The 57671-nt window shown below is 61.5% G+C and carries 46 protein-coding genes (1 of these 46 running past the window's edge); 21 read left to right on the top strand and 25 right to left on the bottom strand.

Annotation, left to right across the window (positions count from 1 at the left end; genetic code table 11):
- The 12 genes from AAG793_RS15270 to AAG793_RS15215 form a co-directional block, all read right to left on the bottom strand.
- Window positions 1–177, bottom strand: the 5' portion of a protein-coding gene (locus AAG793_RS15270; RefSeq protein ID WP_341909706.1) for a diacylglycerol kinase family protein. It extends 822 nt beyond the left edge of the window; the window shows 177 of its 999 coding nt (coding positions 1–177); its start codon is at window positions 175–177; its stop codon lies beyond the left edge, outside the window.
- 567 nt (window positions 178–744) lie between these two features.
- Window positions 745–1452: an ABC transporter ATP-binding protein gene (locus tag AAG793_RS15265; protein ID WP_341909705.1), complete on the bottom strand. Its 708-nt coding sequence runs from the start codon at window positions 1450–1452 to the stop codon at window positions 745–747.
- The gene (locus AAG793_RS15260) at window positions 1445–2233 is read right to left on the bottom strand and encodes an ABC transporter ATP-binding protein (RefSeq protein WP_341909703.1); all 789 of its coding nucleotides are present in this window, start codon (window positions 2231–2233) and stop codon (window positions 1445–1447) included. Before AAG793_RS15260 ends, AAG793_RS15265 begins: the two co-directional genes overlap by 8 nt.
- Entirely contained in the window at window positions 2230–3261 is a 1032-nt protein-coding gene (locus AAG793_RS15255) for a branched-chain amino acid ABC transporter permease (RefSeq protein ID WP_341909701.1), read from the bottom strand. Before AAG793_RS15255 ends, AAG793_RS15260 begins: the two co-directional genes overlap by 4 nt.
- Window positions 3254–4147, bottom strand: a complete 894-nt coding sequence (locus tag AAG793_RS15250; protein ID WP_341909699.1) for a branched-chain amino acid ABC transporter permease — start codon at window positions 4145–4147, stop codon at window positions 3254–3256. The genes AAG793_RS15255 and AAG793_RS15250 overlap by 8 nt, the downstream gene beginning before the upstream one ends.
- Before the next feature lie 59 nt (window positions 4148–4206).
- Complete coding sequence (locus AAG793_RS15245) at window positions 4207–5376, bottom strand: ABC transporter substrate-binding protein (protein ID WP_341909697.1); 1170 nt, start codon at window positions 5374–5376, stop codon at window positions 4207–4209.
- Window positions 5377–5421: 45 nt separating this feature from the next.
- Window positions 5422–6234, bottom strand: a complete 813-nt coding sequence (locus AAG793_RS15240; protein WP_341909695.1) for an enoyl-CoA hydratase/isomerase family protein — start codon at window positions 6232–6234, stop codon at window positions 5422–5424.
- On the bottom strand, window positions 6224–7798 hold the full coding sequence (locus AAG793_RS15235) for an AMP-binding protein (protein ID WP_341909693.1): 1575 nt from the start codon (window positions 7796–7798) through the stop codon (window positions 6224–6226). The genes AAG793_RS15240 and AAG793_RS15235 overlap by 11 nt, the downstream gene beginning before the upstream one ends.
- Window positions 7791–8336 (bottom strand): (2Fe-2S)-binding protein, encoded by a 546-nt coding sequence (locus AAG793_RS15230; RefSeq protein ID WP_341909691.1) that lies wholly within the window; start codon window positions 8334–8336, stop codon window positions 7791–7793. The genes AAG793_RS15235 and AAG793_RS15230 overlap by 8 nt, the downstream gene beginning before the upstream one ends.
- Window positions 8333–9178, bottom strand: coding sequence for an FAD binding domain-containing protein (locus tag AAG793_RS15225; RefSeq protein ID WP_341909689.1), 846 nt, complete (start codon window positions 9176–9178; stop codon window positions 8333–8335). Before AAG793_RS15225 ends, AAG793_RS15230 begins: the two co-directional genes overlap by 4 nt.
- A complete protein-coding gene (locus AAG793_RS15220) occupies window positions 9175–12168 on the bottom strand; it encodes a molybdopterin cofactor-binding domain-containing protein (protein ID WP_341909687.1) in 2994 nt (997 codons plus the stop codon). The genes AAG793_RS15225 and AAG793_RS15220 overlap by 4 nt, the downstream gene beginning before the upstream one ends.
- A 187-nt stretch (window positions 12169–12355) precedes the next feature.
- Window positions 12356–13240 (bottom strand): AraC family transcriptional regulator, encoded by an 885-nt coding sequence (locus tag AAG793_RS15215; RefSeq protein WP_341909685.1) that lies wholly within the window; start codon window positions 13238–13240, stop codon window positions 12356–12358.
- Between the two features lie 233 nt (window positions 13241–13473).
- Between AAG793_RS15215 and AAG793_RS15210 the strand changes: the two genes are divergently transcribed.
- A complete protein-coding gene (locus AAG793_RS15210) occupies window positions 13474–13851 on the top strand; it encodes an ATP-binding protein (RefSeq protein ID WP_341909683.1) in 378 nt (125 codons plus the stop codon).
- Window positions 13852–14060: 209 nt separating this feature from the next.
- Here AAG793_RS15210 and glmS read toward each other — a convergent pair whose 3' ends face one another.
- Window positions 14061–15911 carry a glutamine--fructose-6-phosphate transaminase (isomerizing) gene (glmS, locus tag AAG793_RS15205; RefSeq protein ID WP_341909681.1) on the bottom strand — a complete coding sequence of 617 codons (1851 nt, stop codon included), beginning with the start codon at window positions 15909–15911 and terminating at the stop codon, window positions 14061–14063.
- A gap of 148 nt (window positions 15912–16059) precedes the next feature.
- On the opposite strand from glmS, the gene AAG793_RS15200 reads away from it, so the two are divergent.
- A complete protein-coding gene (locus AAG793_RS15200) occupies window positions 16060–16545 on the top strand; it encodes an Lrp/AsnC family transcriptional regulator (protein ID WP_341909679.1) in 486 nt (161 codons plus the stop codon).
- 29 nt (window positions 16546–16574) lie between these two features.
- On the opposite strand, the gene glmU is transcribed toward AAG793_RS15200, so the two are convergent.
- Window positions 16575–18020, bottom strand: coding sequence for a bifunctional UDP-N-acetylglucosamine diphosphorylase/glucosamine-1-phosphate N-acetyltransferase GlmU (gene glmU / locus AAG793_RS15195; protein WP_341909677.1), 1446 nt, complete (start codon window positions 18018–18020; stop codon window positions 16575–16577).
- On the opposite strand from glmU, the gene AAG793_RS15190 reads away from it, so the two are divergent.
- Window positions 18019–18957 carry a DUF6279 family lipoprotein gene (locus AAG793_RS15190; protein WP_341909675.1) on the top strand — a complete coding sequence of 313 codons (939 nt, stop codon included), beginning with the start codon at window positions 18019–18021 and terminating at the stop codon, window positions 18955–18957. The genes glmU and AAG793_RS15190 overlap by 2 nt on opposite strands.
- Window positions 18958–18979: 22 nt before the next feature.
- On the opposite strand, the gene AAG793_RS15185 is transcribed toward AAG793_RS15190, so the two are convergent.
- From AAG793_RS15185 to AAG793_RS15175, 3 genes are all read right to left on the bottom strand, one after another.
- Entirely contained in the window at window positions 18980–19984 is a 1005-nt protein-coding gene (locus AAG793_RS15185; RefSeq protein WP_341909672.1) for an MBL fold metallo-hydrolase, read from the bottom strand.
- A gap of 79 nt (window positions 19985–20063) precedes the next feature.
- Window positions 20064–20663 carry a gluconokinase gene (locus AAG793_RS15180; RefSeq protein WP_341909670.1) on the bottom strand — a complete coding sequence of 200 codons (600 nt, stop codon included), beginning with the start codon at window positions 20661–20663 and terminating at the stop codon, window positions 20064–20066.
- A 52-nt stretch (window positions 20664–20715) separates the two neighbouring features.
- The gene (locus AAG793_RS15175; RefSeq protein ID WP_341909668.1) at window positions 20716–21369 is read right to left on the bottom strand and encodes a DUF2917 domain-containing protein; all 654 of its coding nucleotides are present in this window, start codon (window positions 21367–21369) and stop codon (window positions 20716–20718) included.
- A 164-nt stretch (window positions 21370–21533) separates the two neighbouring features.
- On the opposite strand from AAG793_RS15175, the gene AAG793_RS15170 reads away from it, so the two are divergent.
- Window positions 21534–22517, top strand: coding sequence for a LysR substrate-binding domain-containing protein (locus tag AAG793_RS15170; protein WP_341909667.1), 984 nt, complete (start codon window positions 21534–21536; stop codon window positions 22515–22517).
- 241 nt (window positions 22518–22758) lie between these two features.
- Here AAG793_RS15170 and AAG793_RS15165 read toward each other — a convergent pair whose 3' ends face one another.
- Window positions 22759–23397 (bottom strand): 5-formyltetrahydrofolate cyclo-ligase, encoded by a 639-nt coding sequence (locus AAG793_RS15165; RefSeq protein WP_341909665.1) that lies wholly within the window; start codon window positions 23395–23397, stop codon window positions 22759–22761.
- Window positions 23398–23406: 9 nt separating this feature from the next.
- On the opposite strand from AAG793_RS15165, the gene AAG793_RS15160 reads away from it, so the two are divergent.
- On the top strand, window positions 23407–25524 hold the full coding sequence (locus tag AAG793_RS15160; RefSeq protein WP_341909662.1) for a transglycosylase SLT domain-containing protein: 2118 nt from the start codon (window positions 23407–23409) through the stop codon (window positions 25522–25524).
- Window positions 25525–25546: 22 nt separating this feature from the next.
- Here AAG793_RS15160 and AAG793_RS15155 read toward each other — a convergent pair whose 3' ends face one another.
- Window positions 25547–27175: a DUF4080 domain-containing protein gene (locus tag AAG793_RS15155; RefSeq protein WP_341909660.1), complete on the bottom strand. Its 1629-nt coding sequence runs from the start codon at window positions 27173–27175 to the stop codon at window positions 25547–25549.
- 127 nt (window positions 27176–27302) lie between these two features.
- On the opposite strand from AAG793_RS15155, the gene AAG793_RS15150 reads away from it, so the two are divergent.
- The 8 genes from AAG793_RS15150 (at window position 27303) to AAG793_RS15115 (ending at window position 38088) form a co-directional block, all read left to right on the top strand.
- Window positions 27303–29507, top strand: a complete 2205-nt coding sequence (locus AAG793_RS15150) for a thioredoxin family protein (RefSeq protein WP_341909658.1) — start codon at window positions 27303–27305, stop codon at window positions 29505–29507.
- Window positions 29508–29582: 75 nt separating this feature from the next.
- Entirely contained in the window at window positions 29583–30236 is a 654-nt protein-coding gene (locus AAG793_RS15145; RefSeq protein WP_341909656.1) for a thioredoxin family protein, read from the top strand.
- Window positions 30233–30664, top strand: coding sequence for a CoA-binding protein (locus AAG793_RS15140; RefSeq protein WP_341909654.1), 432 nt, complete (start codon window positions 30233–30235; stop codon window positions 30662–30664). The genes AAG793_RS15145 and AAG793_RS15140 overlap by 4 nt, the downstream gene beginning before the upstream one ends.
- 91 nt (window positions 30665–30755) lie before the next feature.
- Window positions 30756–31547: a hypothetical protein gene (locus AAG793_RS15135; protein WP_341909651.1), complete on the top strand. Its 792-nt coding sequence runs from the start codon at window positions 30756–30758 to the stop codon at window positions 31545–31547.
- A 176-nt stretch (window positions 31548–31723) separates the two neighbouring features.
- Entirely contained in the window at window positions 31724–33067 is a 1344-nt protein-coding gene (locus AAG793_RS15130; RefSeq protein WP_341909649.1) for a class I SAM-dependent methyltransferase, read from the top strand.
- Window positions 33068–33141: 74 nt separating this feature from the next.
- A complete protein-coding gene (hemE, locus tag AAG793_RS15125) occupies window positions 33142–34260 on the top strand; it encodes a uroporphyrinogen decarboxylase (RefSeq protein ID WP_341909647.1) in 1119 nt (372 codons plus the stop codon).
- A gap of 388 nt (window positions 34261–34648) precedes the next feature.
- Window positions 34649–36895, top strand: a complete 2247-nt coding sequence (gene priA / locus AAG793_RS15120; RefSeq protein WP_341909646.1) for a primosomal protein N' — start codon at window positions 34649–34651, stop codon at window positions 36893–36895.
- A 104-nt stretch (window positions 36896–36999) separates the two neighbouring features.
- The gene (locus AAG793_RS15115; protein WP_341909644.1) at window positions 37000–38088 is read left to right on the top strand and encodes a histidinol-phosphate transaminase; all 1089 of its coding nucleotides are present in this window, start codon (window positions 37000–37002) and stop codon (window positions 38086–38088) included.
- Between the two features lie 54 nt (window positions 38089–38142).
- Here AAG793_RS15115 and AAG793_RS15110 read toward each other — a convergent pair whose 3' ends face one another.
- From AAG793_RS15110 to AAG793_RS15100, 3 genes are read right to left on the bottom strand one after another with little or no spacing between them, the layout of a single operon-like run.
- Window positions 38143–38610: a DM13 domain-containing protein gene (locus AAG793_RS15110; RefSeq protein ID WP_341909642.1), complete on the bottom strand. Its 468-nt coding sequence runs from the start codon at window positions 38608–38610 to the stop codon at window positions 38143–38145.
- A 51-nt stretch (window positions 38611–38661) separates the two neighbouring features.
- Window positions 38662–39615 carry an AEC family transporter gene (locus tag AAG793_RS15105; RefSeq protein ID WP_341909641.1) on the bottom strand — a complete coding sequence of 318 codons (954 nt, stop codon included), beginning with the start codon at window positions 39613–39615 and terminating at the stop codon, window positions 38662–38664.
- Between the two features lie 14 nt (window positions 39616–39629).
- Complete coding sequence (locus AAG793_RS15100) at window positions 39630–41183, bottom strand: ATP-binding protein (protein WP_341909639.1); 1554 nt, start codon at window positions 41181–41183, stop codon at window positions 39630–39632.
- Between the two features lie 148 nt (window positions 41184–41331).
- On the opposite strand from AAG793_RS15100, the gene AAG793_RS15095 reads away from it, so the two are divergent.
- From AAG793_RS15095 to AAG793_RS15085, 3 genes are all read left to right on the top strand, one after another.
- A complete protein-coding gene (locus AAG793_RS15095; protein WP_341909637.1) occupies window positions 41332–43422 on the top strand; it encodes a UvrD-helicase domain-containing protein in 2091 nt (696 codons plus the stop codon).
- A gap of 348 nt (window positions 43423–43770) precedes the next feature.
- Window positions 43771–44157, top strand: coding sequence for a hypothetical protein (locus AAG793_RS15090; RefSeq protein WP_341909634.1), 387 nt, complete (start codon window positions 43771–43773; stop codon window positions 44155–44157).
- Between the two features lie 177 nt (window positions 44158–44334).
- The gene (locus AAG793_RS15085) at window positions 44335–45642 is read left to right on the top strand and encodes a cation:proton antiporter (RefSeq protein ID WP_341909632.1); all 1308 of its coding nucleotides are present in this window, start codon (window positions 44335–44337) and stop codon (window positions 45640–45642) included.
- Window positions 45643–45774: 132 nt separating this feature from the next.
- On the opposite strand, the gene AAG793_RS15080 is transcribed toward AAG793_RS15085, so the two are convergent.
- The gene (locus AAG793_RS15080) at window positions 45775–46062 is read right to left on the bottom strand and encodes a DUF4148 domain-containing protein (RefSeq protein ID WP_341909630.1); all 288 of its coding nucleotides are present in this window, start codon (window positions 46060–46062) and stop codon (window positions 45775–45777) included.
- Between the two features lie 220 nt (window positions 46063–46282).
- On the opposite strand from AAG793_RS15080, the gene AAG793_RS15075 reads away from it, so the two are divergent.
- The 3 genes from AAG793_RS15075 (at window position 46283) to AAG793_RS15065 (ending at window position 54170) form a co-directional block, all read left to right on the top strand.
- Window positions 46283–47209, top strand: a complete 927-nt coding sequence (locus tag AAG793_RS15075; protein ID WP_341909628.1) for a LysR family transcriptional regulator — start codon at window positions 46283–46285, stop codon at window positions 47207–47209.
- Window positions 47210–47746: 537 nt separating this feature from the next.
- Window positions 47747–52840: a hypothetical protein gene (locus AAG793_RS15070; RefSeq protein ID WP_341909626.1), complete on the top strand. Its 5094-nt coding sequence runs from the start codon at window positions 47747–47749 to the stop codon at window positions 52838–52840.
- Between the two features lie 526 nt (window positions 52841–53366).
- Window positions 53367–54170 carry a hypothetical protein gene (locus tag AAG793_RS15065; protein WP_341909624.1) on the top strand — a complete coding sequence of 268 codons (804 nt, stop codon included), beginning with the start codon at window positions 53367–53369 and terminating at the stop codon, window positions 54168–54170.
- Between the two features lie 23 nt (window positions 54171–54193).
- Here the strand turns inward: AAG793_RS15065 and AAG793_RS15060 are convergent, their stop codons facing one another.
- Both AAG793_RS15060 and AAG793_RS15055 read right to left on the bottom strand, forming a co-directional pair.
- The gene (locus AAG793_RS15060) at window positions 54194–54628 is read right to left on the bottom strand and encodes a helix-turn-helix transcriptional regulator (RefSeq protein ID WP_341909621.1); all 435 of its coding nucleotides are present in this window, start codon (window positions 54626–54628) and stop codon (window positions 54194–54196) included.
- Between the two features lie 385 nt (window positions 54629–55013).
- Window positions 55014–55922 (bottom strand): alpha/beta hydrolase, encoded by a 909-nt coding sequence (locus AAG793_RS15055; RefSeq protein ID WP_341909619.1) that lies wholly within the window; start codon window positions 55920–55922, stop codon window positions 55014–55016.
- Window positions 55923–56228: 306 nt separating this feature from the next.
- Between AAG793_RS15055 and AAG793_RS15050 the strand changes: the two genes are divergently transcribed.
- Both AAG793_RS15050 and AAG793_RS15045 read left to right on the top strand, forming a co-directional pair.
- Entirely contained in the window at window positions 56229–57251 is a 1023-nt protein-coding gene (locus tag AAG793_RS15050) for a serine hydrolase domain-containing protein (RefSeq protein ID WP_341909617.1), read from the top strand.
- 52 nt (window positions 57252–57303) lie between these two features.
- The coding region (locus tag AAG793_RS15045; protein WP_341909615.1) for a serine hydrolase domain-containing protein at window positions 57304–57671 on the top strand (368 nt) is incomplete at its 3' end.

Raw genomic sequence — 57671 nt, 5'->3', positions numbered from 1 at the left:
TCGCGCGACGCGCTCCAGTTCACCAGGGGAGCAAAAGTGCAATTCACCGCGCCGCCCCTCGGCCTGCAACACGGTCTCGATGACCTCGCGCCTCGTATTCGCCTCGCTGCTGCCTGCGGCAGCGTTGATCACGAAGTGGAGCGAGGAGGCAGGATCGACCCGGAGTTCACTGGCCATGAACATCCATATCTTCAGTACTCAAAGACTTCGCTGATTGCGAGGAATAAAGTCCGTCGAGGGAATTCATCGCAATGAATACTTTTCAGGTACATTTCGGACCATTTTTTCGTGCCTAAAGTCCGTCGAGAACAGACAGGTTTTTTGCTCCGTCACAACCGTACCGTAAAGTCCGTCGAGGATTGATAACGAGACAGTTTAAAGCTCTACGAATAGCCTGACAGCTTCAGCATCCTCACACATGAGGCAGAAAAGTACATGGGTATTGCACAGATACGCCCTGTAACCTCATGCTACTGGCTGGCCGCGATTCAATACCTCAGAACCTGATGATGACGGTCTGCTTTCGAGACAAACCGGAAAACTCCAATGTATTGAACCCTCCGCCGGTAAACGGTCATACGCCCACGCTGGCTGGAATTCATTGCCTTCGGCGTACCTAGAAGCGAGAGCCGTCGGTCAACTTGTCAGTCAGCTGAATAATCCAGCGATCTGGTTGTGGAACTCAGTCTTTTCAGTGGGGCTGAAGCTGAGCGCACGCAACGTCCAGAATCAATCGACTCGCTTCTAGACCGCAATACGCTCAAACAGCGCTTGGCGATGCGCGGCATTGGTAGCGTCTCCTTCCAGCAGGACTTGACCACGCTCCAGGGCATAGAAACGCGTCGACAGGTCAATGGCGCGGCGCACGTTCTGCTCCACCAGAACGATAGGGATACCGTCGTGGCGCAAACCCTCCATGATGCGGAATATCTCGTCGACAATCTTGGGCGCCAGTCCTTCTGTGGGCTCATCAATCAGTAGCAACTTCGGCGCTCCCACCAGTACGCGCGCCATTGCCAGCATCTGCTGCTCCCCGCCTGACAGGGTCGTGCCCATCTGCCCGCGGCGTTCGCCGAGGCGAGGAAATTGTTGGTAAATCTCTTCCAGCCGACGTTTCGATTCGGCGCCGGAACGGCGCGGGCACTGCATGAAGCCCAGAACCAGGTTTTCCTCCACCGTGAGACCGGGGAAGATGCGCCGATCTTCGGGAACAAAGCCGATACCCCTGCGACAAATCTGATCCGATGTAACTCCGCAGATATCCTCACCATCGAAGACGATTCGTCCTTGCGTCGGCGTCAGCCATCCAGCGATGGTCTTCATCACCGTCGTCTTGCCTACGCCGTTGCGACCGAACAGGCCGACGACCTCGCCTGCGTCCACGCGGATTGAAACGCCCTGAAGCACATGGCTCAGGCCGTAGTGGGTATGCACATTCGTGAGTTCAAGCATGGCCAGCATCTCCAAAGTAGGCCGATTGCACAGCCGGGTTACTGCGCACCTGCTGAGGGGAGCCCTCGGCCAGCTTCTGGCCCTGATGCATCACGACCACATGGTCCGACAGGCTCATCACCAGATCCACATCGTGCTCGACCAGCAGAATACTCAACGACTCGCTGGCCAAACTGCGAATCATGGCGCCGGTCTCCTGCGTATCAGCATGGCTCATGCCCTGCGTGGGTTCGTCCAACAGCAGCATGCGAGGACGCGCGGCGAGGGCTACGGCAATCTCAAGCCGGCGTTGCTCCCCGTGCGACAGAAAGCCGGCCAACTCGTCAAGCTTGTGCTCCAGCCGAAAGCGTTCGACCAGCTCGTCCACCCGCTGCAGCGCTACCCGGCCAGAACTGATAGGCCTCAGCAAGCCACGGCCTTGCTCAAGGAATTGCGCCGCCAGGCGCAGGTTCTCGCGCACCGACAACTCGAAGAACAGGTTGGTGATCTGAAACGAGCGTGCGAGCCCAGCAGCCAGCATATGGTTGGGTGACGCACCAGTCAGGTCCTGTCCGTCGAACACCACGCGACCGGCGCTGGGCCGGATGGCGCCGCTGATCAGGTTGAACACCGTACTTTTGCCTGCACCGTTCGGCCCGATCACGGAGGTGATCTGACCGCGTCGCGCATCAAAACTCACTCCATTGACGGCCACCAGCGAACCAAAACGCACTGTGAGATCACTCACCGAGAGAATGGCATCCACGCGGGCAGAGGCCGCAGCTTCCATAAACTCACTCATGACGAAGCCTCCGTGCGCGAATTTCTTCGCTCCAGGGCTGCGACCACATAGCCGATCAGCCCCCTCGGGAAGAAGATCACGGAGATCATGAAGATGACACCAATCACGATCTGGTGATGGGCTGTGAATGTTCCGATCACCGACTTGAGAAGCGTGAGGATCGCCGAGCCATAAAGCGCACCGATCAGCGTCCCCGTACCGCCGACAATGACATTGATGATCGCGTTTCCCGACACCTGAAAGAACATCAGCTCGGGAGAGACAAAGCCGCGCAGCATGGGGTACAGCGCACCCGAGAGCCCTGCCACATTGGCTGCCAGTACAAATGCGGCAAGCTTGTAGCGCCAGGGGTCGACCCCCAGGAACGGCACGCGGTTTTCATTGGCACGGATCGCCGCAAGCTGGTGCCCGAAAGGCGTTTTCATCAGGTAGGCGAGCAGGCCATACAGAGCGGCCGTGAATACCAGCACAAGCAGGAAGAAGCCGGCCGGACTGGCTGCATCAACGCTGAAAAAGCCGAATGAAATCTGGGGAACCGGCACGCCGATGATGCCATCCGATGCGCCCAGCTCGCGGGTGTTGAAAACCACCTTGGAGACGACCTGCGCCAGTCCGAAGCTGATCAACGCGAAGTAAACACCCTTGGCACGAATCGCAATCACCCCGGCCACCAGCCCTACCAGTGTTGTTGTCACCAATACCACAGCCATCGCCAGCCAGAACGAAGGCAGTCCCTGTTTCAGCACCAAAGCTGAGACATAGGCACCAAACCCGAAGAACAGAGCCTGCCCCAACGGCAGCAGGCCGGTACGCCCGAGCAGTAGATCGACCGAAAGCGCAAGCCCGCCGAAGATCAGTGCTTCCGTGGCCAGTCGGAAGAAAAACACATCGCCTTTGATTCCGGCCACAACTGCGAACGACAGCGCAAGGCCAAAGAACAGCCATGCCAGCAAACGGATCGGGTGCCGCAACAGCCGATGGGCCAGCGGGGGAGAAGCCACAGGCGACTCAGCAATCATGTCATGCATGACCCAACCTCCCGAACAAGCCCTGTGGACGCCACATCAGCACCAACACCATGATCCCGAACAGCAAGGGGTCGCTCCAGACCGGGGAAATATAAAGACTGGATATCGACTGGATCTGGGTCAGCACCAGGCCGGCAATGACTGCACCCTTGATCGACCCCATTCCACCGATGATGACCACCGAAAACGCAATCAGTACGAAGTCGCGCCCCATGGTCGGAAAAACAGAATAGATCGGTGCCAGCAGTACACCCGCCAGGCCGGCGAGTGCCACACCAAAGGCAAACGTTCCTGCATAAACCACGGACACCGGTACGCCCAACGATGCAGCCATATGACGGTCATAGGCAGCAGCCCGCACCATTGCACCCAGGCGCGTGCGAAACACCACGAGCCAGACCGTACCAATCACCACGCTGCCCAGCACCATGACGAACAGGCGGTAGTTCGGGAAGAACAGGCCAGATACCTCGCTCGCCCCGGTGATTGGTGGTTCAAGACGAAGGGGGTTGGCACCGAACACGATCTTCAGCGCATCTTCCATGATGATCGCCAAACCAAAGGTCAGCAGCAGTGTCAGCGTGTGTCGTTCCTTGGAATGAAAGACGCGCTGAATCAGTGTGCGTTCTGTGGCATAGCCCACCACGGCCATCAACAACGGCGTCAGGGCCAGCGCCCACCAGAAGGGCATACCTACTCCCAGCAGAGCCACTGCCGCATAGGCGCCAACGGCATAGAACTCGCCATGCGCCATGTTGATCACATCGAGAAGGCCGAATATGATGGTCAGGCCCAGTGCCATCAACACCACTGCCACGCCGATCGACGCCCCATTAATCACCTGCGGCGCCAGCACAAACTGCAGCCACTCCATCATTTCAGCCATCGTTGCCTCCTGAATGGCGACCTTGCCCAAGTCACACCTGGACCGGGTCGCATCAACATTTAGAACTTGGTGCAGGTGTCAGGACCGATGGCCTGGGCTGCTGCCACTTTGCCGACGATCTCGAACTCGCCGCCCTTGACACGTACCGCGTACATGTCCTGCATGGCCTGGTGGTCGCCCGCGCGCAGCGTCTTCACGCCCTGTGGTGTGTTCCATTGCAGGCCTCGCATGGCGTCGCGAACCTTGTCGGTCTCAGTGCTCTTGGCCTTCTCGACAGCTGCTTTGTAGAAGAACAGCACGCCGTAGGAGTCTGCACCATACAGGTCAGGCATAGCCTTGTTTGCAGCCATGAATTCAGCGACAAACTTCTTGTTCTCCGGGCCGTCAATATTGGGCGAATAGCCCACACCGGTGACAAAGCCGTCGGCCGCCTTGCCGATGGCTGCGAGGTTCTGAGAGGTCACCGTACCCGAGGCACCCACCACCTGCACGTTACGAGCCATGCCGAACTCAGCCATCTGATTGAAAAGCCGCACGGTGTCATTGCCAGCCACAGAGGTATAGATCACGACAGGTCTGGCTGAACGTATCTGGCCGAAGAACGGGGAGTAATCCTTGTTATCCAGGGGCGCGTAGACCTCCCCCACCGTCTTGGACCCTTTGGCTTCGGCCGCCGACTTGAATGCGGCCACGGTGCTACGGCCCATCTCGTAGTCCGGGCCGAGATAAAACACACTGGCTTGCGGCTTTTCCTTGGACATCCACTCGGCCAGCGCAGCCGACTGCATGCCAGCCCGTGCATTCACCCGGAATACGTTCGGCGAGCATTTCTCAGCGGTGATGGCGTCGGAAAAAGACACCGTGGTGGCGATCAGTTTTCCGTTGCGCTCGGCGACCTGGCCGACTGCGAGCGTCGAACCTGAGTTCACTGTCCCGGTCAGGAAGTCAACCTTGTTGACCTGGAACAGCTTCTCGGCCTTCTGGGTGGCTACGGCCGGGTTGGCTTCTTCGTCCTCATACAACAGCTCCAGCTTGCGCCCTGCGATACCGCCGGCAGCGTTGATCTGCGCAGCTGCAAGGTCGAGGCCCCATTTCACCTGCTGGCCAATACCGGCATAGGTACCGGACAGTGGTGTCACCACGCCGATCTTGATGGGACCGACCTGCGCAATGGCGAGCAAGGGGGCTGCCGATGCTGCAGCGATGACGGTGCGAATGAAAGTCTTCATCTCTGTCTCCAGTTGTGGTTAAAAAAACGTACGGTCTACTCTTGGTCACTTTCCCGTGAAGTTCGGACGTCGCTTGGCATGAAACGCCTCAACACCTTCACGAAAATCTTCCGAGCTGCGCAGGCGCGAGTAGCAATGGCCTTCCAGCTCGATGGCAATCGACAGCGGCGAGTCTTCGGTGTCGTTGAGCAGCTTCTTGGCGGTGCGCTGGGCGAGCGGCGAAAATGAGCGCAGCTCATCAACCAGCGCGTCGGTAGCGGCCTCGAGCTCGCTGTCAGGAACGCATTCGGTCGCTACGCCCCAGTCGGCCGCCTGTGGGCCAGTGATGCGGCGCGAGCGCATCACAATGTCCTTGGTCCGTGTGATGCCCACCATCTTCTGCAATCGGGCTGAACCACCTGAACCCGGGATCTGGCCCAGCTTCTGTTCGGGCAGTGCATAGAGCGTCGTTGGCGTCACAAGACGGAAATCACAAGCCAGAGAGACTTCGAAACCCACGCCGAAGCAGTAGCCTCGTGCGGCAGCGATCACCGGCTTGCCGCAGCGGGCGGGCGCCGCGATGTTCCAGGCGAGCTTTGACACATGCTCGGGCGATGCCTCGAGGAAGCCTCGAATATCTCCTCCGCTGGAGAAATGCTCCCCTTCGGATCGCAGCACAATGACGCGCACCCGGTCATCGGAATCCAGCGCCTCGAAAGCAATGCGGAGCTGGTCCCGCTGCCCCATGCTGATGACATTGAACGGCGGACGCGACAGTACGATATCGGCACGCTCGCGCTGGGGATCAATGTGCAGCGTAAAGCCATCAAATTCGACCGGCAAGGTGGTCGCGGGATGGCCAAGTTCATCAAGTCTCATGGGTACTCTCCTGTTTGGATGGGGATTCGGGTGTGGGGGGTACCGCCCGGGCGGTCTCGAACTCGCCGGCGACCAACTTGCGGCGCAGGACTTTACCTACTGGAGATTTGGGAATTTCCTGCACGAAGACGTATTCGCGCGGCCGCTTGAAATTAACGAGATCTGAAAGGCGGCAGTGGGCATCCAGCGCGTCTGCTGCGACTGGCTCCCGGGTTTTCACGAAGGCCACCACTCGCTGACCCCATCGCTCGTCCCGCAGACCTGCGACGGCTACTTCATCGACAGCTGGGTGCAGCGACAGCACGGATTCGATATCGACTGGCGAGATGTTTTCACCACCGCTGATAATCATGTCGTCGACACGGCCGGTGACATACAAGTCGCCATCGACATCAAAGTAGCCGGTGTCGCCCGTGAAGTACCAGCCTTCGCGCAGACTCTTCGCGTTGGCGTCGGGCCGGTTGTGATAACTCTCAAATGCCTCGTCTCCGGCGAGCTCCGCCAGAATCTGCCCCTCTTCACCTTGCGCTGCGAGGGCCTCAGGATTGGTGCTGTCTAGCTTCACCACGCGCAGTCGGGCATTGATGCCGGCGCGTCCCGCCGACCCGGGCTTGGCGACTGCGTTCTGGTTGACCGCAAAGGTATATATCTCGGAGCTGCCGTAGTGGTTGACGAACAGCTCGGGCTGGAATGCCTCGGTGAGCCGCAACAGCAAGGCGTCGTGCATGGGTGCGCCTGCGAAGCCGAGCTTGCGCACCCTGGAGATGTCGGTACGTGAGAATTCCGGATGCGAGAGCAGCTCGTGGTAAAGCGTCGGCACCAGGTAAAGGTGCGTCAACTGCTCACCCTGAATAGCAAGGAGTGCACGCCCTGCATCGAACTTCGGCATGCAAACAAAACGTCCGTCCAGAAGGGCCAGTGCCAGCAGCGAGCGCACCCCCATCGTGTGGTACAGCGGCATCACGCCCAGCGTGCGCTCACCCTGCGCATAGCGGTTCTGCGCCACATGGGCCAGCGCCGCGATGCGCTCGGCGCGCTGGCGACGTGGCACACCTTTGGGCTTGCCGGTCGTACCCGAGGTGTAGAGCATCAGTGACAGGTCTTCGGCACTGGCCTGAGGCACAGGCTCCGACGGCGCAGTCAGCCAGTCGTCAAAGTGCGCGGTGGCGTCCTGAACCGCACCCACGCCAATGCGTTGGACGCGCCGCGCTTCGGCAGAGCCGTCAACAGCCTCATGCGCCACCGGTTCGAACACCAGGACACGCGCACCCGAATCGCCAAGGCAGTAGTCGATTTCGTCGGCCTTCGCACGCCAATTTAGCGGGGTAATGACAATCCCGGCGAACTGGCAGGCCCAGTGCAGCGTCGCCATTTCCCAGCGGTTTTGCAGTACCGCCAGCAGGTGGTCGCCGCGCTTCAGCCCCAGCCCGGTCAGGGCGCACTGCACAGCGCCTACCCGCAGCGCCCATTGCGCATAACTCAGCCGCAGTTCGCGGTCGACCAGTGCCACGGCGTGCGGGCTGCGCTCCACACTTTGCAGAAAAGTTCGGCCGAGATCAAGCATGGGAGACCTTTCGGGCGGTAAGCCGCACGCGGGCCACTTCCAGCACCGCGGCAACGATAGGGGTGTAGCCGGTACAGCGGCAGATATGGCCTGACAACATCTCGCGCACCTCTGCCTCGCCGGGCTCGCGAGCCTCGGAACCAGGTGCGCACAGGCGCTCAAGCCAGTCAGCACAGGACATCAGGATGCCGGCGGTGCAGAACCCACATTGCAGTGCGTGATGCCGCTTGAAGGCCTGCTGCAGGTCGCCCAGAGTGCCGTCGGCCTGCGCCAGACCCTCGACCGTATCGACCTGCCTGCCGTCGACCTGCACCGCCAGGGTCAGACAGGCGCGGCAAGCCACGCCGTCAATGCGCACGGTGCATGCGCCGCACACGCCGTGCTCGCAGCCCACATGCGTTCCGGTCGCACCCAACCCGTCACGTAAAAAATCGGTCAGTAGCATGCGTGGTTGAACATGGCCGGTGCGCTGTCGCCCGTTAAGGGTGAGTTCCACCGGGTGAAGAACATGGCGCGAAAGAGGAAGGGAAGCGGTCATGCGGTACTCCGTTCGGGAATGCGGTTGGCCAGGGCTTGATACACGGCGCGGCGTCCCAGCGTTCGCACCAGTTGGCGCCGCAACAGGGCACTGGCTTGCGGCTCGTCACGGGCTTCCAGCGACCAGGCCAGTTCATTGAGGGCGTCGTCCAGCGCGCTGCCTTGCAACACAGGGAAGTCACGGGCAGTGGGACGATCGGCCACGCCGCCGACCGCGATGCGCAGACGCCTGGTATCGGCCACCACGGCCACCGCGCAGACAGCAAAGTCACCATGGCGCATCGAAAATTCTTCAAATCCGTAGCCGGTACCGCTGTGGGCAAGGGGGAAGCGAACTTCTTCCAGCAGTTCATCGGGCTGTCGTGCCGTTAGCAGCATGCCGGTAAAGAAATCCACCGCCTTGACCACACGGCGACTGCGGTCACGTCGCAAGACGACTTCCCCCTCCAGTGCCAGCAGGCACAGCGGCAACTCGGCCGATGGATCGGCATGAGCAATGGAGCCGACCACCGTGCCGCGGTTACGTACCTGGAAATGCGAGATGTGGGGGAATGCCAGTGTCAGCAACGGCAGCTCGTTCGCAAGCCCTTGCCGCCATTCAACGCTGGCCTGGGTGGCGGCGGCACCGATGCACAGCTGACCCTGTGCAATGCGGATTTGTGCCATCGACTCACTGCGCGAGATGTCAACGAGCAGCGACGGCTGGGCCAGCCGCATGTTCAGAACCGCCATCAGCGACTGTCCGCCGGCGAGGATGCGTGCGTCTTCGCCGTACTGTGTCAAAGCTGCAACAGCCACATCTGCGTGGTCGGCACGCAGGTAATCAAAAGCAGCGGGCTTCATGTGGCCACTCTCAGGCGCTTGAGTAAGCGCTGCCACCATGTCAATGGTTTGGCGCCCGTGGCTTGCCGGCCCAGCGATTCAAACAGCTGTGCAAGCACAATGCGGGCTGCGCCTTCAAGCATCCGGCTGCCTACCGCAGCGACCTTGCCCCCCACCTGTGCGGCGTAGTCGTAATGCAGGCGCGTGCCTTCGGCTGTGGCTTCCAGCCGTACCGTGCCGCTGCCGGCCCCGGTACCGAGGGACGAGGACCCCTGCCCTGCCAGGCGAAGACTGTGTGGCATGTCAATTTCCGACAAGGCGATCTCGGCGGCATAGCGTGCTTTCACCAGACCGACACCCACTGTCACATCGGCGCGATAGCGGTTTTCGCCAGTCAAGACCAGTTCATGACAGCCGGGGATGACTTGCGCCAACGCAGCGGGGTCCAGCAACACGGCAAACACTTTTTCAGGCGGTGCGGCAATCTCGATCACCCCGGCGGCATGCAGTGACAGACCGTCTTGCGCTGCCGATACCGGTCGCGCAGCCATCGCTCGGGCCATTGCGGCCGGTGGTGCAGGCTCGGCCGCATCAATCAACGCAAGCACTCTGGACGGTGTCAGCGGCAGGCGTATATCGCTGACGTCGCCGATCCGGGCCTGAAGCGGCTTGAGTGCATCGGCAAAAGCATTGGCAATGCACACTGGCGTGCTCATGTTGTTACCCTCTCCCAGACCCTTGGCGCCCAGCGGCGTGAACGGCGAGGGTGTTTCCATGTGAACGATCTGCGGATCAGGCACCTCGCAGGCTGTGGGCATCAGATAATCGGCCAGGGTTCCAGACTGGAAACCACCGTCTGCGGCATAGCGGAATTCTTCCAGCAGCGCAGCCCCCAGACCCTGAGCGAATGCACCGCGAATCTGTCCATCGGCCATGCCGGGGTGCAAAATGCGACCCGCATCATGGGCTGTGATGTAACGGTCCACCCGCACACGGCCCGTTTCAGGATCAACCTCCAGGCCGCAGATGTCGAACACAAAACCATAGGCGGCCGAGGTGTTGACCCGGTCCTGCGCGTCGGGCGCTGCCAGCGTGGGGGCAGTCCAGAATGCGGTTTCGCGCAAGCCGGGCTCGATTCCCTCTGGCAGCAGGCCTGGCGCCCAGTGCGGGCTGGCAGCCAGCCGGGTAAAGGCTTGCGAGCGCTCGGGCTGCAGCGCATTGAAGACCCTGCCGCCTTCGAAGCGCACCTGATCGGGTGAGCAGCCGAGCGAAGCGGCGGCAATGTGCGCGAGTTTGTTGCGCATTTTGACGGTTGCAAGATGCACGGTGCCCGCCACAGCACCGGCGAAGCGGCTTGAGTAGTTGCCTGCCGCGACGGACCACGCATCCTTGGCAGTATCAAACTCGACATTCACAGCAATTTGCCCGGGCTCCAGGCCCAGCACGTCGGCCACCACCTGCGCGCAGACGGTCATGTGGCCCTGACCGGCCGGTGCAGAGGCGATAGTGACGTTGACACCGCCCAGCAGGTCAATGGCCACCGTGGCACTGGCGATGGCGCCGTTCTTGGGCCCAGCCTTGGCACGCTGCTCGGCAGTGAGCACCGTGCTGATGTAGCCCATGTTGGAAACCGAAGGCTCGACGATTGCCGCACAGCCAATACCGTAGAGCTTGCCCGCCGCCCGTGCCGCGTCGCGCCGTGCATAGAGTGCCGGCATATTGGCGTGCTGCTGCGCGAGTTCCAGTGCCCGCAGGTAGTCGCCCGAGTCCAGCACTGCCCCCGCAGCGGCGTAGTACGGAAACTGGTGGGCCTGAACAAAGTTGCGGCGGCGCAGATCGAACGGGTCGATGCCCAGTTCGCTGGCGATACGGTCCATCAGCCGCTCCAGCGCGTAGTACACCTGCGGTCCGCCGAAGCCGCGTACCAGACCGGTCGGCACCTTGTTGGTCAGCACCACCCGGTTGCGTACCTGCAGATGAGCCACGTCGTAAGCCCCGGTCATTGCGCCGTGCATGCGATAGAAGGTTGCCGGTTCGGGTGCACGCAGATAGCCACCCACCTCGTCCATCTGGTCATAGCGCAGCGCCTGGATACGGCCGTCCGCATTCACGGCCGCTTCAATCGTCGTCATGCGCGCCGTGGCAGAGGTTGCAGCCGTCAGATGCTCAAGCCGGTCTTCCACCCATTTGACCGGCGCGCCTGCCTTACGGGAGGCCAGACACATCAGCACCACATAAGGAAACACCGCCTGCTTGACGCCAAAGCTGCCCCCTGAATCACGCGGAATCCGGTGGCGCAACTTGTTACCCGGGACCTGTAAGGCCAGAGCCATCACCGCATGCAGCGAAAACGGCCCCATGAAGTTCGACAGGACTTCGTAGCCTTCATCGCCCGGCAGATACTCTGCCAGCACGACACCGCATTCGATGGGCGTGCAGGAGTTGCGGGGGTAGTGGACGGTCAGTGACACCCGGTGGGCCGCCTGCGCAAACGCAGCGGGGGCGTCACCGTACGCGAAACTCCGGTCTGACACCACATTGCTGCCGACTGCCGGGTGCAGCACCGGCGCATCGGCGCCAATGGCGCGCTCCATGTCGACCAAGGCCGGCAGACTGCGGTAGTTCACGCGAATGGCGTCAAGCGCGTCTTCAGCCAGGTAGCGGCTTTCAGCTATGACCACCGCCACCGGCTCACCAACGTAGCGCACACGCTCTACTGCCAGTGCCCAATGCTGCATGGACTGCTTCACGCCCACCACAAAGGGTTGCGACCAGCGCTGCACATCTTCACCGGTGAGTACTGCATGCACGCCAGGAAAGGCTAATGCGGCAGACGCATCCAGTCCCAACAGATCTGCGTGTGCGTGCGGCGACCGTAGCACCGCCGCATACAAAGTACCGGAGGGCTCCCCCACATCGTCACCATAGCGGCCGCGACCGCTCAGTAACGCGTCGTCTTCAACGCGCGGTACCGATTGGCCGAGATGGGCTGAATGGGAGGACCGTCGCATGAACTGCGTTGCCTCCGTATGGCTGTGCACTGAAAGTCTCCTGCTTGTTTGTCTCTGTGCCTAGCGTAGGCAGGCTCACAGGACAGCGTGAACAGGGGAGTCCAGCGAAGGACCAATTCGTCTGATGCTGGCCCAAAAAGTCCAGCTACTTTCGTGCTGCGGCGCAGCAACGGGCCGCGCGATGCGGCTAAAGTAAATCGGACGCGGGTGCTGAACCGGCTGGCGGCTCGTAAAGGTTCACGGCGCGGCGGTAGTCAGTGGGCGTGATGCCCAAGTGCTGCCGGAAAAAACGTGCGAAATGACTGGATGCCGAAAACCCGAGGCTGTGGCCGACATCGCCCACCAGTTCGCTCGAATGCGATAGACGGTCCACAGCAGCCTCAAAGCGCAGAACGTTGGCATACACCAGCGGGGTGACATGGGTGTCGCGATGAAACAGAGAGAAAAAATGCGCCCGCGACAGCCCGGCAAAGCTGGCGAGGTCGTCCATGTCAAAGTCCCGCGTCAAGTTCTCTCGCATATGGGCAATCACCTTGCGGGTGCGCGGATCGATGGCCGAGGGTGGGCGGGTGCGGAGCAATCCAGCCATGTCGCGCCAACCAGAATAACTGTCGATCACCGAAGTCACCAGGTTGAACAGCAGGTCTTCCAGGCGGCTTGCCGCCACCTCATCGGCCCACCACAACTCCAGCACGAATTCCTCGACGAACTTCCGCGTTTCGGACCGGATTTGTACGCAGGACTGCGGGAAGAAACGGGGATGCGACGACAAGGTCAGCGAGCGCTGGATTTCTGAAAGCCACGACGGTTCGATGTACAGGGCTAGGATCAGCGTTTGCTCACCCGGGGGGGCTGCGTGCGTATAGGCGTGTGGCTCCCAGGCGTTGACCAGCACTGCCGTTTCGTTGGTCAGCGGCTGACGTTCACCGCGCACCAGAAATGCGCTATCAGCCCCGCCAGCCTTGATCAGAATGTGGCAGTGGTGGTGCGCATGAGCCACTAGTGAGGCATCCATGTCCAACAGAGCGACACGGCCGAAGCGCCCCTGGAAGATTTTGATGGCTGTCGACATGTTTGCCTGAGATGAAACGTGCCTGGGCGATAAGAAGACTGCAAATGATAGACCTATCCATCCAAATTGCGAATTAGTAGTAACTCTCCGTTCTGCAAGCCGCCGCTCGACGACTCTGCTGCAAACCGACGTCCCTCAGAGCGTCGTTACTAAATCAAACGGGCCATGGAATCCACACGATTCGCCGCACAAAAGCAGCGTTGATTGATCGCTGCGCTAGGAACATTCGAGCGGTGCAATCACTTTTGGGGCATATCCGATATGAAGGTGCCGTGCATGGAGTTAGTGCCAGCTTTGATGACATCGTCCTGCAGGACGTAATAGATCAGTTGGTCGAGAACGCAGCTCGCTATGCAGTTGCAGGCACCGATATAGTTATTCGGTTGTCAACCGCCCCATCTTCTGTAGCGATCGAGATCTTCAACCAGGGTCCGACAATAGGTGACCTCGAAAGTATTTTTGATTTTGGTGTTACGGACAGAATGGAATCCACGAACATGGGACTCGGCCTTTATGCGGCAAGGCTACACGTGTCTGCAATGAATGGGCGAATTTGGGCAGAAAATCGGCCTGATGGAGTAGCTCTTCTCCTGACCCTTCCTGCTGGTTGAGTTTGCTCTGTACGTTCGTGTTTGGGTGGATCTGCCTCAAAGTGCACCACTGTTTTCGCCTAGGCAACAAAGATACTCCAAGGACTTCTCCCTTGAAAAGGTAAGGGCCAGCCCACCCGACATCCACAATATGAAAATTATCCGACGGACTTTTATTTAACCCGACGGACTTTATTCCTCGCAATCATCGCGATGCAAGTGCCTGCCCGTCATTCGACAGTCACGCTCTTTGCAAGATTGCGAGGTTTATCAACATCCGTCCCACGCGCGCAGGCGGTGTGATACGCGAGCATCTGCAGCGGCACCACGTGCAACATGGGGCTGAGCGCGCCGTAGTGTTCGGGCATGCGGATGACGTGCACGCCTTCGCTGTTGTCGATGTGGCTGTCGGCATCGGCCAGCACATAGAGCACACCACCACGGGCACGCACTTCCTGCATGTTGCTCTTGAGCTTTTCAATCAGGCTGTCGTTAGGGGCCACCGTGACGATGGGCATGGCGCTGGTCACCAATGCGAGGGGGCCGTGCTTGAGCTCGCCTGCCGGGTAAGCCTCGGCGTGGATGTAGCTGATCTCTTTGAGCTTGAGCGCGCCTTCCATCGCAATCGGGTAGTGCAGGCCGCGGCCCAGGAACAGGGCGTTCTCCATCTTCGCGAAGTCTTCAGCCCAGCTGATGACCTGCGGCTCCAGTGCCAGCACGGCCTGCAGCGCGGCAGGCAGGTGGCGCATGGCCTTGAGGTGGGCGGCTTCGTCTTCGTCGCTGAGTCGCCCCTTGCTTTGCGCCAGTGCCAGCGTCAGCAGGAACAGGCCCGCCAGCTGGGCGGTGAAGGCCTTGGTGGATGCCACGCCGATTTCCACACCGGCGCGGGTGATGTAAGCGAGCTTGCATTCGCGCACCATGGCAGAGGTGGCCACGTTGCAGATGGTCAGCGTTTGCGTCATGCCCAGGCTTTGCGCGTGGCGCAGGGCCGCCAACGTGTCGGCGGTTTCGCCGCTCTGGGTGATGGTGACGACCAGTGTCCTGGGGTTGGGCACTGAGGTGCGGTAGCGGTATTCGCTGGCCACTTCGACCTGCGTCGGCACACCGGCAATCGACTCCAGCCAGTACTTGGCAGTACAGCCGCTGTAGTAGCTGGTGCCGCAGGCGAGGATCAGCACAGAGTCGATGTCCTGGAAGACGCGGTGCGCGCCGTCACCGAACAGTTCAGGCACGATGCCGGCCACGCCTTCCAGCGTGTCGGCAATGGCGCGTGGCTGCTCGAAGATTTCCTTTTGCATGTAATGGCGATACGGGCCCAGTTCGGCGGCGCCGCTGTGGGCCTGCACGGTTTTGACTTCGCGTTGCACCGCCTTGTGGTCCTTGTCGATCACCCAGTACTTGCCCAGTTGCATGTCGATCAGGTCGCCCTCTTCGAGGTAGACGATCTGGTCGGTCACGCCGGCCAGCGCCATCGCGTCGCTGGCGAGGAAGTTCTCGGCATCGCCCTTGCCCACGCCGAGGATCAGCGGCGAGCCAGCCCGCGCACCGACCACGCGGTGCGGCTCGTCCTTGCAGAAGGCGGCAATCGCATACGCACCCTTGAGCTGGGCCACAGTGGTCTTCAGGGCTTCGAACAGGTCGCCGTTGTAGTGGCTTTCCATCAGGTGCACGATGACTTCGGTGTCGGTCTGGCTGTCGAACACATAGCCCTTGGCCTGCAGGGCCGCGCGCAGCTCTTCGTGGTTTTCGATGATGCCGTTGTGCACCAGGGCCACCTTGCCGGGGCGGGCTGCGCTGTCAGCACCACTGCCGTGGCTGAAATGCGGGTGGGCGTTGTGCACTGCCGGCGCGCCGTGGGTGGCCCAGCGGGTGTGGGCGATGCCGGTGCCGCCGCTCAGGTGGTCTTCGGTCACCTGCTCCTGCAATTCGGCCACGCGCGATGTGCTGCGCGCCCGCTTGAGACCGTCGGAATACACCGCCACGCCGCAGGAGTCATAGCCCCGGTATTCCAGCCGCTGCAGGCCCTGCACAAGGATGGGAACGATGTTCCGGGTAGAAACCGAGGCGACGATACCGCACATAAACCACTCCTGAAAAAGGGACTGTCGAACAACTGTGTGCGAATGCTACGTGCGAGTGGATTTTTGATGTGTTCGATATCGCACAGTTTTTGTAATTAAATTTCTCCAGAATACATTTCTGACATTTAATTTCATTAATATTGATTTTATGGAACAAATTGAAATCGACGCGACCGATATGCGCCTGCTCGAAGCACTACAGACCGATGCCTCGATCAGCAACCAGGCACTGGCCGAGCGGGTGCACATCTCCCCACCGACCTGCCTGCGCCGCGTCAAGCGGCTGCGCGACGCGGGGCTGATCGAGCGCGTGGTGGCCCTGCTCAGCACCGACCGGCTGGCCGCCGCTACCGGCCATGGCCTGACGGCGCTGGTCGAGATCACGCTGGACCGGCAAGGCACCGACCACCAGCAAGCGTTTGAAGCGCGCGTGATTCAGGACGCCGCCGTGCAGCAGTGCTACCGCGTGTCACCAGGGCCAGACTTTGTGCTGGTGGTGCACGTGGCGGACATGCCGAGCTATCTGGTGCTGGCGCAGCGGCTCTTCACCAGCGATGCGAATGTGCGCAATGTGAAGGCGTTTTTCAGCACCCACCGCGCCAAGTTTGAGCCGCGGGTGCCGCTCTCGGCCTGAGCCGGCACAGGTCTGGCCTGTCAGGTCTGTCAGGCCTTGGGTTGCTTCACAGGCCGCTTCCAGTTCGGCAGGCTGACCTGCTTGCCGCGCGCCACGCTGAGTGAATCGGCCGGCGTGCTCTTGGTGATGGTCGAGCCACCACCCACCGTGCCACCTGCGCCTATGGTGACGGGCGCGACCAGCACGCAGTTGCTGCCAATGTGCACATCGGCTTCGATCACGGTGCGGTGCTTGTTGGCGCCGTCGTAGTTGGCGGTGATGCTGCCGGCGCCGTAGTTCACCCGCTCGCCCACAGTGGCGTCGCCCAGATAGGCCAGGTGGTTGGCTTTGGCACCTTTGGCCAGCGTGGAGTTCTTCACCTCGACGAAGTTGCCGATGTGCACCTCCGCGCCAAGCTGCGCGCCGGGGCGCAGGCGGGCGAAGGGGCCGATGAGCGCGCCCTCACCGACCTGCACGCCGAGCTTTTCGCCATCGATGTGCGTGAAAGGGTGGATCACGGCGTGGGCGGCAATCGTGGCGTTGGCGATCACGCAGTTGGCGCCTATGCGCACGCCGTCGCCCAGGCTCACTGTGCCCTCAAAGACGCAGTTCACGTCGATTTCCACATCGCGGCCGCAGGTCAGCTGGCCGCGCACGTCGAGCCGCCCCGGGTCGGCCAGCCGCACGCCCTGCTCCATCAGCGCGGTGGCGCCGCGCAGCTGGTGCACGCGCTCCAGTTCGGCCAGCTGCACCGGGCTATTGACGCCGGCGACCTGCGCTGCGTCGGTGATCTGGTGCGCGACCACGGCCACGCCGTCGGCCACCGCGAACTTCACGATGTCGGTCAGGTAGTACTCGTTCTGGGCATTCTTGTTGTCCAGCCGGGCCAGCCAGCGGCGCAGCAGCGCGGTGGGCACAGCCATGATGCCGCTGTAGATTTCGCGGATCTCGCGCTGCGCGGGTGTGGCGTCCTTGTGCTCGACGATGGCGCGCACCTGCGCCGATGCCTCCGGCCCCGCGCGCACGATGCGGCCGTACCCGGTGGGGTCGGCCATGCTGAGCGTGAGCAGCGCCAGCCGCTGGCCGTCGCACTGGTCCAGCAGGGCCTGCAATGTATCAGCTTGTGTCAAAGGCACATCGCCCGACAGCACCAGCGTGACACCGTCATCGGCCAGCAAAGGCACCGCCTGCTGCACGGCGTGGCCGGTGCCCAGTTGCGGCTCCTGACGGGCAAACTTCAGGGCCAGCGCCGCCTTACCGGTGGATTCCACGGCGGCCTGCATGCCGGACTGCATGTTTTTGCAGGCGGCTTCAACCACCTCCGCGCCGTGGCCGGTGATCACCACTGCCTCGCGGGCCGATAACCGCGCGGCGCAGTCAATCACATGACCCAGCAGCGCACGGCCGCCCAATCGGTGCAACACTTTGGGCAGCGCGCTTTTCATCCGCGTGCCTTTGCCTGCGGCCATGATGACGACATCGATCGGGGTTGCCATGACGTTTCCTTTGCTGTTCTTCAAGATGCCCGGCTGGAGACTTGCTCCAGCCAGTCGCAATTGCTTCCGGATTATCAGCCTGCTGGTGCTGGTTCCTCTGTTCGCTGTACTGCAGGCCTGCAGTGCCGCGAAGATCGCCTACAACCAGGCGCCAGAACTCGGCTACTGGTTCATGGACGGCTATTTCGATTTCGACAGCACGCAGAGCCTGCGCGTCAAGGCAGACCTCGGCCAGCTGCAGGCCTGGCACCGCCAGTCACAATTGCCGGCCTATGTGGAGACGCTGCAAAAGCTCCAGCAGCAAATGCGCGGCGATCTCAGCACCGCCGCTGCCTGCTCGATTTACGACGACGTGCGCCGCAAACTGATGGCAGTGTCTGACCGCGTCGAGCCGACGGTGGTGGCCCTGGCACCCACGCTGCAGCCCGCGCAACTGACCCACATGGAAGGGCGCTTTGCCAAAGGCAACACCGAGTTCCGCGAAAAATTCATCGACGGCACGCCCGCGCAAAAACGGGCCACCCGACTCAAGCAGGCCATCAGCCGGGCCGAAATGCTTTACGGCACGCTCGACGAGAAACAGATCGCGGTGCTGGGTCAGCGCATTGACCAGTCGCTGTTCAACCCGGCCTTGAACTACGCCGAGCGCTTGCGGCGCCAGCAGGACACGCTGCAAACCCTGCGCGCCCTCACGGCACCGCAGGCCTCGCCCGTTTCCACAGACCGGGTGCGCGTGGCCTTGCGCAGCCTGTTTGACCGCTCGCTGAATTCGCCCGATCTCGCCTACCGCGAGTACGTCACTAGGCTGACGCAGGACAACTGCCGTACGGTGGCCGAGCTGCACAACAGCACCACCCCCGCGCAGCGCGCAAAGGCGATTGAAACCCTGACCACCTACGAGCAGGACTTGCGCGTGCTGATGGCGCAAAAATCCTGAGGCGGGTCATGCAGGCCCTGGTTCATCCCTGCAGCGCCGCCCACATCTCCTTGTCGCGCTCGGCCGTCCAGATGCGCGGGTGCTTGATGCCGCTGGCTTCGTCGTAGGCGCGGCTCACATCAAACGGCAGACAGTGTTCGTAGATGAACACATGGCCGAAGACCGGGTCCATCAGCTTTCGGGTGTGCGCCATCGCCGCTTTCAGGTCCATGCCGGCTGCGGCAGCCTCTTTGCCCGCCTGGAACAGCGACTCGACCCAGCGTTTGGTGTAGTCAAGCGCCTTGTTCACATTGGCCGCGCCCTTCATGGCTTCACCGCGGCCGGGCACGATGGCTTCCGCGCCGAGCGCGCGCAGCGCTTCCAGCGTGGCAGGCCACTCGGCCAGTTGCGCATCACCGGTGTACACGCCCGCCTCGTATTCCACCAGGTCACCGGAAAACAGCACTTTCTCTGCGGCCACCCAGGCGATGGTGTCGCCGCGCGTGTGCCCGGGACCGGGGTGCCAGATATCCACCACCACACCGCCCAAATTGATGCTGAGCTTGCCCGGCACCTCGCACTTCGTCGGGTCGCCACCACCGACCACCATGGTCGGCCAGGTCAGGCCGGGCACCGTGTCGGCTCCGCGAAAAAGGCGCGGGAAGCGCTCCATCTCGCTCTTCATGTCTTGCGCGCCGCGCTCGGCAATCAGGTCCAGCGTGCCCTGGCTGGCGATGATCTCGGTGGCGCCCTCGTCGGCATAGGCATAGGCGCCGAGCACACGCACCGCGTGGTAATGGGTCAGCAGCACGTACTTGATCGGCTTGTCGCTCACGGTGCGGATGCGGGCGATCAGGTCGCGCGCCATGGCCGGCGTGGCGGTGGCGTCGCTGACCATGATGAAGCGGTCACCAATGATGACGCCGGAGTTCGGGTCGCCCTCGGCGGTGTAGGCCCAGCAGTGCGGGCTGAGCTGCTCGAAGGTGATCTTCTTGTCGGTCAGGTCGGCTTGGGAGGCGAAGGCTTTGGCGGGTGCATGGTGGGACATGGTGTTTCCTGTTCTCCGGTGAGGTGCGGAACCGGTCGCGATGAGGGGCCGCCACGTGCTGCGTGCGACACGAGTCATCTTACCGGGGCGCTGGCACCAGCCACTGCAGGGCCGAATCGGCCAGCCCCTCGACGCCGGCCGCATCCGCCGCCAGCGACAGCACGGAGCGTCGGCCATCCGCACGGCCTGCGTCGTCATGCTGCGGGTCTTCCAGCGCATCGAACTGGCTGGTGACCAGACTGGGCGGGTAAAAGTGCCCCGGCCGCGACGACACCCGCCGCAGCGATTCGGAAGGGCTGATGGCCAGATGCACAAAGCGCAATGCAGGCACTGCTTCGCGCAAGGTGTCGCGGTAGGTCTTTTTCAGCGCCGAGCAGGTCAGCACCGCACCGTCGGGCTGCAAAGCCAGTTGCCGGCCCAGTTCCTGCAGCCAGCCGGTGCGGTCGGCGTCTTCCAGCGGCATGCCGAGACGCATCTTGCGGATGTTGCTTTCGGGATGGAAATCGTCGCCTTCAATCAAGGGCAGTTGCAGGCGCCCGGCGAGTTGCCGGCCCACGGCCGATTTGCCGCAGCCGGCCACGCCCATCACAACCACGTGCACGCCAGCACTTGCCGCCGCCGGGGACGGCTGCGTCAGGACGGAAGCGCTGTCGGAAGCGATGTGGGAAGCGGGGGCCATGCCCGATTATCGGGCGTTGCGAGCCCCGCCCGCGCGGCTCAAGTCCCCGGCGCTACGTCAGATTCGACAGCGCGAGCACATTGACCTCACCGCGGCGACCGCGCCGAAACCGGTCGAAGTCGGACTGCACCGCCGGCGACGGATGGCGCTGCGCGACAAGGGCCATGGCAAGGCGGGTGGGCAAGCCCGAGGCCGATGCACCCAGGCTCTTGCTGGCGCCGACCAGCAGGCCACGGGCCAGCGCACCCAGCGCACGCCCGGCCAGACCGGCCGCCAGACGCAGATCGGCCAAGGGCGCCACCATGCCGGCGCGCCAGCTCCCGGCAGTCGCCGCAGGCTGAAGCGCTGGCACCGGTTCCCAGCTGAAATACGCAGAGGCGGCGTGACCAGCGCCGAAGGACTCCATCACCAGCGACTCACCCGCCTGCAACAGCAGACTCTGGCCCCGGCTAAGGAAATAGTCACCGGCCCGCAGGCTGGCGCGGTCGTCGGCATGGTCAAAGGTGACCCACACCCGGCCATGCGCAATTCGCAACACCCCAGGCTCTGACGCCTGCAGCGTCAGCGCCTGGCCCGGGGCCAGCTTCCAGCAGCCAGCCAGCGCGTCGTTGACGACTTGGCGGGTGACTGTCAGGGTGGGGGCATGCAGGGTTTGCAGGGGGTTCCCAAGTGGCGAAGAGGCTTGGAGGTGGTCTGTTGCGTTCATGGTGTTCTCCGGTTTTTCGTTGATGCCCGGCAAAAAAAGGTCAGGGGTCGGTGGTGGTGAGGCGTTCATCATCTCGCTGCAGCGCTTGGCGGTCCAATGAAATCGCGGTAAGCTATTCATTCGCTAATCGCATCAATCAACTTGTCGATCCGGACGGATTTGCCATGCTGCATTCACAAACCCACCTGCGTACCCGCCCCATCTCTGCCGGCCAACTGCGTGCCTTCGAGGCGGTGGCCCGGCATCTCAATTTCAGGGCGGCTTCCGAAGAACTGGCGCTCACCCAGTCGGCTGTGAGCCGGCAAATCCAGGGGCTGGAAGAAGACGTGGGCGTGAGCCTGTTTCACCGCCACACCCGGGCGGTGGAGCTGACCACGGCCGGCGGCATTTTGCTGCGCGCGGTCACGCCTTCGCTGGAGCGCATCGACGGCGCGGTGCGGCAGATTCGCCAGAGCGCGGGGCGCAAGAGCGTGGCGCTCACCACCTTTGCCTCGTTCGCGTCGATGTGGCTGATTCCGCGGCTGGAGGGCTTTCAGCGCGACAACCCCGACATCGACATCCGCATTGATGCCTCGGACGCCGCGGTGGACCTCGATGTGTCGGACCTCGACCTGGCGCTGCGCTACGCCCCCGCCAACCACATGCCGCCGCACGCGATCCGGCTCTTCGGGGAGCAGATCACGCCAGTCATCAGCCCCTGGCTGCTCAAGAGCAGCCCGCGCCTGAAAAAGCCCGACGACCTGGCCCAGTTCACCCTGATTGAAGCGGGCGACGCCCATCACACCCATCTGGAATGGCTGACCTGGCGGCGCTGGCTGAACCAGCACGCCAGCCCCAAGCTGGAGGCCAAGCGCTGGCTCTACTTCAACTACGCCTACCAGATGGTGCAGGCTGCCCTCACCGGCCAGGGCGTGGTGCTGGCCCGTCTGCCCCTGATCGCCGAGAGCCTGGCCTCAGGCGACCTGATGGAACCGCTGCCCGACCTGCGCATGGAATCACCGATGGCCTACTGGCTCATCGTCGGCCCCCGCAGCGCCGCCCGACCCGAACTGCAGGCCTTCTGCAGCTGGCTGCAAGACCAGGCCGCCAAGACCCGCGAAGCGATTGGCGATGTGCCTGATCCGGATACGCTGGGGTCGCTGGACTAACGCCACGCCTCGACTTCGACAAGCTAAGCCGAACGGAATTGCGCGAGCGGCAAACGCAGGCGGGTATTTAAGCCAGCGGAGCCGCGGAACTGGCTTTGCCAGGCCGCAGGCGGACTGCCCCCGAGGGGCTGACGACCGCGGCTCCAAACCTGCCTACGCAGGTTTGGACGGGAGGAAGGGCCCATGCCTCAGGCATGGGCATGTCCAGGGAGTTACGCGCAGCGAACGACCGTGGGGGCCATCAGACCGGCCAGACCACCCCTTTGTCATTCAGGATCGCATCCAGCGGTATGTCATGCGGCTCCGGGTCCATGTCGGGCAGCCAGCCCTGGCTGAAACCCAGGCCCACGGTGTACGGGCGCGGCTGCAGGGTGGCCAGTGTGCGGTCGTAAAAGCCGCCGCCGTAACCGAGCCGGTAGCCGCCGGGGCCATAGCCCACGCAGGGCACAAACAGCAGCGTGGGCACGATGACTTCGGTGTCCTTGGGTTTGGGAATGCCGTAGGCGTCTTCTTCCATCGGGCAGCCGGGGTACCACGCATGAAAGGTCAGTGTCTTGTGCAGCTTGTTGACCACCGGTAAACCAATCTTGCGCGGCGAGCGGGCCGCGATGCTTTCAGTCGCCAGTTGCGCCTTCTGAACCTCTGCCAGCGCCGGGCTGGACGAGACATCCTGACCCAGGATCGCGTCTTCCTGCCAGCGGTACAGCGCGGGCAGCGGATCAAATTCGCCCTTGATCGGCCAGTAGGCCCCGATCACCTCGTGGGTGCTGCCCACCAGCCAGATGCGCATCACGCGCTGTAACAAATCTGCACGCTCCAGGCGGTCGGGCATGTTCAGGCGTTGTTCCACCAGTGCTTTGCGGGTACTTAATTTGTCCATAATGTCCCGATGCTATCCAAATTCCGTTTCAGCCCTGCGGCCACACTGGCCGCGTGCCTCCTCTGTTCGCCCTTCCTGCCGACCGCGCTCGCGCAAACCACTCCCGTCCAGACCGCCAGCGCGGGCGACAACGTGATCGTCGAGATGAACCGCGCCTTCAAGCGCGGTGACCGTGCGCGGCTGTCGCAGCTGCTGCCGCAGGCGCGCGGCCATGCGCTGGAGCCCTGGGCGGCCTACTGGGAGATGCGCACACGCTTGGGCGAGGCCAGCGCGCAGGAGGTGCAGAGCTTTCTGAGCCGCTACGCCGGCACCTACCAGGAAGACCGGCTGCGCAACGACTGGCTGCTGCTGCTGGGCCAGCGCCGCGACTGGGCCGGCTTTGCCGCCGAATACCCCAATTTCCGCATGAACGACGACCGCGAAGTGCGTTGCTACGCCCTGCTGGTCGAGCACCTGAAGAACCCCGCGCAGGATGCCCAACTGGCCGCCGAGGTGAAGAAGAACTGGTTCGCCCAGCGCGACGCCGACGACGGTTGCACCGCCGCCGCTGATCGTCTGGTGGGCACCAAAACACTGACCGGGCAGGACGCCTGGCACAAGGCGCGCCTGGCCACCGAAGCCAACCGCCCGCGCGCTGCGCGCGATGCGGTGCAAATCGTCTCGCCCGAGTCGGTCGCACTGGTGGCCGAGCTGCACAACAGCCCGGCGAAATTCCTCAATGAAAAACAGCTGGCCATCCGCCAGGTGCGCAAGGAAATCATCACGCTTGCACTGGTCCGGCTGGCGACCATGGATCTGGACAGCGCGGCCTTCCAGATGGAGTCCAAATGGGGTGTCCAGCTGACTGCCGAGGAGCGCAACTGGGTCTGGGGACTGATTGGCCAGCGCGCCGCCAGCCGACTTGGCACGGTGCCGGTGGGCGATGCCCTGCGCTACTTTGCCCGCGTCACCAGAGACAGCGACCTCACCGACGAGATGCTGGCGTGGAAGACCCGCGCCGCGCTGCGCGCCGGCAGCCAGCCACAGTGGCCGCTGGTGCTGTCGGCCATCAATGCCATGAGCGACGACGCGCGCAAAGACCCGACATGGGCTTACTGGAAGGCGCGCGCACTGATCGCCACTGCGCCGCCTGACACGGTGGTGCGACCTCCGGCGGCAGCTGCAGCAGGCCCCGGCGCTCCGACTGCCGCACCGGCACCAACCATCACGATCGCGCCGCAGCGCGCCGAAGGGCTGGCACTGCTGCAGTCGTTCGCCTCGGTGCGCGGCTTCTATGAACAGCTGGCGCTGGAAGAACTGGGCCAGAAAATCACTGTGCCCACACGCCCTGCACCGCTGAGCAACGAAGAAAAGGAAGCCGCACGCCTGAACCCTGGCCTGAACCGCGCGGCTTATGCCATGGCGCTGGGCATGCGCAGCGAAGGCGTGCGCGAATGGAACTACACCACCAACCTGCACCAGCGCGGCGGCATGGGCGACCGCGAGCTGCTCGCTGCCGCACAGTTCGCCTGCGACCGCCAGATCTGGGATCGCTGCATCAACACCAGCGAACGCACCCGCACCGAGATTGATCTGGAGCAGCGTTTCCCGATGCCTTTCCGCGATGCCGTGGTCAAGCGCACGCAAAGCATCAATCTGGACCCAGCCTATGTGTACGGACTGATCCGGCAGGAGAGCCGCTTCATCATGGACGCCCGCTCGGTGGTGGGCGCGTCAGGGTTGATGCAGGTCATGCCCGCGACGGCGCGCTGGACCGCGAAGAAGATTGGCCTCGATGGCTTCACGATTGACCAGCTCAATGACCGCGACACCAACATCGCCATCGGCACCGCCTACCTCAAGCTTGCGCTCGACGACCTGGGCGGCTCCATGCCGATGGCTGCGGCCGCCTACAACGCCGGACCGGGCCGTCCGCGCCTGTGGCGCAACGGGCCGGTGGTGGACGCCGCGATCTGGGCCGAGAACGTGCCCTTCCACGAGACCCGCGATTACGTGAAGAAGGTGCTGGCCAACACCACCAGTTATGCCGCCCTGCTGACCGGTCAGCCGCAGTCTCTGAAAGCACGTCTGGGCACGGTGGGGCCGCGCGATGGCTCGCAGCCTGAGCCGAACCGCGACCTGCCCTAAGCCGGATCGGCCCGACAGCCTGTCAGGCCGCCGCTGCGGCCTTTTGAATCTCGCTGCGCTGCAGCGACGATGATGACGCGCCGGATTGCTTTAGGTGCCGCGCCTGCCGCTCGGTGCGTGTGTCGCCGGCGACCAGTGGAGCCGTTGCCCGATTCGCATCCAGCAACGCCGCCAGACACGCCGGCCGGGCCCGCGCGCCACTGGCCACGTAGTCGGCGAGCAGGGCCGCACGCACGTCTTCGGCTGGCAAGCCGCGCACAGCAGTCAGGTGCTCGAACAACAGGTCCACCAGCTTTTCCAGTGCGAACTCGTGGGTTTTGCCGGTGCTGCGCCACAGCCAGTCGCTGAAGCCAAGAAAGTTCTGAAAGGCCGAGCCCGGCGCCAGCAGCAAATGCAAGGCAGCGGCAAAGCGGCCTGAATTGGCCACCAGATCCCAGTAGCGCGCAAAGCGCTGAATGCGCTGCATCGTGGCGAAATCCACGGTGGAGTTCTGCAGGATGGTGTAAGGCGTCTGCGGGTCATACACCATCGCGAACTCGTCGGTGTGGCGCGCAATCGGCGTGCCTCGCAGGCGTTTCAGGATGCCGAACTGGATCTCGTGCGGCGCCAGCGCATGCAGCTGATCAAAGCCCTCGGCAAAGCTCGCCAGCGTTTCACCCGGCAAGCCGAAGATCAGGTCGGCATGCACATGGGCCTGGCTTTCGCTCACCAGCCAGCGCAGGTTGTCAGCGGTCTTGAGGTTGTCCTGGCGCCGCGAGATGCGCTGCTGCACCTCAGGGTTGAAGCTCTGGATGCCGACTTCAAACTGCAGCGAGCCCGCCGGGAACTGCGCGATCAGCGCCTTGAGCCGGTCCGGCAGACTGTCGGGCACCACCTCGAAATGCACAAACAGTTCTGGGGGCGCACCGGTGCGCTCGCCACCTGCCTGCAGTTTGCCCAAGAAAAACTGCAGGATGCGCACCGAGAAATCGACCTTCAAATTGAAGGTACGGTCCACAAACTTGAAGTTGCGTGCGCCGCGCTCATAGAGCAGCGCCATCTCGGCCATAAAGCGGTCCAGCTCGAAGGCCCAGGCGGTCTTGTCGAGCGCGCTCAGGCAGAACTCGCATTTGAAGGGGCAACCACGCGAGGCTTCCACGTACAGCAGGCGCCGGGCGAGGTCTTTATCGGTGTACTCGCGGTACGGCAGGGCCAGCGCCTCCAGCGGGGGCTGCTCGCCGGCAATCACCTTCATCAGCGGCTGCGGGCCATCCAGCAAAGCGCGGCAGAGTTTGGGAAAGCTCACGTCGCCCCAGCCGGTGATCACATGGTCGGCCAGGCGGCAGATATCCTGCTCGTTGGTTTCGTGGCTGACTTCGGGGCCGCCCAGCACCAGCTTGATGTCGGGTCGCAATGCCTTGAGCAGCCGCACCACCTGCGTGGTTTCGACCACATTCCAGATGTAAACGCCGAAACCGATGACCTCTGGCGACAGCGACAGCAGCTCTTCCACAATCTGCGCCGGGCGCTGCTGGATCACGAATTCGCGCAGCGTCGTCTGCGCGCGCAGGCCCGGTCCGCCATGCAGGTCCATGTTCGCCGCCAGACAACGCAGCCCGAGGGAGGCGTGAATGTATTTGGCATTCAGGGTGGCAAGGACAATGCGGGACATGGCTCCATTATCGGAGCAGGGTGTAATAAAGTGACGGCAGCAGCGACCCATCAGGAGTGAAGGGTTACTTACACGCCGTTGTTGACCACCCGTCCGCCGTACCACCCCTCGCTCTGCTCTGGAACTAATGCCCTTCTCACCCGCTCACACCCAGATGTTTTTCAAGCGCCCCCTGTTTGCCGTCCTTCTCACCTGTGCTGCCGCACTGGCCGGTGGCTCCGCCATTGCACAAAGCACCGCCCCCCTGAATCTGTTTGGCAAGGGTAGCGCACCGGTGAGTGCGGTGGTCACCACCGACCAGGTGAAGGCCGAATTGCTGGCTTGGGCGCCGGAAGGCGTGACGCCGGGCAAGCCGGTGTGGGTGGGCCTGCAGCTCGTTCACAAGCCGCAGTGGCACACCTACTGGAAGAATTCCGGCGATTCGGGCCTTCCCACCCAGCTGGAATGGACGCTGCCGGCCGGCATCACGGCGGGCGACATCGCCTGGCCCACACCGAAGAAAATTCCGCTCGGCACGCTGGCCAACTACGGCTACGAAGACACCGTGCTGCTGCCGGTTCCGCTCACGGTGGCGCCCGGTTTTTCCGGCAACCAGCTGGATCTGAAGCTCAAGGCGGCGTGGCTGGTCTGCCTCAAGGAGTGCATTCCGCAGGAAGGCGAGTTCGCGCTCAGCCTGCCGGTCAAGGGCTCGACCGCAAGCAATGGCGGGCTGTTTCAGGCCACCTTTGATGCCACGCCGAAATCTCTGGCCGCTGGCGCCAGCCAGATCGAGGTGAAAGGCCAGACCCTGCAGGTCTCGCTGGCAGGCCTGCCTGCGGCGGCACAGGGCAAATCGCTTGAAATTTTTCCCGAGACCAATGGCGTGATCGAGCCTGCTGGCGCCTGGCAACAGGCCTGGAAGGGCGCTGTGTGGACGGCGCAGTTGCCGCTGTCGCCGCAGCGCAGCGAAAGTCCTTCGACCATGCCGCTGGTGGTGGTGGCCGACAAGGCCGCCTGGCGTCTGGAAGTGCCAGTGCAGGGCACCTGGCCAGCCGCCGCGCCGGTGGCTACCCTATCGCCCGCGCTGGAGCAGGCCCTGCGTGCCAACGCGGCGGCCGGCGCGGCGCCGGTGCAGTCGAACTCGCCCCCATTGGGCTTGCTGGCGGCACTGCTGGGCGCACTGGTGGGCGGCATGATCCTGAACCTGATGCCCTGCGTGTTTCCGGTGCTGGCGCTCAAGGTGGTGAGCTTTGTGCACGTGAAGGACCAGCGCGCACGCGTCGCCAACGGCCTGGCCTACACAGTGGGTGTGGTCGCGTCGTTTCTGGCGCTGGGCGCGCTGCTGCTGGGTCTGCGCGCGGCGGGCGAACAGTTCGGCTGGGGCTTTCAGCTGCAAAGCCCTGCGGTGGTCGCGGCGCTGGCCGCGCTCTTCACGCTGATTGGTCTGAATCTGGCCGGGGTGTTTGAGTTCGGCAACCTGCTGCCGCAGCGTCTGGCGGGTTTGCAGTCGCGTAACCCCACCACCAATTCTTTCCTGTCTGGTGTGCTGGCCACGGCAGTTGCCTCGCCCTGCACCGCGCCTTTCATGGGGGCTTCGCTGGGTTACGCGGTGGGCCTACCCGCCACGCAGGCACTGCTGGTGTTTGGCGCCATCGGCGTCGGCATGGCCCTGCCCTACCTAGTGGCCAGTGCCGTGCCCGCCGTGGCCCGCCTGCTGCCGAGGCCCGGCGCGTGGATGGTCACCTTCAAGCAACTGATGGCCTTTCCGATGTTTGCCACCGTGGTGTGGCTGGTCTGGGTGCTGGGTCAGCAAAGCGGCATCAATGGCGCCGGCGCGCTGCTGGCCCTGCTGGTGGTGATGTCGCTGGCGATCTGGGCCTTCAGCCTGCGCGGCACAGCCCGCACGCTGCTGGCCACGCTGTCGGTGGCGGCGCTGGCGTTTTCGCTGTGGTCCCTCGGCCCCTACGTCATACAGGAACTGGAGAGCAGCTCCACCAGCGCACGGCAGCCCGGCCAGCGCTGGCAGGCCTGGGAACCTGGCCGTGTGGACCAGCTCACCGCCGAAGGCAAGAACGTGTTTGTGGACTTCACCGCCGCCTGGTGTGTGACCTGCCAGTACAACAAGAGCACCACCTTGTCAGACCCCGCAGTGCTGGCCGACATGGACGCCAAGAACGTGACCCTTCTGCGTGCTGACTGGACGCGGCGCGACCCGGCGGTGACGGCGGCGCTGTCGCAACTGGGCCGTAACGGCGTGCCGGTCTATGTGCTTTACAGGTCGGGCCGTGCGCCGGTGGTGCTGTCGGAAGTGCTGTCGGTGGATGACGTGCGGGCCGAGCTGGCCAAGCTGTAGTCGCACCCCCTGACATGACCCCTTCGAGCAAGCTGTTTTCTTTGTCCTCTGTTGATTCAACCCGGAGATTCATTCATGAACACATCGAACACCAACCCAAACATCAACCGTCGCCATTTCTCCGCCGCGCTGGCGCTGTCCCCGCTGGTCGGCTTGACGGCCGCACAGGCGCAAAACGCCACGGCCGTTGTGGGTCAGCCGGCACCTGATTTTTCTGCGACCGACACCGCCGGCAAAGTCCACCGCCTCAGCGATTTCAAGGGCAAATTGGTGGTCCTCGAATGGACCAACCCCGGTTGCCCGTTTGTGCGCAAGCACTACAGCGGCAACATGCAGGGGCTGCAGAAGGAATTCACTGCCAAGGGTGTGGTCTGGCTGGCCATCAACTCGACCGGCACGAACAGCGGCGACCACATGGCACCGGCCAAGCTGGGTGCCTGGGTGCGCGAGATGCAGGCCCAGCCCACCGCCATGCTGATGGACGAGCCGGGCAAGATCGGCCAGCGTTACGCCGCCAAGACCACGCCGCACATGTACATCATCAATCCACAGGGCCAGCTGATCTACGCCGGTGCCATCGACAGCATTCCCTCGGCACGGGTCGACGACATCAAGACCGCCACCAACTATGTCCGCCAGAGTCTGCACGAAGCGCTGGCAGGCAAGCCGATCAGCATGGCCAGCACCCGCCCCTACGGTTGCACCGTGAAATACAGCGATCAGGCATGAGCACGCTGCCGGCAGCGCAGCGCATTGCCCACATCCTGCAGCACTGCCGCACCATCGCGGTCGTGGGTTTGTCCAGCAAGCCTGATCGCGCCAGTTTTGACGTGTCCCGCTACATGCAGGCCAGAGGCTACCGCATCATTCCGGTCAACCCGAACGAATCCGAAGTGCTGGGCGAGAAGGCCTACGCCAGCCTGAGTGATGCGGCCGCGCACGAACGCATCGACCTGGTGAACTGCTTTCGCAACAGCGAGGACATTCCGCCCATCGTCGACGAAGCGATTGCCATCGGCGCGCAGGCGGTATGGATGCAGCTGGGTGTGGCGCATGCCGGAGCAGCCGCGAAGGCCGAGGCCGCCGGCTTGAAGGTGGTACAGGACCATTGCCTGAAAATTGACCATCGCGTGATGCGCTCGCAAGGCCTGATCTGAAAAGAACTGCTCTGACGGGCTGATGACCAGGGGCCACGTCCCACGGGAAAGCCATGCTTGCGCGGCCTGCGCAGGCCGCTGAAAATGCGGCATGCCCCTGCGCCCGAGACCGACGGTAGCCCCTTCCCCCGCCCCCCCTGAAGTCCACCGGCGCCGCGCATGGCACCAGCGGCTTCTGATCGCCACCTTCTGCGCACTGCTCGCCGCCTGCGCCGGCCCGGCACCCACACCCAGGGGCGAGGCCAATGCGGCACCGATGACGTCCAGCGAGCTGGCCCAGTCCGACGTGAACCGCATGGCCACACTGGGCATGCGCGACAACCTCGACAGCCTGATCCGGCTGGCCGACAAGCTGTACCGGCGCAATCCGGCGGAATGGCGCAAGACCCACCCCACCAGCCGCGATGCCGCACTGGCCCAGCTGCGCGCTTCCGTTGAGCAGCGCACACCGTGGGCCGACCTGCAGGGCAGGCGCGACATCGCCGCGCTGTCGCTGGCGCTGGGGCCGGACTTCCGCGGTGACCGCGTGGCCGCCTTCATCTACGCCAGCGCCGACATGCTGGTCACCGCGCACGGTGGCAAGACCAGCTTCTACCTGACCGACGCACTCGACGCGCAGTACATCTACAACGCCGCCCGCAACATCGAGATCGCGGTGTGGATGCTGTCCAACCGGCGCAACGCCGCCAACCAGCCGCTGCTGCTGGCCGACGAGATCAATGAGCGGGAGCGCAACCTCAGCTTCGAGCGCGAGTTCGGCAAGATCATTGGCCGGCTGGACCTGCTGTCGGTGGTGTTGACCGAAAAGTACCGGCGTGCCGTCATCACCTATGTTCAAAATCTGCTCGGTGGCGCCTTCCTTCAGTTCCTTCCGGTGAGATAAGTTCACCCCCTTCTCGGCTCACTTCGTGTAGCCGGTCCCCCCTTCCAGGGGGGCGACAGCTGCGGCCCGGCATAGCCGGTTCCGCGCTGTCACTGGTCCGGGCAGATACGCTGCGGTAAAAAGGCTCATGGACCAGACACAATATGTGTCTTCTGCCCCGAGTTCCGGAATCCCTCATGCCCGACAACTATCTGCCCGAAGTCAGAAACCAGTACGAAGCCCTGCCTTACCCGGCCCGCGATCCGGAAGACGACCACAAGAGGCTCGTGCTCACCTGGCTGGAAGACCTGCCGATGATCAACCACTACTGCTTCGCCGGAAAGCAGTCGTTCCGCAACGGCTTTCGGGCGCTGGTGGCAGGCGGGGGAACGGGTGATGCCACGATTTTTCTGGCCGAGCAATTGCGTGCACTGAAAGCCGACGACGCGCAGGTGGTGCACCTCGACATGAGCGAAGCCAGCATGGCGATTGCCCGGCGCCGCGCCGAGATTCGCGGCCTCACCAACATCAGCTGGGTGCACGACTCGCTGCTCAACCTGCCCGCACGGGCTGCCGAGCTGGGCCGTTTCGACTACATCAACTGCAGCGGCGTGCTGCACCACCTGGCCGACCCGGACCTCGGCCTGAAGGCGCTGCTGAGCGTGCTGAAGACGGGTGGTGCAAAACCCGGCCAACAACATGGTGCGATTGGCCTGATGGTCTACGCCTCGCTGGGCCGCCTCGGCGTGTACCAGATGCAGACACTGATGCGCATGGTCAACGACCGACCTGGCGAGGCGCCGCTGGACATCCCGCGCAAGATCGCCAACACCCGCGACCTGCTGGCCAGCCTGCCGCCGACCAACTGGTTCATGCGGGGCGAGGACCTGCACCACGACCACAAGCTGGGCGACGCCGGCATTTACGACCTGCTGCTGCATTCACAGGACCGCGCCTACACCGTGGGCGAGCTGTATGACTGGCTCGGCGGCCACGGTCTGTTCCTGAACTTCAGCGATGTGCAGCGCGGCCGCGCGCCCTACCTGCCGCACATGGTGCTGGGCCACAAGCCACCGGCCATGGCACCGGCCCTGCGCAAGCTGCCGCCGCGCCAGCAGCACGAGATGGCCGAGCTGATGATCGGCAACCTGATCACCCACTCGCTTTACCTCACCCAGAACGCGGCCTGCACCGCGCCCTATGGCGATGCGCAGTACATCCCCTTTTTCTATCACGAGCCACTGACTGGGGAGCTGGCCGCGCAGGTGTTCGGCAGCAACCGTGGCCAGCCTTTTGTGCTGCGCCACCAGCACTCCGGCGTATCGCTGACCGTGAACCCGGGTCGCTATGGGCCGCAACTGCTGCGGTTGATTGACGGTCAGAAGAGTTTTGGTGAAATTTTTGATGCCTTCCGCGCGGCCTGGCAGGGCAAAGCCGCTGCGCCCGACAACGCCGCGCTGTTTGCCGACTTCGCCGAATGCTACGAAACCCTCAACGCGCTGGAGCGGCTGCTGCTGCGGCATCCCGACGCATCGCGCTGAAAACCCGACCCCGAAAACCGCCTACTCGCTGCTATGCTGCATCCGTCACCCTGAACCCGAAACCCTGATTCAACATGTTCGCACCCCTTCAAAACGACACCTTTCTTCGCGCCTGCCTGCGCCAGGCCACCGATCACACCCCCGTCTGGCTAATGCGCCAGGCCGGCCGCTACCTCCCCGAATACCGCGCCACCCGGGCCAAGGCCGGCAGCTTCATGGGCCTCGCGACCAACACCGACTACGCCACCGAAGTCACGCTGCAGCCGCTGGACCGCTACCCGCTCGATGCCGCCATCCTGTTCAGCGACATCCTCACGGTGCCCGACGCCATGGGTCTGGGCTTGTCGTTCGCCCTCGGCGAAGGCCCGAAGTTCGCCACCGCCGTGCGTGACGAAGCCGCCGTGGCCAAGCTCGAAGTACCCGACATGAACAAGCTGCGCTATGTGTTCGATGCGGTCACCTCGATCCGCAAGGCGCTCAATGGCCGGGTGCCCCTGATCGGTTTTTCGGGCAGCCCGTGGACGCTGGCCTGCTACATGGTGGAGGGCGCTGGCTCTGACGACTATCGCCTCGTCAAGACCATGATGTACCAGCGGCCTGACCTGATGCACCGCATGCTGGCTGTCAACGCAGACGCCGTGGCCACGTACCTCAACGCCCAGATCGACGCTGGTGCGCAGGCGGTGATGATTTTTGACAGCTGGGGCGGCGTGATGGCCGACGCGGCTTTCCACACCTTCAGCCTCACCTACACAAAACGCGTACTGGCTCAGCTCAAGCGCGAGCACGACGGCGTGAAGATCCCCCGGCTGGTCTTCACCAAAGGCGGCGGCCAATGGCTCGAAAGCATGGCCCCGCTGGACTGCGAGGTGCTGGGTCTGGACTGGACCGTCAACCTCGCGCAGGCCCGTGCCCGGGTGGGCGAAGACAGCCCCGACGGCAAGCCCGGCAAGGCCCTGCAGGGCAACCTGGACCCCAACGTGCTGTTCGCAGGGCCCGAGCAGATTGAAGCTGAAGCGGTGCAATTGCTGGAAAGCTTCGGCACGCCCCACACCAACAAGTCACGCGGCGGTGCCACGCACATTTTCAACCTCGGTCATGGCATCAGCCAGTTCACCCCGCCAGAGAGCGTTGAAACCCTGGTGCGCGCAGTACACACTCACTCTCGCAAGATGCGCGCTGCAGCGGGCTGACCGCAAGTTGTGACAAGAGCAGGCTGGCGCATTGACATTGGTTCTGCGCCGGTTTTGCCCCGCGATTAGCACAAATCAGGCCTTCGGCGGGCGGACTTATGCACAAAATTTGTGCTGCGGTGCACTAGGGGAGAAAACCCGGAACACCCTATGCTATGAAAGCCATAGCGCACCTAAGTGCTTGATTTATATAGCTTCCCTGCGCTGCTTTTTTTGCGGGCAGTTTAGACAAATCCTTGATTTACAAGGCCTCCGGGCGCCCCGGGGTCAAACTATCAACAAAGTTATCCACAGAAAATCTGGACATCTCTAAAGCGTTGAAAAATCAACGACTTAGCGCGTTGTTTGTATGTGATGTTTAAGAATTAAACACAACTAGTTACTTCGGATGACCTTCTGGTACCAGATTGTGGTGGCCACACCGGCGCACAGCGCGGTGGCCGGGCCGCTGACCTACAAAAGTGGGCAAGCACTTGCGCCGGGCGCACTGGTACGGGTCCCGCTGGGCAAGCGCGAGGTGCTGGGCGTGGTCTGGGGCAGCCTGCAAGGGAGCGGCGACCTGCCGGAAAGTCAGGCCCGCGCCATCGCCGGCGTGCTCGAGGGCCTGCCCCCACTGCCGGCCACCTGGCGCCAGCTGATCGGGTTTACCGCCAGCTATTACCAGCGCTCGCTGGGCGAGGTGGCCCTGGCCGCCTTGCCGCCGCAATTGCGCGACCTGAGCAGCGAGCAGCTGGCCCGGCGCCTGAAACGGCCCGTGGCCGACACCAGCTACACCCCCGACGCCGCAGCGAACGCCCTCAGCGCCGTGACGCTGAGCACCGAGCAGGCGGCTGCGCTGGCCGAATTTGCCGCCGACACCCGTCCGGCGCTGCTGTTCGGCGCCACCGGCAGCGGCAAGACCGAGGTGTATCTGCGCGCCGCCGCGCAGGTGCTGGAGAGCGACCCGCAGGCCCAGGTGCTGGTGATGGTGCCGGAGATCAACCTCACGCCGCAGCTGCAGCAGCGCTTTGAGACCCGCTTTGCCCACCTCGGCAGGGAGCGGGTGGTGGCCCTGCACAGCGGGCTCACGCCGGCGCAGCGGCTCAAGAGCTGGCTGTCGGCGCACACCGGCCATGCCCGGCTGGTGCTGGGAACCCGCATGGCGGTGCTGGCGCCGCTGCCGCGTCTGCGGCTCATCGTGGTCGACGAGGAACATGACCCGAGTTACAAGCAGCAGGAAGGCGCCCGCTACTCGGCGCGCGACCTCGCGGTGTACCGCGCCAAGCTGGAAACGGAAGACGCCGGGGTGCCCTGTCGCGTGCTGTTGGGCTCCGCCACGCCGTCGCTGGAAAGCTGGCAGGCCACACTCACGGGCCGCTACCAGCGCTTGACCCTGAATGACCGGATAGATGGAGCCCCCACGCTTGTCGCTTCGCGTACTGCGCTGCCCCCCGAGGGGGCCGCCCGCCTGTGGCCCGGCAAAGCCGGTTCCACGGCTCATGCTGATGGAATACCCTCCTCCACGCTTGTCCCTTCGCCTGATGCGCTGCCTGTGAAGGGGGGTCTGCCTGTCGTTCGCAGAGTGGACATGAACCACCAGCCCAAGCACTGCACCGTCGCGCCACCGCTGCTCGACGCCATCACGCAGCGCGTGGCGCGTGGCGAACAGTCGCTGATCTTTCTGAACCGGCGCGGCTATGCACCGGTGCTGGCCTGCCACGACTGCGGCTGGAAAAGCGAGTGCCCGCACTGCAGCGCGTTCCGGGTGTTCCACAAGATCGACCGCACGCTGCGCTGCCACCACTGCGGCTACACCGAGCGGGTGCCGCGCGCTTGCCCCGGCTGCGGCAATATTGACATCGCGCCGGTCGGGCGCGGTACCGAGCGGCTGGAGGAACACCTGGCCGAGTTGCTGGCCGGTGTGGAGCGGCCGGGCGGCGGCCCCGTGCGGATAGCGCGGATCGACGCCGACAGCACGCGCCTCAAAGGCGCGCTCGAATCGCAGCTGGCCAGCGTCCATGCCGGTGAAGTCGAGGTTCTGGTCGGCACGCAGATGATTGCCAAGGGCCACGACTTTCGCCACATCACGCTGGTGGCCGCCATCAACCCCGACGGTGCCCTTTTTTCCAGCGACTTTCGCGCGCCGGAGCGACTGTTCAGCCTGCTGATGCAGGCAGGCGGGCGGGCCGGTCGTGACGCACGCCACAGCGCCGCCAGCGAGATGTGGGTGCAGACCTTTCACCCGACGCACCCGCTGTTCGAGTGCCTGAAAAAGCACGACTACCCGGCCTTTGCTGCACAGCAACTGGAGGAACGGCAGGCCGCCGGCATGTCGCCCTTCGGCTTTTCAGCCCTGATACGCGCCGAGGCGAAGTCGCAGGATGTGGCCCAAGGCTTTCTCAATGCCGCTGCTGCCGCGGCCAGCGCACAGCAGATCACCGCCCATGACCAGGTCAGCGCCTACCCGGCGGTGCCGATGACAATCCAGCGCGTGGCCAACATCGAGCGCGCACAGATGCTGGTGGAGAGCGCGTCGCGCAAAGCGCTGCAGCACTTTCTGGCGGCATGGCAGCCGCTGCTGTTCGAGACCCGCGCCCAGCCTGAACACAAAAGCCTGATCCGCTGGGCGATTGATGTGGACCCGATTGCCATCTAGGGAAACCGTCCCCTCGCGTGCCATGAATAGGCGCACGCCATCCAACCGCTCTTGCTCGCATCCTGTCCGCGTCTTGCAAGTATCCTGTCCTTAAACTGGTGCCCATGAAGCCACCCGTCCGACCCGCCGTCCTCGCCAGCCCCGACTACCCGTTCTCGCCAGTGGATGCCGCCATCAAGCTGGACCAGAACGAATCGGCTGAGGACTTTCCGGCCCCACTGAAGGCGCTCGTGCTGGAGCGTCTGGCACAGCAGGACTGGCACCGCTACCCGGATCTGAACTCGGACCGCCTGCGCGCAGCCATCGCGTCGCACGACAGCTGGCCCGCCCCTGGCGTGGTGGTCACCACCGGCAGCAATGTGCTGATTTCGCTTCTGATCCAGATGAGTGCACTCGAAGGCCGGGTGATCACCGTCAAGCCCAACTTCGCCCTTTATGGACTGGACGCGCGGCTGCTGGGGGCAGCGCTGACCGAGGTGCCCTTGAAGGTCGACTACACCATCGACGTGGACGCCGTTATCGACGCACTCACCAGCACGTTGCCAAGCGATGGGCCCACCCGCAGCGCCCCGGCCGGCGTGATTTATGTTCCCCGCCCTCACGCACCCACCGGCTCGCTGGTGGCGCTGCAGGATCTGGAGCGTCTGGCTGACGCATCCACCGGCTGGCTGCTGGTGATTGACGAGGCCTACCACCAATTCTGCGGAACAGATGCCACAGCGCTGGCCCGGCGCTACCCGCACGTGGTCCTGCTCAGAACCTTCTCCAAGGCGTGGGGGCTGGCCGGTGTCCGTCTGGGCTATGCGCTGGCGTCAGACCATATTGCCGCGCAGTTGCAGAAGCTGGTGCCGCCCTTCGCGGTGTCGGTGATGCAGACCATCTGCGCCGAAGTGGCGCTGGCGCACCCGGGCTACATGCACGATCGCGTGGCGGCCACCCTGGCCGAACGCGAGCGGGTGAGCGCCGCGCTCGCCGACTATCCGTCGTGGCAGGTGATTCCGTCGCACGGCAACTTTCTGCTGATTCGCACGCCCGATGCCGCAGCGGCCTTCAACGCGCTGCTGGCGCGCGGCGTGCTGGTTCGCCGGCAGGACAGCCACCCCGGGCTGGAGGGATGCATCCGGGTCAGCATCGGAACGCGGGCAGACAACGACGCGTTCCTGAAGGCGGCAGGCGTGGGCGCAAGCCGCTGATTGCCCTAGCCAGTCAACCCACGCGCTGTTGCCGAGGGTGTTGTCTCAGTGGTCTCACCGGTATTTGGCGGCCGAGATGAACTGGTTGAAGGTTTCGCACCAGACGATCACCGTGGTGTAGCGCGAGACATCCACCGACTCGGCCACCGGCAGCAGGAAATTCTCGAAGGTCTTGATGTCACCAACGCGCACCATGCCGGGCTTGAGGCGCTTGAAGTCGTCTTCAGTCTCGACAAACTCGGTGGACAGATAGAGCTTGTAGTCGGGCCCCGGGGCCAGCTTGCCCACAAACCCGATGCTGCGCGCGCTCACCGACACCACACCTTCGCCCCAGTGCAGCGGGTCGCTGTCCTTGAGGTCGCGGCGGAACTCCCCCTTGTACATGGCACTGCGGGCCTCGGCCGACACATCGGCCGTCGAGGGGCCTGTGGGCGCAACGAGGATGGGCAAGGCATAGATGCCAAGACCAAAACCGATGGCCAGCGCGAGCAGGTGGGACAGCGTGAGAAAAAGTTTTTTCATGTCTTCATAGTCGGATGTCAGCGCCGAAACTTACTGGCACGGCTGCGCGGCTCAGGTCAACACCGCCACAGCCGCCGAGAAGCTGAAGAAGGCCAGCACGGTCGACAGCAGGATGATGCGTGCGATGCGACCGTTGTCGGCACCAAAGCGCTCGGCCAGCAGGGCCACGTTGCTGGCACTGGGCAGCGCAGCGACCAGCACGATCACCGTCAGTGCAAAAGGCTGGATGGGCACGCCAACAGCCATTGCCGCCAGACCGACGCCGCCCACCAGCAAGGGGTGCAGCACCAGCTTGATCAGCGCCACGGGCACATAGTCTTTCAGCGGTGTCGGCTGCTGGTTGTTCATCTGCGAGCGCGCCAGCACCGCGCCGATGGTGAAGAGCGCCACCGGCGACGCTGCATCGGCCAGCAAGCCCACGGTCTGCATCACCGGGCCGGGCAGCACCACCCCGAAGCCGGACGACAGACCGCCCAGCACAATCGCCCAGGGCATAGGGTTCATGGCCACGCCCTTGAGCGCATTCGCGGCCGCTGTCTCGGCGCCATGCACATCGGCCGAATCGAGGCGCGAAAGCGCAATGCACAGCGAGCTGGTGATCAGCAGGTCCACCACGATGGTGACGATGGCCGGCCCCGCCGCTTGCGCGCCCAGCAGCGCCACCAGCAGCGGCACACCCATGAAGCCGGTGTTGGGAAACGAAGCCACCAGCGCACCAAATGACGCATCGTTCCAGCCGATGCGGCCCTTGCGCGTGACGGCGATGGTGAGCGCCACCATCACCAGCGCGCACAGCAGGTAGACGGCAGCCAGACTGAAATCCAGCAACTGCGCAATCGGCGTACTTGAACCAAAGCGGTACAGCATGCAGGGCAGCGCGAAATACAGCACAAAGGTGTTGAGCCCCGGAATCGCGACCTGTGGCAGCCACGCCCGGCGCGCCGCGACATAGCCGCACAGCACCAGCGCGAAGAATGGGAAGGTCACCAGAAGAATGGACAGCACAGGATCGCCTGAAATTAAAAGAGCATGAGGCACGCAGCCAGCGGCACAACCGCCAACGGCAGCGGCGACTGGGTTTTCAGTTTCCCGACATTGTCGGGCGTCATGGGCTCTTTGGTCACCATGATGCACGCCTCGCAGCCGTGCTCGTCAGCCAGCCTGGCGGCTTTGAGGACATCCTTGTCCAGTACCTCATTCCGGTATTTCACCTCAACGCCAATGCGGGTGGAACCTAAATCCACGATGAAGTCGAGTTCGTCGTTGTTGCGCCGCCAGTAACCGAGCTCGACCAGACCAGGCCAGCGCCTGAGGTGATTGGCAACCACATTCTCTGCATAAGCGCCCATGAGCGTCGGGTCGGCGACCATCTGCTCTTGGCTCAACTTCATCACCGCATTGCGTACTGCCAAGTCCACCAGATAGGTTTTAAAGTTGCCCGCTTTGGGCGTTGACTTGGTGCTGGTGTGCTTGTGCAGTCGCCAAACCAGATCGGTTGCTTCGAGGAGGGGAAAATAATTCTCAATTGTGCTGCGTGCCAGTGCAATTTCACTGCTGAGCTGAGACAGGTTGGTTTCGCGACCCGGGTCTTTGAGCAAGCCCAGATAGAAGCGGCGCAGCATCTCGGGTTTGCGGAATTCAGCAGCTACCAGCAAGTCTTCGAAGATGACGCGTTCGACCTGGTTTTGGTAAAGATATTCCTGTTTCGCGAGAAGTGTCGGCAGGTTCCAAACCTCAGGAAAACCACCTTCGAAAAAATAGTCTTCTAGCTTCATCACCCTATCGGTGGACGCATAAATCCCCGACGAACCGGAAATTACCGTGTTATCACTCAAAAAGTGAACCATGTCAGCCGGCGAGACACCTTCGCCCCGCAGTCGATATCCGATTCTTCGAAGGACCTGAGTAAGTTCGATGAGGTTAGTTTGTGCTTTATTGAAATTTGAATCGCTTCGGAATCTCTCCATAGCGGCGCCGACTATTCGTGTGGGGCTCAAAGAAGCCCATTCCCGAAAACTAAACGGCAACACATGAAAATCTTTCACCCGACCCAGCAAGCTCTCTCGTGACTTCTTGAAGATAGGCGCACTCGCTGAACCCGACACCACAAAACGCACAGGGGTCTTCAGGTCATAGAACTTTTTGAGATACAGCTCCCAACGCGGAAAGCGCTGAATCTCATCAAGAAAGAGATAGGTCACCCCGTTCCTCGAAGCCTCCACTGCCGTCGCCACCAGTTCATTGAAGAATTTGTCCTGGTTGAAACCGGGAATTTCGAGGCCTGGGTCTTGCATCGAAAAATAAACGATTCGACTGGCCTGCGCCTGGGGGTCCGGCGCGTCCTTGATCAGCTGCTGGATGCACTGCTGGAGCAAGGTGCTTTTGCCCACACGGCGCGGACCGGTGACCGAAACCATTTGTGGCAGCTGTTTGACGTCAGCGTAAAGCTCGTCAAATACGTCGCGCCGAAACTCTGGAAGCCCGACAAACGCCTGCCCGAGATCACCCCACCACAGGTTGTATGCCTGTAGGATGGCATGCTTGGCAAAAAGACTGGATGTAATCTCAGGCATGGCGAAAATTATGCATATTTGATGTTATAAAGTCAAATATTCATATTTACTACCTTTTCTCTCCCAGCCTTGCTTGACGCGCCCGACATGGCTCGCGGCCTGCTTCTCCAGCTTCCTCTCCCACTGCATACCCGCGAATCCATCCCCTATGTCCGCAGGCCTGAACCTCGCCCAACAAGAAGCCGTCAATTACCTGCACGGCCCCTGCCTGGTGCTGGCCGGTGCAGGTTCGGGCAAGACGCGTGTCATCACGCACAAGATTGGCCGGCTGATCCAGGCGGGCATGAAGCCCGAGCAGATTGCCGCCATCACCTTCACCAACAAGGCCGCCGCCGAGATGCGCGAACGCGCCAAGGGCCTGATCGGCAAACCGGCCAAGGGCGTGGTGATCTGCACCTTTCATGCGCTGGGCGTGCGCATGCTGCGGCAGGACGGCGCTGCGCTGGGCCTCAAGCCCCAGTTCTCTATTCTCGACAGCGACGATGTCACCAGCATCCTGAAAGACGCCGGCGGCACCACCGACGCGGCCACCGCGCGCCAGTGGCAGTGGACCATCAGCCTCTGGAAGAACATGGGGCTCAACGCTGCCCAGGCCGAAGCGCAGGCCAGCGGCGATGAGGAAACCCTGATCGCCCGCATCATGGCCCGCTACGAAGAGCGCCTCTCGGCCTACCAAAGCGTGGACTTCGACGACCTGATTGGCCTGCCGCTCAAGCTGCTGCAGGAGCATGCCGAGGTGCGCGAGAAGTGGCAGCAGTCGCTTGGCCATGTGCTGGTCGATGAATACCAGGACACCAACGCCACCCAGTACGAGGTGCTCAAGCTGCTGGTGGGCGCGCGCGGCCGTTTCACCGCGGTGGGCGACGACGACCAGTCGATTTACGGCTGGCGCGGCGCCACGCTGGACAACCTCAAGAAGCTGCCGCAGGACTACCCGAACCTGAAGGTGGTGAAACTGGAGCAGAACTACCGCTCCACCAGCGCGATCCTGCGGGCAGCCAATAATGTGATTGGACCCAACCCCAAGCTGTTTCCGAAGACGCTGTTCAGCGAACTGGGCGAAGGCGAGCCGGTGCGGGTGGTCGATTGCGACAGCGAAGAGCACGAGGCCGAGCGCGTGGTGGCACGCATCCAGAGCCTGCGCGCCGAAGGCACACTGCAGGCAGAAGGCCAGCAGCACCGCGAGTGGAAAGACTTTTGCGTGCTGTACCGCGCCAACCACCAGGCCAAGCCGTTCGAAAAGGCGCTGCGCAAGGCCAACATTCCGTACAAGGTGTCTGGCGGGCAAAGCTTTTTTGACCGCGCCGAGATCAAGGACCTCTGCAGCTGGATGCGCCTCTTGGTCAACAACGACGACGACCCGGCGTTTCTGCGCGCGGTGACCACGCCCAAGCGCGGCATCGGCCACACCACGCTGGGCGCACTCGGCAGCTTTGCCAGCCAGTACAAGCTCAGCCTGTTCGAGTCGCTCTTCAGCAACTCGCTGGGCTCCATGCTGCCCGCCAAGGCCGTGGGCTCCCTGCAGGAATTCGGGCGCTACCTGAACGACCTGGAGTACCGCGCCAAGCGCACCGTAGGCGCCGAGGATGCACGCGCTTTCCTGAACGACTGGCTCAAGGAAATCGATTACGAAAAGCATCTGTACGAAGGCGAAGACAACGAAAAGCTCGCCGCTGCCCGATGGACCAACGTGATGGATTTCTGCGACTGGATGGCGCAGCGCTGCGGTGGCCAGATCGACGACACCTCGGGCGCGGTCATTGCCGCCGAAACCAAGACCATGCTGGAAGTGGTGCAGACCATCGCGCTGCTCTCCACCATCAGCGAGCGCGAGGGCGACCAGAACGTGGTGACGCTCTCCACCCTGCACGCCGCCAAGGGGCTGGAGTGGCCGCATGTGGTGCTGGCGGGTGTCAACGAAGGCCTGCTGCCCTTCAAGCTGGAAGATGACGACGGCATGAACACCGACAGCATCGCGCTGCGCCTGCAGGAAGAGCGGCGGCTGATGTATGTGGGCATCACCCGCGCCCAGCGCACGCTGGCCGTGAACTGGCTGCGCAAGCGCAAGAAGGGCCGTGACATGATTCCTGGCGCGCCCAGCCGCTTCATTGCCGAAATGGCACTCGACAAGGCCACGGTGCGCGAAGACCCGCGTGAAAAACTCAAGGCCCTGCGCGCCGAGTTTGCCCGCAAATCAGCCGAAGGGCTGGCGGCAGCTGCTGCGTCTGAAGCACGCTGACGGGCACCGGGGTGTCAGTCAGCCGGTGTGCCAAACCTTGTCGATTGTCCTGGCCCTTGTCTTGTCCCTTGTCGTTACCCATGTTTACGTTCGGTTCACATGCCGGGCGGCTGGTCCGTGAGATAGTTCGTGGCTCCGGCATCTTCGCCGCCCAAGCTTTTCCCGTCACTTGAGGCTGCCTTTGCAGCGGTTATGGCATCCGTGCCGCCGTGGCAGCCCACCGTCAGCGCCCTGTTCAGAGTTATGTCGTCACCCATTTTTCGAATCGCACTGTGCAGCCTGTCCATCGGTGTCGCCGCGGTGGCTCACGCGCAGCCGCTCACTGTCCCATGCCCTGCGGCTTCAGCCATGAAGGCAGAGCAACTGCACGGCTTGTGGACTGTTCGCTTCACCAATCCACCCGCAGGCCTGCCGAATCAGGCGACCCTGTTGCTTGAACGGCATGCCGAGTTTTCAGAAAGCCTGGGCGGGTTGGTGAGCCGCGACCTGGGCCAAGCCATTGGCTCCAAGGCGATTGCGGGTCATGCGCCCAAGGCCATGATTGCGGGCGATCTGGAAGGCGGCATGCTGTTGCTCGACGAGTCTTCTGACAACGTGAGCATCACTGGCACCTGGAATGGCGAGATGGTGGAGGGCTCCTGCGGCAAGGCCTTCAAGGGCACCTGGAAAGACACCAGCCGCAGTGCGCCAGACAACGCACCGGACATTCCTTTCACACTGAACCGCCTCCAGTAGCCTTGCCGCTCGTTGGTGAGGGCCGGCGTGCGCACAGACACACCGGTGGTTTGCGCCTACAGATTTTCAGCGCGGCCGGGCCTAGGCTCAAAGACATGCCTTTTGATGTCTTTGTTGATCCTCATGCCAAAGTAGCGCCTGACGCCCTGGCACACCTCGTCGTGAAGCCCGAGTCACATGTTTGACCCGGACCCCTTCACGCTGGGCTGCATTCTGGCCGGCTTGCTGCTGATCGGCATGACGGCCGGCAGCTCCTTCATTGCCCGCCTGCCGCTGAGCTCGGCCATGCTGTACCTGCTCGCCGGCATCGCGATGGGGCCATGGGGCTTGGGCCTGGTCAAGCTCGATGCCCTGAAGAACACCCTGCTGCTGGAACGCCTGACGGAGATCGCGGTGCTGATCTCGCTGTTCACCGTCGGCATGAAGCTGGAGCTTCCGTTCACCCACCTGCGCTGGCGCATTCCGGTGCAGCTGGCCACGGTGTCGATGCTGGTCACGGTGGTCACCATCACCGCTATCGGCCTCTGGGCGCTGAATCTGCCTCTGGGTGCTGCCGTGCTGCTGGGCGCGATCCTGGCACCGACCGACCCGGTGCTGGCGTCTGATGTGCAGGTGACCAACCCCGGCGACCGCGATCAGCTGCGCTTTGGTCTGACCGGCGAAGGCGGGCTCAACGATGGCACTGCGTTCCCACTGGTGATGCTAGGCCTGGGCCTGCTGGGACTGCACGATCTAGGCGCGGGCGGCTGGCGCTGGTGGGCGGTTGATGTGCTGTGGGGCGTGGTCGGCGGGTTGGCCCTTGGCTACCTACTGGGCCACCTCGTCGGCCGCACCATTGTGTACCTGCGCATGCGCCACCTGGAGGCGCTGCGCTCCGACGAATTCATCGCGCTGGGCCTGATTGCCCTCACCTACGGTCTGGCACTGTGGAGCCACACCTATGGCTTCCTCGCGGTGTTCGCCGCCGGGCTGGCGCTCCGGCGTATCGTCGAGCCCCGCCGTGGTCGCACACCCGGCAGGTTGCATGAAGGCCTGAGCGCCGAGGACAAAGCTGCGTCTGGCGCGCAGGCACCGGCGCACATGATGGAGGCGGTGCAGCGCTTCAACAGCCAGCTTGAAAGCTTTGTGGAAGTGGCCATGGTGATGGCCGTCGGCGTACTGGTCGCCACCGTCAGTTTCCGCAGCGAAGTGCTGTGGCTCATTCCGCTGCTGTTTCTGGTGGTGCGCCCGCTGGCGGTGTATGCCGGTCTGCTAGGCACACCGGTGGCGGGTGCCCAGCGCCGCCTGATGGCCTGGTTCGGCATTCGCGGCATCGGCTCGCTGTATTACCTGTTGTATGTCATCAACCATGGCATGGAACCCGCGCTGGCACAGCGGCTGCTGTCGATCACGCTGGCGGTCATCGTTGCCTCCATCGTGGTCCACGGCATTTCCGTGACGCCGCTGATGAGCCGCTACGAACAGCGCAAAAAGTCAGCCCGCTGAGCACCCCGCTGCAGCGTTGAATCAGAAGCAGCCCGACAAAACAAAACCCCAGCCGGTTTGAAGGGCTGGGGTCTGTTGTTGGTCATCGCTTTGACGACACGTCACGGCGAAGACGGGCGGCAGGCCAGTGGCTCACTGGGCGGTTTTCACCGCCTCGGCGGCCGCCTGCGGCGCGGTGCCTGGCTTGTCAGCACGCGGCGCAGCCAGCGTTTGCTGGGCCGTTGCACCGTTGTAGGCCGACGAGGGGGTTGCGCCTTCGCGCTGGGCCTGCAGCACATCGGCCTTGACTTCGGCGCGGGTCTTGGTGGAAGGCGCCTGCATCTGGTCAAACAGGTAGGAGTTGAAGACCTGGGCGTTGGCAGCCACAGAGGTCAATGCGGAAACAGCGAGAACAGCGGCGGCGATCAGGTTGGATTTCATGATGGATTTCCTCTCTCAGGGTTGAATGGATATTCCGGGCATGGCGGACTCATGGCTCCGTCTGTCCAGCCTCGGTGAGTCGCCTGTTGCCGGGGTCTCCGGCGGTTTCGGCTCATCGATGGATGTACTTTATTCCTTCGAAATCAATCAAAAAATAGCGGACACAGCAATTCATTGCTGTTGAATCAGCAATAATCGGCCGTTACTTCGAAAGAACAGCATGGACCGGCTCCAATCAATGCGGGTGTTTCAGCAGGTGGTGGACGATGGCAGCTTTGCCGCTGCCGCGCGCCGCCTCGACATGTCGGCGGCCGTGGTGACACGCCTGGTGGGCGACCTGGAGGAGCACCTGGGCGTGCGCCTGCTCCAGCGCACCACACGGCGCCTGGCGCTCACCGATGCTGGCGAGGCCTACCTCTCGCGGGTGCGCCACATCCTCAACGACATCGAAGACGCCCACGCCGCCGCGCAAGCCCATGCGCAGGAGATGTCGGGCGTGATCCGCATCCTCACCCCGCCCATCTTCGGCGTGCATGTGCTCGGCCCGCTGGTGGCCGAGTTCGGGCGGCGCTACCCGAACGTGGTGCTCGACATCCATGTGGACTCCCCCACCGCGCCGCCGGTGGAAGACTACGACCTGACCCTGCTGGGCGCGACCGACACATTCGACGCCAACATCATTGCGCGTCCTATCGTGTCGTCTGACGGCATTCTTTGCGCCTCACCTGACTACCTGCGGCGCCACGGCAGCCTTCAAACGCCTGAGGACCTGACAGCCCATCGCTGCCTGCGTTTCAAATCACAAGGCGGCAGGACCCGCAGCTTGCGCCTCGTCAATCCCGAGGATGGCATGCGAGAAGTTGAAATACCCATAGAGCCAGCGTTGCTGGTCAACCACTCTGACACGCTGATACGAGCTGGCGTGGACGGCGCGGGCATCATCAGCCAATCGATTGCCTTGGTGTCGGGTCACCTGCAAAGTGGTGAGTTGCAGCGTGTGCTCTCACCTTGGGTGACTGGCACACACACCCTGTACGCGGCGCTTCCCAGCCGCAAGTTCATTCCGACGCGCACCAGCGTGTTTCTGGAGTTCATGACAGAGTTCACGCGGCTGGTGGTTGAAAAAAGGGATCTGACCAAGCGCTGACACTCGCATCGGGGCTGCCTTGCGCTTGCCTTGGCAGCAAGGTTCGAGGCAACGCCCGAGAGAAGGTTATGAGGGTAATCACTTAGTGCGCTCATCAAGTGTGCACAAATTGCATAGTAAGGCATTAAATGTGGAACTAAAAGGAAAACTGAGCGAGAATCAACTCATGGTGGCGCGCCACTCAGCGCCACCTAGCACCAGTTGGACCACCCCACCGTATCCACTACAACAACTCCCCCACCTGATAAAGGGACCATTGGGTCAGACCAGGCAGGATCAAATCTGCCTATTTTTCAATGGGCAGAAGAGACTGGAAATGCAAAATTCCTTAGCCTGCTATTTAAAACAGCACGTGTCTCTCGTGAAAATCACTTTGGGATTTGCCTACACTTTCTGGCGAAACCATCGATTACCAATCTACTTACGGCTTGGGGTGAGCACGACACAGACGCCGCCAGATTGAAGAATCTGGCAGCCGACTTGAGGTCGGCGCCCCATCTTCTGAAACGTCATCCCCCAACAACGGCAGCAAAACCGTTGGTCGACCAGTTTCGAGGCGAAGTAGAGCAGCACCAGGTCTTATTGATGTTGGCGGTTCGCCGTCCCGCCCATGATCAAGACACTCAGAACTGGTTTGACGCGCTTCGCCTTTGGACCCTAATTCAAGGCATCCGACGAACCAGAAACGCACCAATTCAGGATGAACTGATCGACCGGGTTGCAGAAAAACTCAGGTTGGCGGCAGACGGAAATGATGACTGGCTTGATCTTGTGATCAAGATGCGTGGGCGCATTGACTCTTTTGACACCGTCTCTCGAGAGGCAAAGTCTCCAGTCCGAGTTGCAAGACAGTCCGATTTGACTGACAGCCACCGGTTGCTCCTGCGCACTTTGGCTCGTATCGCCGACGGCGATTCGAAGCCAATTCGGAATAGTGGGCAGCCGAGTATTTTCGGATCTTTTGAGTACGACGAACCTGAACAGGCCGCGGGTGCAGGTCAGAGCCCGTCTGATCAAGACCTGCTGAGTACCTTCATAAACGATGACGCAGACATCCCCCGTCGCCAGAACTTCGGCGGAACAGTCGCACCGATAGAAGAAAACACTTCATCTGGCAAATGCAAGCTGACAGGCCGAGGTATCCAGTTGAGAAGCGCAGAGCAACTGCAGTTTCTTCCCTGGTCTTGGCACACACTCAATCCCATTGAGCGCAAGATTCTCAATTCAAAGCTGGCTGAGCTGCAAAAGTCGGCGGACGCGAAGAACCAGGTCTTGGCCTGGTTTGTCCAAGTGGCCATCCTTTCGTCCCGCTCCATCCGGCTGGTCGTAGACATCACGGCCAGCCCGACCCCTGCAGACGACTGGCAAGTCACCCCCGACTTGCGCAAGCTGCACCGAAAACCGCCTCGTCGTAATGTCCGCTGGACAGCTGGTAGCGCTCAAATGCCGTGGATCCGTCCGCTGGAGGACGTATTGGAGCTGGAGTTAGCGCCTATTCAGTGGCAACCTGGCGATGGACAGTCGACGCTCAAAATCACCAAACTGAACGACTTATGGGTAAAAGTTTCTCCGGACGAATCCGCAGAAACAGCCTTCAATAGCCTCTGCAGCAGTACTCCGGGCCTGCATCGCGTGATGTCAGGTATGGCATCCAGTGTCTTCGCAGGACAGATTTACCTGCAATCAGAAGATGCCGTCCTTGCACAAATTCTGGCCATGGGTCCTCGGGCAGGGTTAGGCGGAAGCAGTGCCTACGGAAGTTGGCCGGGCAGTCGTGTTCAAGCTGTTGTCCAGAACGTGGCGCGAAAAGGAACTACGTCACCGCCATCCGGCAACGACAAAAACGCCGCCGGTAGTGAGCTGGACCCACTCGATGATGCGCTGCGAAGCACAATCAAAACCTGTGAGGAAACGATCAGGCGCCTGGCTGGCGACCCAAACCAGTGGATTGATCACCATAACGCAGTGGTTTCTTATACGGTTGTGGCCTTACTGGCCGCTACCGGCGCCCGCCCGGTGAACGACCCATTCCAGTCGCCCGAGCTATTCGATTGGAAGGCCGTGCGAGTTTTCCTCGCGGATAAGGTTTCGAACGGCAGGCACGGGCGCCTTGTGCCTTTGGTCGACTCTGTTTTCAAGTTGATCGAGGAGACCTACTTTGAACACCTGAAGACCCTGGCCACGCGCATTCCAGCCGCCGCAGAAGTACTGGCTAGGCAAATCGCTCTCTTGGCGAACCGGCAGGAAAGCAAAAAGCTGCCTTTCTTCTTCTTCCTGAGGGAGTTGCCCTGCCTCAGTTGGGACTCGGTCACTGAGCGGGCACTGGAGCATTCCACCTATTTCAATTGGCCGTTGCCGGCCAACCTGATGCGCCATCGGCTATCCATCCGACTGAGGGGCCAACTCTTGGACGCCGAGATCATCGACGCAATCCTGGGTCACTCTGAACAAGGCGTGATGTGCCACGGGCCCGAGTCCACCCGAACATGGGCCAAGGATATGGCTGTTGCCATGCCTTTTCTGGAGGACACCTATCGAGAGCTTGGCTTCGCTGAAAAACTGGCCTTACAGCGAACGGCGCCAACACATTCAATGGTGATCGAGTCTGATCAGTTATTCGCACTCACCAAAGCTTTCGGCTCAGAAGCGAGAACCGAGGCAAGAAAGCGATACCGCCAGCGGGCACGGGCAGAAGCGAAACAGCTCATCAAGACGTCTGTAGGCACGACTCCATTGGAAAGCCTCAATCCTGAATTCTGGGACAGGCTCTCTATAGATCTGCTGACTATTGACGGTAAGCGCCCACACCCCAACGCTGCAGCACGGTATGAACTGCTCCAGCGTTGGCAAGCAGCGGTATCCCTACGCACCCAAATACGCCTCAAGCGGCTGATTGTTCTCGATCGAAGCTTTGATTCGGTTTTCACCATCAAATCCATCGGATGTGACGCGTTGCTAGCTGATTTGAAGACCTGGTTCGCTGGCGTCGCAGATAAGCAGCCATTGTCAAAGTCCGGGGTACGAAGCTGTCTGGCACTGGCCACACTGGATCTGGCCATCACCTGTCAACTGGCATCACCACAATTGCTGTTGGATGTTCTCAAGAAAAAGAACTTTCGGCTGGTGCTTCTGACAGATAAAACCTACCTCGAGTATCACCCGTTGCTTGCCGAGCACGCTTCAGCACCTGTCACTCGCTACCGCATTCCAAGGCGCTGCGCGCAGTGGCTGGACAAAGCGATGGACTCTAAGTCAGAGTTGGAGATGACCAACTGGGAAATACCAGAAACCTGGTTGGCCGGCATGCCGGCCTTGAGCGCCCGAAAGCCGGTCACGGCAACTGCACTGGTCCGACGGCTGGCCGAAATCGTCCAGCAGGCCAACTATCTGCAGCGCCCGGGACTGGTCGCGGGGTACCTCGCGGGCACAGTCCCCACCAGCGCCCTACCCCACGCAGCATGGGTGCTTCAAGAGCATCAATTGGTTTTGGAATCGCCGCCAGCAATTGCCCAAAACACCGATTCTGAAACCGAGAGCCAGGATGCTCAGGATGGCCAAGACAAATCACCCGTGGCACTTTTTTCATCCAAAGCAAAGGCATCGCCTGGCCGAGATACCGACGACAGTCAGACCCAGAAAGCAGCTCGAGCCTATGTCGGCGGCCTCAATGACTTGCTGACGGGTTTTTTAAAAAAATCCAATGATCAGGAAAGTGCACCTAAAGGCGATGCTGAATCCACCGAAGGGAAAAGGCAAGCCCGGCGCGAGCTGGTGACTGCACTGTCCAAGCACGTGAAATCCAACCAGCAGACCGTCAGTTCGGCGATTTGGGGCTTGGGCTATTGGGTGATTCATCTCACCAAAATCCCCCGTAAGAAAGATACCCCGTATGCAATCAGTACGGTGATGCGCTATTTGTCAGCGCTGTCCCGTCGCTTCATCGAAATGGGCAGTGATTTCAATCTGGTCGCGGCCGACTCAGAGGAAATTACTGATTTCTACGATGAAGTCCTGGAGATTGATCGTGATCTGGACCTGCGCTATGTGGTGGAAAGGCTAGAAGCCTTTCACCGGTATATGCAGTCTGCATTCAAGATTGAAGATGCCGATTGGGATGAGCTCGACTGCGGGACCGCAGTGCCGCATGGTTCTCCCGGAACCCTAGGCCTAGAACAATACGCCAACGCACTGGAATTGCTGGCACCAGACCCCGAGTCAGTCACACACGAACAGTTAGCAGCCGCGTTTTTGCTACTACTGACTTTTCGTTTTGGCCTGCGTGCGGCCGATTCGAAAGGACTCAAATTCAACGATTTCTGGTTGCATGAGAAAACGATCGTGTGCCATGTCCAGAGCAATGAACTTCGCAAACTCAAACGGCCAGCAAGCCGTCGAGTCGTCCCACTGATAGAAGAGCTTTCAGCGTTTGAATGGCGCGTCATTCACCAATTCCTGGAGCAAACTAGTCTGTGCCGGCCCGACAAAGGTAGCTTTGCCCTTTTTACCATCAACAGCAAGGGACAGCGATTCGACATGCACGTCCTCAGCGCACGCATTAACCAAGTGCTCAAGCGTGTCTGTGGCGATCCCACTCTTTCACTGTACAAGGCCCGACATGCATTCGCCAATCGAATGGCGCAAGCAATGATGGGTCCAGAGGTCCGCTTCGGCACCCTAACCAACGGATCCGCCAGAGGGGAGTTTTCAGCGCATGTTGTCAAACTTCTTCTAGGGACAACTGGTCCCACGCGGAGAGCACCTTGGGCCTTGGCGCGACTGATGGGACACGCACGGCCCAGGACCTCATTCAAATCCTATGTGCATTTGGTTCCGACTTGGGCGGATAGCTGGTCTGAGCCTGAAATCAGCAGGCTGGATGGAAGACTTCAGCACAAGGCGCTCGCCCATGCTGTGACCCTGGACGTGACAGCCAGTCAAGCCTGGCAGCCCAGACAAGACGTACTGCCTGTTGAAAACAAGCAGGTCACAGTGACCGCCAGTGTCGTGATGAGCTATCTGCGGCTATTACGGCGTGGTGCATCACCCAAAGCTGCAACTCGATCAATCGGCATTTCAGAAGGGCTGGCAGGCCATATCCAGCAGCTCTTACTCGAAGTTGAAACCCAGATCAGATCACGGACCGAACGCGCAGGTCGCGAGCCAATGCCATCACTGTTGAATCTGATCTCGTACACAGAGTGGCAGAGCATCACCGCCTGCTGCGAGCGCGCATCGAAAAGTGCTGTAGCTGGCCTGAAGCAGTTGGACTTGCACCAGGCGATTGGGATAGTGTCCGAGAACCGCCAGTTGGTCATGTGGAAGGAGTTTCATTTTGAGCAGGCGGGTGCCTTCATTCGTCATTTCAAACTGGACGGTGATCTCAGGGTGCTTCAGACGCCCTCTCTGCATCCAGCCGTAGCTGAATGGACGAAGAATCTACCCGCAGAGCTATCCAGCGCGGCCACTTCCGAAACCCGCATCGACCCCATCGAAGAGGGAATTCCGCCCCAACAGATCAAACATCGCTGTGCAGTTGTCATCAATCCTTCTACCCAAGGGGCTCTTAGAACAGGGTATGGCCTCGTTCTGCTTTGGGTGGTCTTTCTGATCGCTGCCTCAGGGACGTTTTAATACAGTAAATCAACTTCACAGCGGCAGCTCGCTGGAGCGGGCAGTAATCTGGATAGACTGGTTTCGAGTGACAAGAAAAAAAACGTTTGCAAACTCTTGCACGCTACGTCCAATCCTGCTAAATTGAAATTCTGTCCACGCAGCTACCCGCGGACCTAAATACAAAACCGGAAGCGTGTATGAATAGTTTTTTGGGCAACAGCCTTCATTAAATTATTCATAGCGGCTCGCACGCTGCATTGATCTCCCGATATTTCGAGTTCGGCGTACTCTGTTCCTCAAGTCACGTACTCGTTGCGGCTTGAAACCTTGTCAGTGCCAGTCTTGGCACTTCTGAAAAGCATTTCCTTTTTCTGCTACCAACGTGTTCGGTGGTAGCGGCGCGGTCACGCGTATTTATTTCTAACCGCTCGATCTCCACGGGCGGTTAGTGAGGGTGACCGTGCGGCCCACATACAACAGCACAAACCAACAGGAGTACCAACCACCGGGCAGAACACAGCTCAAAAACAAATGGAACAATGAAATGCCAAAAATCGGCACAACAGATTTCAAAACACAAGGCGAAGCGATGCACAGCATCTTTCACATTGTTGGGACTACAAAATTCAGGGCTAAGGACGCAAAAGACCTTGATGGCAATCCCGGAGTAGCGATACCAACACATGCCCTAAAGTTTTCACCGCTTGAGGCACTCGCAGAGGCCCTACGCCCGTCTGTAGCGGTCGCCGCCGGTCTTCACCTCGATCAATTCAGCTTAAACAGCTTCGTCTTCGTAAGCCTTGACCGTTTCTGCTACCCCGTGGTGGACCTGAAGTGCGAAATACCTATTGCCGTTGAATTGATTCAATCAGTGATAGCCAGGCTTCTCGAACAAGTGCAGCGTCGCGATCAAAAGACGCTTGGACTTTTTCCTGGTGAAATTGCGGGACTGGGTCACCAGGCTGAAGCGGAAATTAAAGCTGGAGCGACTGAAATTCTGACTAGGTATGGCGACAGTCCTATCAGCACGCCATCAAGAATCTATGTTGGGGGCGGTGTCCTCAGCGCGGAGTTCCAAGGGATGTTTGCTAACAAGCCAGATCTCAGCAACCTGGAGTCCGTACCGCTTGAATTTGAAGGTCGCGTAGACGGTTACCGCGCGAAAAGACGTGAGATCTTTGTGGATACCAACGAGGGCCCGCTCATTGTTCACTGGGAAAAAGACGATCAGGTGGTTGGCAACTTGAGCCTTGGGCAAAAAGCCGACATCCTGGTTTTCCAAGTCGATCGCACAATCGATCAGCGTGGTAATCCGATCAACACATTGGTGAGCATTTCAAAAAAATAGCAGAAGGGGGCAAATGACCTACCTCAGGTCTCAGAGGCTGCTAACTTTGCCGCAGCCTCTTTCTTGCCGATCTTTCTAAGCGCAGCAATGGCTAGCAGCTGGCTGGCTCTCGGGCGATTCGTACCCTGCTCCCACTTATAGACCGACTGCCCAGAGCACCCCAGAAGTGTGCCCATTTCGGCAGCTGACAATCCTAGCCGCTTTCGTTGAGTGGCCAAACCTTTGGCACTGAACCTGACCACTGCTCCAGTTTCCCCTGAGGCTTCCTCTGCATTCCTCTTGGCGGAACCCTTGCCCAACTTCTTTACCAGACGCTCAAGGTCTGCGGCACGACGCTTTAGAGCAGCGAGGTCCGACCTGTATTGGGATGAAGACTTCTTTAGCGACTCAACTTCTACGCGTACTTCCTTTCGGGCAACGCGGGAAATTTCAGTTTTTAGTGCAACGGCAATGTTCATCTGATAATTTTTACATATAACGATGATCGATTTACGGCAGTGAGGTTGGGAATAACAGTAATAAGGCTGAATACGCTGTGACTGCTACCGAGACAAAGCGGAACTCCATTACGCCAAACCGACTGCCCGAAAGCCGACATTGACCATCAGCTCTCGAAAGTACCTAGGTCGTTCTGAGCGGAAACGAAAGCAGCCACTCTGAGTCTGTAGTCAGATTGCTGCGTTCGCCTCGCTAATTGACACTTAGGCTTAAATTAAAGCTACGCAATGCGATTTCACCGAATTAATTTCAGCTCAGTAGGCTATTCATGCCGTGGCATCCGTCATGCTTACCCTCTCCTGATTCGAAGTATTTGAATCACCCAGGGTTTGAACCGATCTCCGCTCACTTGCCAGCGCGAATCGTGCCCACCACCTCGCGGATAGCATCGACAACCAATTGCGGCTGCTCAAGATGAATATAGTGGCCACTGTTGGTATTGGTGGTATGTCTGGCACCAGGAAAGATACTGGCGAGAGCGGCCTGCGCTGCGACTTGCGCTGACCAGAGTGCGTTGACGAATTCCACGGTGACAGATTTAGGAAGCACGCCGCTGGCGACATCATTCGCGCTGATAGGCGGTTTGTCTGCAGTCAGAATGACTGTTGGCATGGGGCGAACTGAGGGCGCTGAAATCACCTGCTCAAAAGACCTTACCGTGTAGACAGGCTCCGGCAGCAAATTAAGCGCCTCAATAATCTCCCTTTGTTCTGCCGTGAGTCCGTTGTACAACCCTTCAGACAAGGCATCTTCCAAAACCAAACCAGCAACCGAGTCCGGATAGGTGCTTGAATAGAGCCGTGCGATCAAGCCGCCGTACGAGTGGCCGACGATCACGTAGGGGCCCTGTGTGTGGATGCTTAAAAGTGCGCGCAGGTCAGCAACCCCATCCCTGGCGGTCACCGGATGGTGTACCGGGTCGCTGGGGGTGGGCTGATTGTCATAGCCAAGAGTCGCTGGCCGGTCGTAAGCACATACGCGGGTGAATCGGGCAGTCTGGTGAAACACCGTAGCTTCAGGGTCGCGCGGGTCAACAATATTCGTACTCCAGGTGTCAGCACGGTTCCCCTTGCCTGACACCAGCACCACCAAGGGGGCGCCAACTCCAGCGCATTCGATTTGCATTTTGCGCCCCCCACCAATATCGACAAGATCAGCTGAATACTGGCTCAACCCGCCGCTCGTGCCTGCGCAGGCACTGGCAAGTAGGGTGATTGCGGCGCTGATAACAGTCAAAGACCTGAATTTTTTCATTGGAATTCCGCGATATGGGGGTAGTTGACTTAAGAATCCCCAGATTGATGTTTAAAGTACGTTCATGCGTTTCGGGTCTTCCCGCGCTGATTCCGTCTGCAAGCAGCTTGTGCAACCGCACAACTCCGCAAATTTGGGATGCAAATGAGCAATGACTGATACACTTTTTACATGATAGTAGACAACCTTGTTTCGAGGCGCCAAAGTCTGGCCTTACTGCTAACTGCAGGCTGCGCGACTATTTCTGGCTGCGGCACTAGGGCAACTGGCAGTGCTTTGGCACCTGCCTCGGTGCCTGGCCGTAATGTGGAAAAAATTCGTGCGATTGTGGAGGCCGAGAGCACCAGAGCCGGCACTCAGGCAGTGCAGTTCGGCATGTGGGTTGACCGCCAGGAAGTCCTCACCATGGCGCTAGGCAACTCCATGACCACGGTGCCTGCCACCACGAACATGCACTACCGCATTGGCGGGATCACCTGGACTTTCCAGTCAACACTTCTGCTGATGCTGGCAGAGCAAGGACGCATTCGCCTAGACGACGCCATAGCGCGCTGGTACCCTAACCTGCTGTCGGCGGACAAGGTCACCATCAGAATGTTGGTTGCCAACACGGCTGGCTACCTAGACTATGTGAATGACAAGACCTTCCTACAGGACGTTCTGGCGAATCCCTTTCGCCGCTTTACGCCTGACGAGCTGATTGCCTACAGTGTGCAGGGTGGCCTCATGGGCTACCCACCTGGCACAAGCCAGAGGTATTCACACACCGAATGCGTTCTCCTCGGCCGGGTCATCGAAAAGGCTATGGGTCAGTCGCTGAAATCGCTGTACGAAACCCACATCCTCGGCCCTGTCGGCTTGCAGGATACACAGTTTCCGCTTGACCAGGAAATCCAGGCTCCGGTGTTGCACTCTTACATCGAAGACCGGGGTGTTTATGAAGACGCGACCTATCACGACCCTTCGTGGGCTGGTGGAGGTGCCTTGACATCCAGCCTGCACGATCTTGGGAAATGGGGCCACGTTTTTGGGTCTGGCCAACTGCTCACGGCAGCATCTTTCCGCGAAATGATTTCATCTTCTGTGGGCAAGGGTCAGAACCGGGCTGATCTTTATTTTGCTTACGGCTTTGTCTACGCCAATGGCTGGCTCGTCCAGAATCCAGACATCAACGGCTACAGCGGCGGATTCGCGTACAACCTAGCCACGGGCGTGACGATCGTCGTCGCGGCCACCAAACGCCGTCGCCCTGCCATCGATCCTGCGGCGATCCATATCCTGCGTGAAGTCATCAAGTACGTGACTCCCGCAACGCCACTGAATTTTTAATTCGGCTGTTTTACGCTGCACAGTAGCTTGCAGCTTCAAAAGAAAGATTTTTATGAGTCAGCTTGGCATTCATCTCAACCGCCGGAGCGTCTTAGCTGCTGCCTCTGCATCTGCTGCTGCAACCTTGATATCCGCTTGCGGGAGTCAAGGGCCTAAAGCCTTTGAATCAGAGACGCAGGTACTGTCATCCTCCAGAAATACTGCGACGATCTCAGGTGCGCGCGAGTCGGCCTGGAAGGCGATTAATTCTGGTCAGGGCAGCGGAGCGTCAGTGGCGATCATGGAGCGCAGCCAGTTTGTGATGTCCGAAGCGATGGGCGTTGCTGACCGCGGACAGAACCGCTTGGTTGACCGCGGGACGCGTTTCAACATCGGCTCGGTCAGCAAGATGTTTGCAACCGTCGCAATTTTGCTGTTGGT

Source organism: Polaromonas sp. YR568 (genome assembly GCF_943372955.1).
Lineage (GTDB): Bacteria > Pseudomonadota > Gammaproteobacteria > Burkholderiales > Burkholderiaceae_C > Polaromonas.
This window is presented reverse-complemented; position numbering and strand designations above follow the sequence as displayed.

What these genes read in the sequence shown, in the direction of transcription:
- AAG793_RS15175 (WP_341909668.1), bottom strand. Translation starts at nt 21,369, where the DNA reads ATGAACGCAACAGACCACCTCCAAGCCTCTTCGCCACTTGGGAACCCC.
- AAG793_RS15220 (WP_341909687.1), bottom strand. Translation starts at nt 12,168, where the DNA reads ATGCGACGGTCCTCCCATTCAGCCCATCTCGGCCAATCGGTACCGCGC.
- AAG793_RS15090 (WP_341909634.1), top strand. Translation starts at nt 43,771, where the DNA reads ATGAAGGCAGAGCAACTGCACGGCTTGTGGACTGTTCGCTTCACCAAT.
- AAG793_RS15085 (WP_341909632.1), top strand. Translation starts at nt 44,335, where the DNA reads ATGTTTGACCCGGACCCCTTCACGCTGGGCTGCATTCTGGCCGGCTTG.
- AAG793_RS15130 (WP_341909649.1), top strand. Translation starts at nt 31,724, where the DNA reads ATGCCCGACAACTATCTGCCCGAAGTCAGAAACCAGTACGAAGCCCTG.
- hemE (WP_341909647.1), top strand. Translation starts at nt 33,142, where the DNA reads ATGTTCGCACCCCTTCAAAACGACACCTTTCTTCGCGCCTGCCTGCGC.
- AAG793_RS15180 (WP_341909670.1), bottom strand. Translation starts at nt 20,663, where the DNA reads ATGGCCCCCGCTTCCCACATCGCTTCCGACAGCGCTTCCGTCCTGACG.
- AAG793_RS15095 (WP_341909637.1), top strand. Translation starts at nt 41,332, where the DNA reads ATGTCCGCAGGCCTGAACCTCGCCCAACAAGAAGCCGTCAATTACCTG.
- priA (WP_341909646.1), top strand. Translation starts at nt 34,649, where the DNA reads ATGACCTTCTGGTACCAGATTGTGGTGGCCACACCGGCGCACAGCGCG.
- AAG793_RS15250 (WP_341909699.1), bottom strand. Translation starts at nt 4,147, where the DNA reads ATGGCTGAAATGATGGAGTGGCTGCAGTTTGTGCTGGCGCCGCAGGTG.
- AAG793_RS15255 (WP_341909701.1), bottom strand. Translation starts at nt 3,261, where the DNA reads ATGCATGACATGATTGCTGAGTCGCCTGTGGCTTCTCCCCCGCTGGCC.
- AAG793_RS15265 (WP_341909705.1), bottom strand. Translation starts at nt 1,452, where the DNA reads ATGCTTGAACTCACGAATGTGCATACCCACTACGGCCTGAGCCATGTG.
- AAG793_RS15135 (WP_341909651.1), top strand. Translation starts at nt 30,756, where the DNA reads ATGCCCCTGCGCCCGAGACCGACGGTAGCCCCTTCCCCCGCCCCCCCT.
- AAG793_RS15100 (WP_341909639.1), bottom strand. Translation starts at nt 41,183, where the DNA reads ATGCCTGAGATTACATCCAGTCTTTTTGCCAAGCATGCCATCCTACAG.
- AAG793_RS15150 (WP_341909658.1), top strand. Translation starts at nt 27,303, where the DNA reads ATGCCCTTCTCACCCGCTCACACCCAGATGTTTTTCAAGCGCCCCCTG.
- AAG793_RS15055 (WP_341909619.1), bottom strand. Translation starts at nt 55,922, where the DNA reads ATGAAAAAATTCAGGTCTTTGACTGTTATCAGCGCCGCAATCACCCTA.
- AAG793_RS15200 (WP_341909679.1), top strand. Translation starts at nt 16,060, where the DNA reads ATGGAACAAATTGAAATCGACGCGACCGATATGCGCCTGCTCGAAGCA.
- AAG793_RS15225 (WP_341909689.1), bottom strand. Translation starts at nt 9,178, where the DNA reads ATGAAGCCCGCTGCTTTTGATTACCTGCGTGCCGACCACGCAGATGTG.
- AAG793_RS15245 (WP_341909697.1), bottom strand. Translation starts at nt 5,376, where the DNA reads ATGAAGACTTTCATTCGCACCGTCATCGCTGCAGCATCGGCAGCCCCC.
- AAG793_RS15080 (WP_341909630.1), bottom strand. Translation starts at nt 46,062, where the DNA reads ATGAAATCCAACCTGATCGCCGCCGCTGTTCTCGCTGTTTCCGCATTG.
- AAG793_RS15140 (WP_341909654.1), top strand. Translation starts at nt 30,233, where the DNA reads ATGAGCACGCTGCCGGCAGCGCAGCGCATTGCCCACATCCTGCAGCAC.
- glmU (WP_341909677.1), bottom strand. Translation starts at nt 18,020, where the DNA reads ATGGCAACCCCGATCGATGTCGTCATCATGGCCGCAGGCAAAGGCACG.
- glmS (WP_341909681.1), bottom strand. Translation starts at nt 15,911, where the DNA reads ATGTGCGGTATCGTCGCCTCGGTTTCTACCCGGAACATCGTTCCCATC.
- AAG793_RS15160 (WP_341909662.1), top strand. Translation starts at nt 23,407, where the DNA reads ATGCTATCCAAATTCCGTTTCAGCCCTGCGGCCACACTGGCCGCGTGC.
- AAG793_RS15260 (WP_341909703.1), bottom strand. Translation starts at nt 2,233, where the DNA reads ATGAGTGAGTTTATGGAAGCTGCGGCCTCTGCCCGCGTGGATGCCATT.
- AAG793_RS15110 (WP_341909642.1), bottom strand. Translation starts at nt 38,610, where the DNA reads ATGAAAAAACTTTTTCTCACGCTGTCCCACCTGCTCGCGCTGGCCATC.
- AAG793_RS15215 (WP_341909685.1), bottom strand. Translation starts at nt 13,240, where the DNA reads ATGTCGACAGCCATCAAAATCTTCCAGGGGCGCTTCGGCCGTGTCGCT.
- AAG793_RS15075 (WP_341909628.1), top strand. Translation starts at nt 46,283, where the DNA reads ATGGACCGGCTCCAATCAATGCGGGTGTTTCAGCAGGTGGTGGACGAT.
- AAG793_RS15235 (WP_341909693.1), bottom strand. Translation starts at nt 7,798, where the DNA reads ATGCTTGATCTCGGCCGAACTTTTCTGCAAAGTGTGGAGCGCAGCCCG.
- AAG793_RS15165 (WP_341909665.1), bottom strand. Translation starts at nt 23,397, where the DNA reads ATGGACAAATTAAGTACCCGCAAAGCACTGGTGGAACAACGCCTGAAC.
- AAG793_RS15065 (WP_341909624.1), top strand. Translation starts at nt 53,367, where the DNA reads ATGCCAAAAATCGGCACAACAGATTTCAAAACACAAGGCGAAGCGATG.
- AAG793_RS15170 (WP_341909667.1), top strand. Translation starts at nt 21,534, where the DNA reads ATGCTGCATTCACAAACCCACCTGCGTACCCGCCCCATCTCTGCCGGC.
- AAG793_RS15155 (WP_341909660.1), bottom strand. Translation starts at nt 27,175, where the DNA reads ATGTCCCGCATTGTCCTTGCCACCCTGAATGCCAAATACATTCACGCC.
- AAG793_RS15185 (WP_341909672.1), bottom strand. Translation starts at nt 19,984, where the DNA reads ATGTCCCACCATGCACCCGCCAAAGCCTTCGCCTCCCAAGCCGACCTG.
- AAG793_RS15115 (WP_341909644.1), top strand. Translation starts at nt 37,000, where the DNA reads ATGAAGCCACCCGTCCGACCCGCCGTCCTCGCCAGCCCCGACTACCCG.
- AAG793_RS15060 (WP_341909621.1), bottom strand. Translation starts at nt 54,628, where the DNA reads ATGAACATTGCCGTTGCACTAAAAACTGAAATTTCCCGCGTTGCCCGA.
- AAG793_RS15230 (WP_341909691.1), bottom strand. Translation starts at nt 8,336, where the DNA reads ATGACCGCTTCCCTTCCTCTTTCGCGCCATGTTCTTCACCCGGTGGAA.
- AAG793_RS15240 (WP_341909695.1), bottom strand. Translation starts at nt 6,234, where the DNA reads ATGAGACTTGATGAACTTGGCCATCCCGCGACCACCTTGCCGGTCGAA.
- AAG793_RS15145 (WP_341909656.1), top strand. Translation starts at nt 29,583, where the DNA reads ATGAACACATCGAACACCAACCCAAACATCAACCGTCGCCATTTCTCC.
- AAG793_RS15190 (WP_341909675.1), top strand. Translation starts at nt 18,019, where the DNA reads ATGACGTTTCCTTTGCTGTTCTTCAAGATGCCCGGCTGGAGACTTGCT.